The 57,671-nt window shown below is 41.5% G+C and carries 50 protein-coding genes, 6 tRNA genes and 1 riboswitch (1 of these 57 running past the window's edge); of the genes, 26 read left to right on the plus strand and 30 right to left on the minus strand.

Features of this window, described 5'->3' with window-relative positions; genetic code table 11:
• Positions 1-139: 139 nt before the first annotated feature.
• The 3 genes from AX660_RS15765 to AX660_RS15775 form a co-directional block, all read right to left on the minus strand.
• A complete protein-coding gene (locus tag AX660_RS15765; protein WP_068378716.1) occupies positions 140-1,762 on the minus strand; it encodes a response regulator in 1,623 nt (540 codons plus the stop codon).
• A 269-nt stretch (positions 1,763-2,031) separates the two neighbouring features.
• A tRNA-Val gene (locus AX660_RS15770) sits at positions 2,032-2,107 on the minus strand.
• A gap of 57 nt (positions 2,108-2,164) precedes the next feature.
• Positions 2,165-2,240 (minus strand) — tRNA-Val (locus AX660_RS15775).
• A gap of 263 nt (positions 2,241-2,503) precedes the next feature.
• On the opposite strand from AX660_RS15775, the gene gltX reads away from it, so the two are divergent.
• From gltX to AX660_RS15795, 4 genes are all read left to right on the plus strand, one after another.
• Positions 2,504-3,913, plus strand: coding sequence for a glutamate--tRNA ligase (gltX, locus tag AX660_RS15780; protein WP_068378724.1), 1,410 nt, complete (start codon positions 2,504-2,506; stop codon positions 3,911-3,913).
• A gap of 114 nt (positions 3,914-4,027) precedes the next feature.
• A tRNA-Ala gene (locus AX660_RS15785) sits at positions 4,028-4,103 on the plus strand.
• Positions 4,104-4,305: 202 nt separating this feature from the next.
• Positions 4,306-4,381, plus strand: a tRNA-Glu gene (locus AX660_RS15790).
• A gap of 240 nt (positions 4,382-4,621) precedes the next feature.
• Positions 4,622-4,697 (plus strand) — tRNA-Glu (locus AX660_RS15795).
• A 104-nt stretch (positions 4,698-4,801) separates the two neighbouring features.
• Here the strand turns inward: AX660_RS15795 and AX660_RS15800 are convergent.
• The 3 genes from AX660_RS15800 to AX660_RS15810 all read right to left on the minus strand — a co-directional run bounded on the left by AX660_RS15800 (position 4,802) and on the right by AX660_RS15810 (position 9,135).
• On the minus strand, positions 4,802-5,827 hold the full coding sequence (locus tag AX660_RS15800) for a M48 family metallopeptidase (protein ID WP_068378728.1): 1,026 nt from the start codon (positions 5,825-5,827) through the stop codon (positions 4,802-4,804).
• Positions 5,827-6,912, minus strand: a complete 1,086-nt coding sequence (locus AX660_RS15805; protein ID WP_068378731.1) for a YjgN family protein — start codon at positions 6,910-6,912, stop codon at positions 5,827-5,829. Before AX660_RS15805 ends, AX660_RS15800 begins: the two co-directional genes overlap by 1 nt.
• Before the next feature lie 117 nt (positions 6,913-7,029).
• Complete coding sequence (locus tag AX660_RS15810; protein WP_068378733.1) at positions 7,030-9,135, minus strand: tRNA(Met) cytidine acetyltransferase TmcA; 2,106 nt, start codon at positions 9,133-9,135, stop codon at positions 7,030-7,032.
• Positions 9,136-9,369: 234 nt separating this feature from the next.
• On the opposite strand from AX660_RS15810, the gene AX660_RS15815 reads away from it, so the two are divergent.
• The 9 genes from AX660_RS15815 to rimI all read left to right on the plus strand — a co-directional run bounded on the left by AX660_RS15815 (position 9,370) and on the right by rimI (position 16,070).
• Entirely contained in the window at positions 9,370-9,777 is a 408-nt protein-coding gene (locus AX660_RS15815) for an acyl-CoA thioesterase (protein ID WP_068378736.1), read from the plus strand.
• A 68-nt stretch (positions 9,778-9,845) separates the two neighbouring features.
• Entirely contained in the window at positions 9,846-10,688 is an 843-nt protein-coding gene (locus AX660_RS15820; RefSeq protein WP_068379899.1) for a hypothetical protein, read from the plus strand.
• A gap of 102 nt (positions 10,689-10,790) precedes the next feature.
• Positions 10,791-10,915: riboswitch (TPP riboswitch) on the plus strand.
• A 52-nt stretch (positions 10,916-10,967) separates the two neighbouring features.
• Positions 10,968-13,070 carry a TonB-dependent receptor gene (locus AX660_RS15825; protein WP_068378738.1) on the plus strand — a complete coding sequence of 701 codons (2,103 nt, stop codon included), beginning with the start codon at positions 10,968-10,970 and terminating at the stop codon, positions 13,068-13,070.
• Between the two features lie 72 nt (positions 13,071-13,142).
• Entirely contained in the window at positions 13,143-13,400 is a 258-nt protein-coding gene (locus AX660_RS15830) for a hypothetical protein (RefSeq protein ID WP_068378741.1), read from the plus strand.
• Positions 13,400-14,017: a nicotinamide riboside transporter PnuC gene (pnuC, locus tag AX660_RS15835; protein WP_068378745.1), complete on the plus strand. Its 618-nt coding sequence runs from the start codon at positions 13,400-13,402 to the stop codon at positions 14,015-14,017. Before AX660_RS15830 ends, pnuC begins: the two co-directional genes overlap by 1 nt.
• A gap of 3 nt (positions 14,018-14,020) precedes the next feature.
• Positions 14,021-14,815, plus strand: a complete 795-nt coding sequence (locus AX660_RS15840) for a phosphotransferase (RefSeq protein WP_068378748.1) — start codon at positions 14,021-14,023, stop codon at positions 14,813-14,815.
• 108 nt (positions 14,816-14,923) lie between these two features.
• Positions 14,924-14,999, plus strand: a tRNA-Trp gene (locus AX660_RS15845).
• 94 nt (positions 15,000-15,093) lie between these two features.
• Positions 15,094-15,600, plus strand: coding sequence for a DNA polymerase III subunit psi (locus tag AX660_RS15850; protein WP_157884344.1), 507 nt, complete (start codon positions 15,094-15,096; stop codon positions 15,598-15,600).
• A 14-nt stretch (positions 15,601-15,614) separates the two neighbouring features.
• Positions 15,615-16,070 carry a ribosomal protein S18-alanine N-acetyltransferase gene (gene rimI, locus AX660_RS15855; protein ID WP_068378750.1) on the plus strand — a complete coding sequence of 152 codons (456 nt, stop codon included), beginning with the start codon at positions 15,615-15,617 and terminating at the stop codon, positions 16,068-16,070.
• An 83-nt stretch (positions 16,071-16,153) separates the two neighbouring features.
• On the opposite strand, the gene AX660_RS15860 is transcribed toward rimI, so the two are convergent.
• The 11 genes from AX660_RS15860 to AX660_RS15910 form a co-directional block, all read right to left on the minus strand.
• The gene (locus AX660_RS15860) at positions 16,154-16,408 is read right to left on the minus strand and encodes a helix-turn-helix transcriptional regulator (RefSeq protein ID WP_068378757.1); all 255 of its coding nucleotides are present in this window, start codon (positions 16,406-16,408) and stop codon (positions 16,154-16,156) included.
• Between the two features lie 284 nt (positions 16,409-16,692).
• A complete protein-coding gene (locus tag AX660_RS15865; RefSeq protein WP_068378762.1) occupies positions 16,693-17,187 on the minus strand; it encodes a hypothetical protein in 495 nt (164 codons plus the stop codon).
• Between the two features lie 84 nt (positions 17,188-17,271).
• Entirely contained in the window at positions 17,272-17,982 is a 711-nt protein-coding gene (locus AX660_RS15870) for a hypothetical protein (protein ID WP_068378766.1), read from the minus strand.
• Positions 17,982-18,248, minus strand: coding sequence for a helix-turn-helix domain-containing protein (locus AX660_RS15875; RefSeq protein ID WP_068378769.1), 267 nt, complete (start codon positions 18,246-18,248; stop codon positions 17,982-17,984). The genes AX660_RS15870 and AX660_RS15875 overlap by 1 nt, the downstream gene beginning before the upstream one ends.
• Before the next feature lie 215 nt (positions 18,249-18,463).
• A complete protein-coding gene (locus AX660_RS15880; RefSeq protein ID WP_068378771.1) occupies positions 18,464-18,676 on the minus strand; it encodes a DUF3820 family protein in 213 nt (70 codons plus the stop codon).
• Entirely contained in the window at positions 18,669-20,483 is a 1,815-nt protein-coding gene (locus AX660_RS15885) for an ABCB family ABC transporter ATP-binding protein/permease (protein ID WP_068378773.1), read from the minus strand. Before AX660_RS15885 ends, AX660_RS15880 begins: the two co-directional genes overlap by 8 nt.
• 57 nt (positions 20,484-20,540) lie before the next feature.
• A complete protein-coding gene (locus tag AX660_RS15890; RefSeq protein ID WP_327082860.1) occupies positions 20,541-21,107 on the minus strand; it encodes a PqiC family protein in 567 nt (188 codons plus the stop codon).
• Between the two features lie 28 nt (positions 21,108-21,135).
• Positions 21,136-22,830 carry an intermembrane transport protein PqiB gene (gene pqiB / locus AX660_RS15895; RefSeq protein ID WP_068378780.1) on the minus strand — a complete coding sequence of 565 codons (1,695 nt, stop codon included), beginning with the start codon at positions 22,828-22,830 and terminating at the stop codon, positions 21,136-21,138.
• A complete protein-coding gene (locus AX660_RS15900) occupies positions 22,823-24,001 on the minus strand; it encodes a paraquat-inducible protein A (protein WP_082768955.1) in 1,179 nt (392 codons plus the stop codon). The genes pqiB and AX660_RS15900 overlap by 8 nt, the downstream gene beginning before the upstream one ends.
• Before the next feature lie 101 nt (positions 24,002-24,102).
• A complete protein-coding gene (locus AX660_RS15905) occupies positions 24,103-24,759 on the minus strand; it encodes a CoA transferase subunit B (RefSeq protein ID WP_068378784.1) in 657 nt (218 codons plus the stop codon).
• Positions 24,760-24,770: 11 nt separating this feature from the next.
• The gene (locus AX660_RS15910) at positions 24,771-25,475 is read right to left on the minus strand and encodes a CoA transferase subunit A (RefSeq protein WP_068378785.1); all 705 of its coding nucleotides are present in this window, start codon (positions 25,473-25,475) and stop codon (positions 24,771-24,773) included.
• A gap of 70 nt (positions 25,476-25,545) precedes the next feature.
• On the opposite strand from AX660_RS15910, the gene AX660_RS15915 reads away from it, so the two are divergent.
• On the plus strand, positions 25,546-26,499 hold the full coding sequence (locus AX660_RS15915) for a LysR family transcriptional regulator (protein ID WP_235594762.1): 954 nt from the start codon (positions 25,546-25,548) through the stop codon (positions 26,497-26,499).
• Between the two features lie 2 nt (positions 26,500-26,501).
• Here the strand turns inward: AX660_RS15915 and AX660_RS15920 are convergent, their stop codons facing one another.
• Positions 26,502-27,266 carry a hypothetical protein gene (locus AX660_RS15920; RefSeq protein WP_235594763.1) on the minus strand — a complete coding sequence of 255 codons (765 nt, stop codon included), beginning with the start codon at positions 27,264-27,266 and terminating at the stop codon, positions 26,502-26,504.
• A gap of 55 nt (positions 27,267-27,321) precedes the next feature.
• Positions 27,322-28,017 carry a sensor histidine kinase gene (locus tag AX660_RS15925; protein ID WP_068378787.1) on the minus strand — a complete coding sequence of 232 codons (696 nt, stop codon included), beginning with the start codon at positions 28,015-28,017 and terminating at the stop codon, positions 27,322-27,324.
• A 247-nt stretch (positions 28,018-28,264) separates the two neighbouring features.
• Here AX660_RS15925 and cysB point away from each other — a divergent pair, with 247 nt between their 5' ends.
• Both cysB and AX660_RS23665 read left to right on the plus strand, forming a co-directional pair.
• Positions 28,265-29,239 (plus strand): HTH-type transcriptional regulator CysB, encoded by a 975-nt coding sequence (gene cysB / locus AX660_RS15930; RefSeq protein ID WP_068378789.1) that lies wholly within the window; start codon positions 28,265-28,267, stop codon positions 29,237-29,239.
• A gap of 130 nt (positions 29,240-29,369) precedes the next feature.
• Positions 29,370-30,686, plus strand: coding sequence for a methyl-accepting chemotaxis protein (locus tag AX660_RS23665; protein ID WP_082768956.1), 1,317 nt, complete (start codon positions 29,370-29,372; stop codon positions 30,684-30,686).
• Positions 30,687-30,761: 75 nt separating this feature from the next.
• Here AX660_RS23665 and AX660_RS15940 read toward each other — a convergent pair whose 3' ends face one another.
• The 3 genes from AX660_RS15940 to pabB all read right to left on the minus strand — a co-directional run bounded on the left by AX660_RS15940 (position 30,762) and on the right by pabB (position 34,302).
• Positions 30,762-32,135 (minus strand): L-serine ammonia-lyase, encoded by a 1,374-nt coding sequence (locus AX660_RS15940; protein ID WP_068378791.1) that lies wholly within the window; start codon positions 32,133-32,135, stop codon positions 30,762-30,764.
• A 164-nt stretch (positions 32,136-32,299) separates the two neighbouring features.
• Complete coding sequence (locus AX660_RS15945; protein WP_068378794.1) at positions 32,300-32,866, minus strand: CoA pyrophosphatase; 567 nt, start codon at positions 32,864-32,866, stop codon at positions 32,300-32,302.
• Between the two features lie 32 nt (positions 32,867-32,898).
• Positions 32,899-34,302, minus strand: coding sequence for an aminodeoxychorismate synthase component I (pabB, locus tag AX660_RS15950; protein ID WP_068378797.1), 1,404 nt, complete (start codon positions 34,300-34,302; stop codon positions 32,899-32,901).
• Between the two features lie 199 nt (positions 34,303-34,501).
• Between pabB and AX660_RS15955 the strand changes: the two genes are divergently transcribed.
• The 3 genes from AX660_RS15955 (at position 34,502) to AX660_RS15965 (ending at position 38,897) form a co-directional block, all read left to right on the plus strand.
• On the plus strand, positions 34,502-36,019 hold the full coding sequence (locus tag AX660_RS15955; RefSeq protein WP_068378799.1) for a fumarate hydratase: 1,518 nt from the start codon (positions 34,502-34,504) through the stop codon (positions 36,017-36,019).
• Between the two features lie 100 nt (positions 36,020-36,119).
• Complete coding sequence (gene rmuC, locus AX660_RS15960) at positions 36,120-37,634, plus strand: DNA recombination protein RmuC (RefSeq protein WP_068378805.1); 1,515 nt, start codon at positions 36,120-36,122, stop codon at positions 37,632-37,634.
• Between the two features lie 45 nt (positions 37,635-37,679).
• Positions 37,680-38,897, plus strand: a complete 1,218-nt coding sequence (locus AX660_RS15965; protein WP_068378807.1) for an Nramp family divalent metal transporter — start codon at positions 37,680-37,682, stop codon at positions 38,895-38,897.
• A gap of 104 nt (positions 38,898-39,001) precedes the next feature.
• Here the strand turns inward: AX660_RS15965 and AX660_RS15970 are convergent, their stop codons facing one another.
• Entirely contained in the window at positions 39,002-40,573 is a 1,572-nt protein-coding gene (locus AX660_RS15970) for a sodium/sugar symporter (protein ID WP_068378809.1), read from the minus strand.
• A gap of 412 nt (positions 40,574-40,985) precedes the next feature.
• On the opposite strand from AX660_RS15970, the gene AX660_RS15975 reads away from it, so the two are divergent.
• Entirely contained in the window at positions 40,986-41,606 is a 621-nt protein-coding gene (locus tag AX660_RS15975) for a flavin reductase family protein (protein ID WP_068378812.1), read from the plus strand.
• Positions 41,607-41,821: 215 nt separating this feature from the next.
• Here the strand turns inward: AX660_RS15975 and AX660_RS15980 are convergent, their stop codons facing one another.
• The 3 genes from AX660_RS15980 to AX660_RS15990 form a co-directional block, all read right to left on the minus strand.
• Positions 41,822-42,217, minus strand: coding sequence for a DUF3718 domain-containing protein (locus AX660_RS15980; RefSeq protein ID WP_068378815.1), 396 nt, complete (start codon positions 42,215-42,217; stop codon positions 41,822-41,824).
• Between the two features lie 444 nt (positions 42,218-42,661).
• Entirely contained in the window at positions 42,662-43,057 is a 396-nt protein-coding gene (locus AX660_RS15985; RefSeq protein WP_068378819.1) for a DUF3718 domain-containing protein, read from the minus strand.
• 176 nt (positions 43,058-43,233) lie between these two features.
• Positions 43,234-46,146: a DUF2339 domain-containing protein gene (locus AX660_RS15990; RefSeq protein WP_068378829.1), complete on the minus strand. Its 2,913-nt coding sequence runs from the start codon at positions 46,144-46,146 to the stop codon at positions 43,234-43,236.
• Positions 46,147-46,406: 260 nt separating this feature from the next.
• On the opposite strand from AX660_RS15990, the gene pnp reads away from it, so the two are divergent.
• Positions 46,407-48,518, plus strand: coding sequence for a polyribonucleotide nucleotidyltransferase (pnp, locus tag AX660_RS15995; protein WP_068378832.1), 2,112 nt, complete (start codon positions 46,407-46,409; stop codon positions 48,516-48,518).
• Positions 48,519-48,693: 175 nt separating this feature from the next.
• Here the strand turns inward: pnp and AX660_RS16000 are convergent, their stop codons facing one another.
• Positions 48,694-49,791: a GGDEF domain-containing protein gene (locus AX660_RS16000; protein WP_068378835.1), complete on the minus strand. Its 1,098-nt coding sequence runs from the start codon at positions 49,789-49,791 to the stop codon at positions 48,694-48,696.
• Positions 49,792-50,095: 304 nt separating this feature from the next.
• On the opposite strand from AX660_RS16000, the gene AX660_RS16005 reads away from it, so the two are divergent.
• Together AX660_RS16005 and AX660_RS16010 are read left to right on the plus strand one after the other, a co-directional pair.
• The gene (locus AX660_RS16005) at positions 50,096-51,010 is read left to right on the plus strand and encodes an aminotransferase class IV (RefSeq protein WP_068379914.1); all 915 of its coding nucleotides are present in this window, start codon (positions 50,096-50,098) and stop codon (positions 51,008-51,010) included.
• Positions 51,011-51,016: 6 nt separating this feature from the next.
• Positions 51,017-51,745, plus strand: coding sequence for a sulfotransferase-like domain-containing protein (locus tag AX660_RS16010; RefSeq protein ID WP_068378838.1), 729 nt, complete (start codon positions 51,017-51,019; stop codon positions 51,743-51,745).
• A 14-nt stretch (positions 51,746-51,759) separates the two neighbouring features.
• On the opposite strand, the gene AX660_RS16015 is transcribed toward AX660_RS16010, so the two are convergent.
• Complete coding sequence (locus AX660_RS16015) at positions 51,760-52,437, minus strand: DUF4097 family beta strand repeat-containing protein (RefSeq protein ID WP_068378841.1); 678 nt, start codon at positions 52,435-52,437, stop codon at positions 51,760-51,762.
• 301 nt (positions 52,438-52,738) lie between these two features.
• Between AX660_RS16015 and AX660_RS16020 the strand changes: the two genes are divergently transcribed.
• A complete protein-coding gene (locus AX660_RS16020) occupies positions 52,739-53,569 on the plus strand; it encodes a phytanoyl-CoA dioxygenase family protein (protein WP_068378844.1) in 831 nt (276 codons plus the stop codon).
• Between the two features lie 8 nt (positions 53,570-53,577).
• On the opposite strand, the gene AX660_RS16025 is transcribed toward AX660_RS16020, so the two are convergent.
• The gene (locus AX660_RS16025) at positions 53,578-54,669 is read right to left on the minus strand and encodes a Gfo/Idh/MocA family protein (protein ID WP_068378847.1); all 1,092 of its coding nucleotides are present in this window, start codon (positions 54,667-54,669) and stop codon (positions 53,578-53,580) included.
• A 176-nt stretch (positions 54,670-54,845) separates the two neighbouring features.
• Between AX660_RS16025 and AX660_RS16030 the strand changes: the two genes are divergently transcribed.
• Both AX660_RS16030 and AX660_RS16035 read left to right on the plus strand, forming a co-directional pair.
• Positions 54,846-55,622, plus strand: coding sequence for a class II aldolase/adducin family protein (locus tag AX660_RS16030; RefSeq protein WP_068378852.1), 777 nt, complete (start codon positions 54,846-54,848; stop codon positions 55,620-55,622).
• Between the two features lie 40 nt (positions 55,623-55,662).
• Positions 55,663-56,838 (plus strand): mandelate racemase/muconate lactonizing enzyme family protein, encoded by a 1,176-nt coding sequence (locus tag AX660_RS16035; RefSeq protein WP_068378856.1) that lies wholly within the window; start codon positions 55,663-55,665, stop codon positions 56,836-56,838.
• Positions 56,839-56,878: 40 nt separating this feature from the next.
• On the opposite strand, the gene AX660_RS16040 is transcribed toward AX660_RS16035, so the two are convergent.
• Positions 56,879-57,671: the 3' portion of an MFS transporter gene (locus AX660_RS16040; RefSeq protein WP_068378858.1), read on the minus strand. Its footprint extends 641 nt past the window's final position; only the last 793 of its 1,434 coding nucleotides appear in the window; its start codon lies beyond the right edge, outside the window — the gene reads right to left on this strand; its stop codon occupies positions 56,879-56,881.

Below are 57,671 nucleotides of genomic sequence, written 5' to 3' on the forward strand. Positions count from 1 at the left end.
AGGAAAGAGCTTACCCAAGATGGATAAAGCCCAAAACAAGTCGATACCCCCACAAACAGAAAAATGCCAGTCAGCTTAACTGACTGGCATTACGCACAAGGCGCCGTTTTTATTACTTTTTAATACTACAAACCATTACTTAACCTACGCCATCCAATACACTGCGCACTTTGTGATAACGTTCTTGTTGATCTTCGTTTAAGACACTGTTTTCAACGGTTTTAATGCATTTTTTAACCAGTTGATTGGCACTCTTAGTCGCGCCGATATTATGGGATTTTGCCGCGATAAGTTGTAATAAATTCAAGGCAATAGAGGCATTTTTAGGCATGATGGTAAAGGCCTGAGTAAAGGACTCCATGGCGTTTTCGATGTCGCCACGACGATAGAAGTTAACCGCATTGTTGTTCAATTCTCGCGAACTGTATTTGATTGAGGACTTTTCTTTAATTTCTTGCTGGATGTATTGTAAAAATATTTCACCCTGATCAGATTGGTTTTTACAACGAAACTCAATTTGTTCAAGTACCGCTTGTGAGCGTTCATGTAAACCTAGTTCGTGAAAAGCTTTGGCTTTATCGAGCAGGGCATCTACGCCTTCATTTTCCCAGTTTTCTTCATCCAGTTGTTCTATGAGGGCGCGTGCTTTTTCTTTTTCATTTTCTAAGTAATGCAGGCGGATATTGATGACTTTTAATTGCTCCTGCAACTCGGCTTTAGGGAAGGCAACTTTGAGCTGGCGCACATATTCATTGGCTTGTTTAATCAACTTGTCGGTGTCTTCTTCATCGGCAGTCATGGCGTAATCAATACCTGCTCTGGCAACATTGAGATAGTTTTCTGGCTTATCGTGTATAGAGTTTTTTGCAAAACGTACGATTTTTTTTGCGGCGTCAAACTGAGTTTCATAGTCGTGGGTAATTCGAGATAAATCGAGTGCAGTTTTATGTCGGCGAATATTACGCGGCGAAATTTCGGTGGCCATCAGCACGCATTCTAAAGCCGTTTCAAAATCATTTTGTTTGATTTGCAGAGCGGTTAATAAATCGTAGGCGGCAAGTTGAGAATCCGATTTGAAAGCTAAACGTAATACTAGTTTTTCAGCTGATTCATCTTCATCTAAACGTAAATAGGTATTAACTAAACCCAGTTGTGCCCAGCTAAAGGTTTGCACTTTTAAAATCGCCAGATAAAAGTCTTTAGCCTGCGGAAAGTGGCCACAAGCACAGAGCATTTCGCCTTTTATTTTTAGTGCCAGTGGAAAAAACTCTGAGTTTTTAGGATTGGCTAAAAATAATTCAACTTCCGATAAGGCGCGAGGATACTGGCTCTTTTCGATGCAAACATACACTTCATGCAGGGCTTTTTTACGTGCTAATACTCGACTTAAACGTCGGTCTAACTCTTTGACAGTAAAGGGTTTTGCTAAAAAATCATCAGGCTGTAATTCAATAATACTTTGTACTAAATCAGAATTGGTATCGGCACTGATAAAGACAAAAGCAGTGCTCGAAGGCAACTCGCCATTGGTTCTTATTTCATCGTAAAAGTAGTAACCATCTTGTTCGCGTTTAAGATTGTAAGAGCAAATGATCAGATCATAACGTTGGCTGCGAATAGTAGTAAGTGCCAGACTGATTTTGTCGACATAGGTAATATTACTGAAACCCAGCTCTTCCAGCGAGTACTTCATATAACCTTTTGCCAGTACTTGATCGTCGACGATCAGCACTTTGCTGTCTTTAGCGAGTTGAGAATTCATGAATGGCCGATTTTCCTTACTTCCATTAGGTTATCGTGTTTTCTACTGAAATATTAAGGGCTTAAATGCAAAAAAGCCTAATACTGAGCCAGAACCAATGAGTTAGTTTAACAATTTGATAAAAGTAGCACGCCTAACATGCCTGAAAAATAAGCTAATGAAAAGGTTGAAATAAAGGTGCGAGGGTATTATCGGGTAAGATAAGCAAATAATGATTGGTGTTTGAAAGCAAAAAGCCCGCAGTAATAAATTACTGCGGGCTTTTTAATTGGTGGGCGGTACCGGGCTTGAACCAGTGACCCATGCCTTGTAAGGGCATTGCTCTCCCAACTGAGCTAACCGCCCGTTTTTAAAACGGTAACTTGGGTGTCACAAGTAAGTAAATTACTTATCACTAAAATTTGGTGGGCGGTACCGGGCTTGAACCAGTGACCCATGCCTTGTAAGGGCATTGCTCTCCCAACTGAGCTAACCGCCCAAATTTCAATCTACACATTACTAAATGTGGGTTAAACAGTTGCCTGTTTGGCCTCCCTAGTAAGTGGAGCGCTATTATAGGGAGGCACTTAAGAGTGTCAACACAAAACTTAAAAATAATGTTTAAGTGATTAAAAACTCAGCGTCTAGGCTGATTTATAATCAGCTGCAGGCTCTTTTTACCTTGATTAGTACTTAGGCTTTTTATTCAGCTTGATAGACTGGTAAAATACCGCCAATTTTTAGATTAGGAAACTTAGTCACATGACAGTGGTAACTCGATTCGCTCCCAGCCCAACCGGCTTTCTTCATGTTGGTGGTGCCAGAACCGCCCTTTATTCGTGGTTATATGCCAAAAGTCAGGGTGGAAAATTTGTATTGCGTATCGAAGATACTGATATTGAACGCTCAACTCAGGAAGCCATTGATGCCATTCTAGAAGGTATGCAGTGGCTTGGTTTGGAATGGGACTCTGGCCCTTTCTATCAAACTAAACGTTTTGAGCGTTACAACCAAGTTATCGATCAACTACTCCTAGAAGGTAAAGCGTATAAGTGTTTTATGCCTGCGGCTGAGTTGGATGCGATACGCGAAGAGCAAATGAATAAAGGTGAAAAACCGCGTTATCCCGGCACTTGGCGTGACAGAACAGATCATCCAGAAGGTCAGCCTTTTGCTATTCGTTTTAAAACACCTCAAACAGGCTCGGTCATCGTAAAAGATCATATTCGTGGCAACATAGAAATCGCCAATACTGAATTAGATGATTTGATAATTAGACGCAGTGACGGTGTGCCCACTTACAATTTTTGTGTGGTTATCGATGATTGGGACATGGATATTACTCACGTAGTAAGAGGTGAGGACCATATTAACAACACCCCAAGGCAGATTAATATTCTGCAAGCCCTAGGCGCCCCCATTCCAGAATATGCCCATGTATCGATGATCCTAGGTGATGATGGTAAAAAGTTATCAAAACGCCATGGTGCGGTAAGTGTGATGCAATACCGTGATGACGGTTATTTACCTCAAGCCTTATTAAATTATTTAGTACGCTTAGGTTGGTCACACGGTGATCAAGAAATTTTCAGCTTAGATGAAATGATCAAATTATTTGATTTAGACTCTATTGGTCAATCTGCCTCCGCTTTTAATACTGATAAATTAGTCTGGTTGAATCAGCATTATATTCGCAGCTTACCTGTCTCTGAAGTGGCGGGCTATGCTAAGTGGCATTTTGCTGAGCAGGGCATTGATTTAAGCCAAGGGCCTGCACTTGAAGACGTGATTGCCGTACAAGCTGAACGAGTTAAAAATTTAAAAGAGCTCGCGCAAATTAGCCGCTACTTTTATGAAGACTACGAAGAGTTTGACGCTGACGCGGCGAAAAAACACTTACGCCCAGTAGCCAAAGACGCCTTAGTCGCTGTGCAGGCCAAATTGGCCGCGTTGACACAGTGGAATACTCAAACTATTCATGATGCCATTAATCAAGCGGCCGAAGATCTCGGCGTTGGTATGGGCAAAGTAGGTATGCCTTTGCGTGTTGCTGTCACAGGTAGTGGTAATTCACCCTCCTTAGATGCGACTTTAAATCTGCTAAAACCTGAGCAAATTGAACAACGTATAAACAAAGCGCTCGAATATATAGCAATCAGAGCAAATTCCTGAAAAAAGCGTTGACAGGAAAACAGCAGATGCCTAGAATGCGCCCCGCTGTCAAGGAACGACGCGATAACTGATTTTCAAAACCTTCTTTTCAAAGAATGGTGGTGAATTAAAGTTGGGGCCATAGCTCAGCTGGGAGAGCGCTTGCATGGCATGCAAGAGGTCGGCGGTTCGATCCCGCCTGGCTCCACCAAATATCAGGGAACACCAGTTTTAAACCTAGTTAAAATTGGTAGAAAGAATATAGACGGGGTTTGGTAACTTAATACGTACTGAGCTTTGCAGTTGAATTGTTTAAGTGTTGTTTTAATAGTGTAGGATTCGGTCGCTCGGTTCGCAGGCTCACCTCTCCTCACAGAAAATTATTAAAGCTGCGCTTCAATGACAAATTTTCTGTCCCCATCGTCTAGAGGCCTAGGACACCGCCCTTTCACGGCGGTAACAGGGGTTCGAATCCCCTTGGGGACGCCATTTTTATTGAAGTTTATGGATTAACTTCAACTGCCTGTAAAAAGGTAAACAAGGAAAGTCTGATTAGTCCTAGATAGTCAGATAAACAGTGTAGACGGGGTTTGGTTGCTTTCAGCACCTGACTTTGCAGAAAGTTATTTTAGTGTTGTTTCGATAGTGTAGGATTTGGTCGCTCGGTTCGCTAGCTCACCTCTCCTTACAGAAAACTATCAAAGTTTCGCTTCGATAAACAAGTTTTCTGTCCCCATCGTCTAGAGGCCTAGGACACCGCCCTTTCACGGCGGTAACAGGGGTTCGAATCCCCTTGGGGACGCCAAATAACAAAACCGCATAAGCAATTATGCGGTTTTTTTATGTCTAAAAATAACCTTGAACCCAAGGGGGCGGGAGAAGCCCCGCGGTTCGACCTAATAAAACTTTTTATAAAGCTTTACGGGCATTTTCTATTCTTTCGCGCATAAGGGGATGTGATTGGATTAAATGCTGGAGTTTTGATTCTTCAGGCATGGTGGCTGCGAGTTTTTCCATCGCCAAGGCAAAACTATCCGGCTCTAAACCTAAAGCCGGAATTTTACTCAGCGCAAAATTATCAGCCTCCCATTCGAGCTTTTGTGAAAATTGGTTTTGCACTATGGTATTTGAAAGTCCGGCAAAGGCTTCAATTAGCGCGCCTAAATCCCCAAAAAAATAATCGATTGCTAATGAAGTCGCCATGGTTTCTGCGATCAAGCGCATGGAGTGTTTGTGTGTGACGTGACCAATTTCATGGAGCAGAATAGCAGTGAGTAAATCGGTATTGTGTTCTAACAATTCAACCAACTCGTCGGTTATCACTATAGTGCCATTGGGTAGGGCAAAGGCATTGGCGCCCATGGTTTTAGATTGGCGAAATTGAATATTAAAATCAGAACTCTCAAGGTTTAACTGTTGGCTGATGTGAGCCCAATGATCTTGATACTTATCTTGAGTTTCCACCGGTAGTTCGGAAGCATCTAAGACGCTTTTATCTAAGGCCACTAAGGTATGTCGAGAGGCGATTTCTACCATGTTTTGTGGCACATATTCAGCAAACGTAATGGCCGCACTCGGTATACCAAATTTGAAAAACAGATAAAGTACCGCAGGCACCAATATGCTACTGGCTAGAATTAAGGTCGTATTAGATTCTAGTTTGGCAATTTTTGATTGTGTAGCACTTTGGGTTAACCAAGTATTGACTGCAGGGTTGGCGTCAATCATCAATAGACCAATGTCAGGCAATACTATTTCTCGAGGTATTGAGCCCAACTTATCATTAACCACAACGTCCTTTATGGTTGTTGTGGCTATTAGGTTTTGCTCATTATCAATAATAGAAAACTGTGCATCAGCATGCAGTTGAATACTTACAGGAAGGCTTTCAGACCTTCCTGCGGGATAAAAATAAGCACCAGTTAATAAGGTCATTAACCTAGCCCAACATCCATATCAAAGATATTCGCGACTTCTTCACCAATGGCACTGCTTGATTGTGAATATTGTCCTATCACACCGGCTATTCCTGGCAAGATATTCACTTGGGTTACTTGCGCATAAACTCGGGCGGTGCGAATTTTAATCCAGGGTAGGGCAAAACCAAGACTCAGGACCAAAGCCAAAAAATTAGTGACTCGCAGCCATACTAAGGTTGAAATGCTCAGATTAGACTCAAAACTCGCCACGTCAGACAGGCGCATAGTATTAAAAATGTGATTACGGATCCGCGCTGCGTAAAAGCTAGAACTCAATAATATGACCAGCACATACGCCACCATAAATATGATGGTTGAGCCGGTGAATTGAGAAGCAGATTCGGGATCGGCGAAAGCTGACATCGATGCTCCAAAACCAAATATGGCCACTAACAATAAAGCCACCCCAATAAAAAAAGCACCAAATGCAGCTAAGTAGTATTCACCGGTAGCAAGCTCGGTTTGCATCTTTTTATCGCCGTAGGTGATGTTGCTATAAATAAAGTCATCGATTTTTTTCAGTACCCATGGCAGCGCTAGGTACAGTGTGAATATACTCATGATGGGTAACAAAACAAACACCAAAAAGGCGCGCCCATATTGTCCAGTAAAATTAAATCTGATATTGCGATAGGCGCTGACTTTCATGCGAAAGCGTAGACTCATACAAATAAATATTGGCGTCGCTAAAAACAACACGAGTGCCACAATGGCTGCTGCGAGTGGGCTAAACGCGACGGCTAGAAAATACAGTGCTAATAAGAGCACACCAATAATACGCCCCTTTAGTATCTGTAAGGGTTGAGCTAGATAGCTAAAACGGTGGCCGTCAATATCAGTATTGGCATAGAAGTAACGATGGGTGCGCACTGTCGCCCACGCTGAATAGATACCTAGGGTAACTATGGTTAGCAGTAAGTTGACGATCCAGATGGCAAAATATTCTCCGGTTTTACCATGAAAATTCACTGCAACTTTACGTGGAGTTTGTGGTTCTGTATGAATTGGAGCCTTATTACTATTATCTATTTCTTGATCCATTTTATTATTCTCTCGTTCTTCCGTAGCCTAACAAGCAGATAAGGCAACAGCACATTATGGTTAGTCCGCTAAAGTCGAGAGTAAAGTAAGTTGTTACAATTGAAAACCACATTTTGCCTAATCTTGAGAAAAAATACTCCCGCAGATTTCTCGGATAGCCTGTTCAACTTTTTTCGCACTTGTTAGTCCAAGTGATTTAGCAACTTGAGCTTCATTGTGATTTTGTAATAACACACTAAGTAGAGGTGTTATTGCGCTGTGATCTAACAATTTGAATTTGACTATCTGCGCTAAATAAAAGTCTCTTAATTGGCGTTTACATAAACCAAGGGGGCGTGTGCCTTGAATAAATTGGGCGACAACCTTTAAGCTGGTAGGGCTTTGTGTTTGAGAAAGGCAAATTGGCAACAAAATCAAATGCAGGATGGCAGGATCAATCTTGTTGTAGGCTTTATCACACTGATAAATAACTTCCTGCATGAACTCAGTTATTAAGGCTTGTTGGAGTGTTTTTGCTGTTTCGTTTAAGGGCATCAGTAATTGTGCACTGTGCTGGGCACTGGATGTTTCCGGTTTTTTACTTAAATTTACCAGAGTAAATCCTGCTTCTTGCCAAAAACGCAAAAGCCGTTGATTGACCCCAAAAGAGCTGGTCAAAAAGCTACAACCTTGTGTTTTTGCTGCTTTGGCAATGTGTGTGAGTAAGTTGCTACCTAAACCTTGCCCCTGATAATCGGCCGCTATGGCTAAACGTGTGACACGCCATTGTTTTGCTACGCTAAACGTTGGCATGGCATAATGAAAAGCGACATTTTGCGCTACTAAATGGCCTTTAACTCGCCTTTCACCTGATGCTATATCATGTTTTAGCGAGCTCAGCAACTCTCCGCCTTCTTCGATGATTAAAGCTACACCGACGATCACATCTCCTTGTTGTAAAACATAACAATCTTGTTCTGGGGAGTCTAAGAGCCTAATGAGATCGTCAGGACTGGTTTGGTAATGGGCATCAATCAGTAATTGGAATATCGTGTAACTTAGCTGGGTATCATTGGCCAATGTTGTTTTAGGGATATGCTTAAAAGTCAGTGGTGTTTGTTTGGTGATGAGAGGAGTTTGAGTCTTGGTTTGCATACACAATAATTCAAACCAGAAGGCTTCAAGGCAATCATCCTGATACCAGCGCATAGCTTGGTTGAGATGAATACTGCGCCACTCAGGTTTGTTGTGGTTTAAATAGTGTTTTACGCGTAAATCAAAGCCCCGACCACTTCCTTCGTAACCGTGCAATGTCGTACTAAAAACGATGCGTGAAAAACGATCTATTAGGTTAAAAAGCAAGTGAGCAGGCAGTGCGGCTGCTTCATCAATTAATAATAAATCAATATCGAGATTGCTATTAAGAATGGCATCTGGCGCCACATATTGTAGATAGCCATCATCTAAACTCAGTTTATTTTTAGTGATTATTGCTTGTGGTAATAGGTTGCCTGCATGTTTGAATACCTGTTGTACGGTGGCAGGAGAGGGGGCGACTATGACGATTTTTTTGCCGGCAGACTGAATCAGTTGTGCAGCCGCAAGGCCAAGTGCTGATGATTTTCCACGGCCGCGATCAGCACTTAATACTAGAGGGCGGTTTCTATGTCCACTGGCTACTTTAATGACTGCGTTAATCGCAAGCTGTTGCTCTTGCAAAGCTTGTGTAGAAATTAATGCTGGAGTTTGTATTGCTGCCCAACTTATGGCCCCTTTAAAAGCCGTTTCTGTAAGCAGTGCAACATTAAGATCGTTAGTGACAGCATTAATGAATTTTTTGACAAAGTGGCTTTGTGTCAATTCAAAACCGTAAGAAACACGGTTTAACCATTCAGGATCGGCAAAACGTGGCCAAGTATCAAAAGTGGGGCAAATGATAATCATCAAGCCGCCTGCTGTGATGGTGCCACTTAACGCGATGGCAGCATTGGCTCTGAATCCGCTATAACAATTTAGCACCACAGCCTCAAACTCTTGACCTAAATAGCTCTGATATTGCTGATTAGTGATTGTTTTGCTGTCGCTATGCCCGTTGCCTAACCATAAAAAAGCGCTTTGTTTGCTTAGGTTAATAGCTTGCTCAATTGCCCATGATTCTGCACCACTGATGATAAGCAATTGGCGATGTACTTGTTTCGTTTGTCTGGCAATGAGCCAATTTTCAATTTGATGGTACAAAGTCACGTATAGTTATTCTTAGAATGTATAATAGCGTCAGTAGTCTATACCCAAGCCATTTGAAAATGTAGGATTCAGTGGGAATTAAATTCGTTTTAGACAAGGCAAATGATTGTAGGTCTAGTGGACCTACATCAACATCATTTAACGCGATATAAAACGAATTTAAACTCTCAGAAACGCTGAAACTCGCGTTTCCAAGCGGTTTGGTAATATCCCCTAAACCATGTGGAATTACGAATGCGCTTTTTGTCTAGAAGATTAGTTATGCCCAGTGATCTTAATTATGCCAACTCACTCTTTGGTGGGCGAGCTCTTGAATGGATTGATGAGGAAGCGGCGATATACGCTATTTGTCAGTTAGAAACTAATGTATTAGTCACCAAACATATTGGTGAGATTAGTTTTGAATCACCTGCTATGGTTGGTGATGTCGTGGAATTTGGTTTAGCAACCAAAAAAGTAGGTAAGACATCCATTACGGTCAGTTGTCTGGTGAGAAATAAAATCACCAAAAAAACGATCTGTTTTGCAGATGATATTGTGTTTGTTAAGCTGGATCCGGAAACCCGTTTACCTTTACCTCATGGTAAAACATTGGAAGGTTTAGAATTACAGACTAAACAGGAAATTAGTAGACTCGTTTAATGAGTTCGTATTAGTTTGTACAAGTGCCAGTCTGGAGTTTAATAATGATTAATCAAGGAATAGGGATTGTGATTAAGATATTAGTGTTTACTGGCGTATTGTTAGTTACAGCATGTAGCTCATTCGCTGATAATAGACCGGGTTATACGGTAATCAAACAGTTTAATTTACCCCCCGAATTGGCGGAGACCTCAGGGCTTTATTGTCCAGAACAAAATACGGTGTATACCATTAATGACTCTGGCAACAAACCTATTCTCTATCAACTAAATTTGCTTGGAGAAATCCAACAGCAGTTTGAAATTGATGCTAAAAATCGAGATTGGGAATCCCTTACGGGTGACGATAAGAGCTTTTATATTGGTGATATTGGTAATAACAACGGCAAACGTAAAGCCGTTGAAATTTATGTAGTGGATAAAAATACTGATAAAACTCAGCTGACTCGCACTTTAGAGATTTCGTATTTATACAATTCCATTAATAAGAACGAATATCTGAATCACGATTTTGACGCAGAAGCCTTTGTCAGCGTGGACGACAAACTCATCTTGTTTTCCAAAAGCTGGCAAACGACCAATCTGCATATTTATGAATTAAGTAAAACTGAATTGAAGCAAAAAGTAGAACCGGTCGCTACGTTAGAAGGGCTTCCTGGTTTAGTGACTGGGGTCGATTATAATGTTTTAACTAAAGAGTATGTATTGGTTGGTTATAGCTTGTACGGTTTAGGCAGTTTTTCGCCCTTTATTGCTAAAATGGATAAGCACTTCAAACTAATTGCTAGTTACCCACTTACGGGTTTTAATCAAGTTGAAGGTGTGTGTGTGAGCCCTAATGGCGAAGTGTGGATCAGCCAAGAAAGTTCGTTTTTCTCAACACATAAATTGGCTAAACTTTTGTTGCGTTGAAACTAACGTAAATAATGTATAGCAAAAAAATTAACAAAGTTACTTGCACTGCATAAACAGACTGATAGACTGCCGCCGCTATTTTACTGTTGTTACAGTAACTAGTAAGCCAAGGGGTGCCGCAAGGCTGAGATTTGTTAGTTACTTCTGTATCGATGGAGTAGACAACAAGAACCCTTACACCTGATCCGGATAATACCGGCGTAGGAATGGTAAGAGAGTCATCCCCCATTTACCTGCCGTAATGCCGGATCTTTTCATAAAATTGAAGAGATCCTTATGAAACAATATTCCAAAAAAGCCTTAAGCTTAGCGATAAGCTCCTTATTAGTAAGCCCATTAACGAGTGCACAATCCGCGCCTTCTTCAGACGTTGAACGCATCGCAGTTTATGGTGCTTTGACTACTACACCATTAGTAGAAATGGCCAGTAGCATTGATGTTATTTCCTTATTTGATATTGAACAACGTCATGCTCAACATTTAGATGAAATCCTTAATAAGGCCGCCAATGTTAACTTTGCTACTGGTGCTAGCCGTGGCAGATTTGTACAAATTCGAGGCATTGGTGAGCGCAGTCAATTTGTTGATCCGGTTAACCCTTCAGTAGGTTATTTAGTCGACGGGATCAATTATTCTGGCATGTTAGCTGGTGCTAGTACTTTTGATATTAGCCAAGTGGAAATATTCAAAGGACCTAATAGCGCGCGTTTTGGCGCCGATGGTTTAGCGGGCATGATTAATGTGATTTCTACCCCAACCAGCGAAACAACTAACGGCAACTTGCAGTTAGGCTTAGCTAATTACAATAGCTGGTTTGCCGGTGCTGCTTTGGGCGGTGCATTAAGTGACAGTGTTAACTACCGTTTTTCAGTTCATCAAAATAGCAGTGATGGTTTTATCAATAATACTTGGTTGGGGCGTGAAGATACCAACAATCAGGATGAGTTAACTGCACGGGTAAAATTAGACTGGCAAGTTAACGCAGATTTTAAACTTAATACCTCAGTACATTTAATAGATGTTGATAATGGTTATGATGCTTTTTCTATCGACCGAGATCGTACTACCTTATCCGATGAACCTGGTAAGGATACTCAGCAAAGTGAAGCCATCGCTATCACTGCTGATTACCAAGGACTTAGTTGGGCCAATGTGCAAGTGCAAGGCACTTATCTGCAAGCTGATTTAGCTTACGGTTTTGATGAAGACTGGACTTATGTAGGCATAGCGCCAGGTTGGGAATATTCATCTACCGACTATTATTACCGCGATAAACAAGACTCCAGTGTTCAGCTAAAACTCAGCAGTAAAGAACAGGTTAATAACGATTGGGTTGTCGGGTTTTATTACGCAGATAAAGATGAAGATCTTGAGCGTGATTATTCATGGGATAGTGCGGCATTTTTAAGTGGTGTAAGCAGACAAGATAGTGCGGTTTTTGCCCAGTACAAACAAGATATCAGTGATACTCAATGGTTAACGGCCAGTGTCCGTCTGGCTTCGCAACAATTTGACTACAGTGATAGCCTTGGTATTGCCAAAGAAATTGACGACAATGACTGGGGCGCAGAATTAAGTTATCAGCAACAAGCCAGCGCCAATACCATGTTGTATTTGAGTGTATTGCGTAGTTACAAAATGGGCGGGGTAAACGCCTCATCTTTAAGTAAAGCCAATGATGAAGGTTTAGAAGCTTTCCGCCAAATCATTTTGGACAACAGTGAGTTTGGTGCTGAGTCCTTAGTCGGCACTGAATTCGGCCTTAAAGGTGCTAACCAAGACGGTAGCTTAGTAGTTGATTTTAATGTGTTTTATCAATGGCGTGACGACGTTCAATATAAAAATTCGTTTGTCATAAATCAGTCGTTTGTGGATTTTTATAATAATGCCGCCAGTGGTCGTAACTACGGTTTGGAAGCGAATTTACGTGCCGTAATTTCGCCTAGCGTGGATGTGTTTCTTAATTTAGGTTGGTTAGAAACCGAGATAAAAGGCATTACCCGTCGTGTGGATGATGTGTTTGAAAATCTGCAAGACAGAGAACAAGCACATGCGCCTAGCTATCAAGTTAATGCGGGGATCAACTGGCAGCTTAGTGAAAATCTTACGTGGTTAGTCGAGGTCGATGCTAAAGATGATTTTTATTATTCTTTTGGTCATGACCAACGTTCAGACAAACAGTTAATTGTGCACAGCAATGTGAGCTATAGCCATGGTGATTGGCAGTTTAGTGTGTACGTACGTAACCTCTTTGATGAGCAATATGCTAACCGCGGATTTGCGTTTGGCAATGATCCACGTGACGAGTATGAATTCCATACTTACGAGCAATTTGGTGAGCCACGCCGCATAGGCGCCAGTGTTAATTATCACTTTTAAGGTTACTTATTAGCCCAAAAGGCGAGTCATAGTGTACTCGCCTTATGTCGACAACGTTTAAGGAACAACCCAATGAAATTAGTTGCTGAGATTTCTCTTTATCCTCTCAATCTTGATTATATTCCGCCTATTCAAGCTTTTATCGATAGGCTCAATACTTACCCACAAATAGAGGTTAATACCTCGACAACCAATACTTTGGTCAGCGGCGAATATTTGCCGACTATGCAAATATTGGCGGAAGAAATGCAACGCAGCCACCAAGAAATTGGTCAGGCGATATTTGTATGTAAATTTCTAAATGGCGACAAGATGAGCGGTAGGTCTTGATGCAGGAGTTATTGCATCAATTGCTGAGCCAACTGAGTGAACAATCTTATTTAGAACTGGTCGCGGTAGTGTTGGCCTTAGCTTATGTATGGCTGGCGGCCAAACAAAATAGTTGGTGTTGGCCCTGTGCGTTGGTAAGCACGTCGATATACACCTATTTGTTTTGGGAAGTGACTCTGCCATTTCATGTCTTACTCAATGCTTATTATATCGTGATGGCTATTTATGGTTGGCGACAATGGCAGGGCCCAGCATCAAGGGCTGCTCAAGTCAGCTCATGGCGGGGAAAGCAACATGTAATGTGTATTGTTTTGCTAGTTGTGGGCAGCTTGTTATTGACTAAAGGCGCGAGCTCAGTATTTGATGACAAACATCTATATTTAGATGCGTTTATTACGGTATTTAGTGTGTTTACCACGGTTTTGGTTGCTCACAAAGTACGGGAAAACTGGCTGTATTGGATCGTCATTGATGCGGCATCGGCTTACCTGTTTTTTGTTAAAGATTTGGTTTTGACCAGTGTATTGTTTGTACTTTATACCTGCTTTGCTTTATATGCCTATATCCAGTGGGGTAAAGAGCAGCCAGCCACTACACTAGCAGCAGTTGAGTCCTAGCCAATGCACAGCGATTTTAGTCTGGTAAAACAGGAACTAAAACAGCTATTAGGTGGCAACATCCAAATAGCACCACTGCCAAGTGGTGCTATTAATCGCAGTTTTTGTGTAAGCCAAGGTGATAAGGGAGAACAGCGTTATTTCCTCAAATTGTTTGATAATGTTAGTGCACAAAAACTAGATAGGCCGATGTTGTTTGCCCAACAAAAATACCTCGCAACTGCAGGATTGGCGCCATCGCCTGTTTATCTATCGCGTAATAGGGATTTTCAACTTGATCAGTGGATTGACGCCACAAACTTAGTGCAAAGTGATTTAAGTCGTATTAAAAAGTGCCAGCATCTGGCAAGGACGATGAGTAAGATCCATCAACTAGAGATACCCCTCACTCCGCTGGATCTTGCCTACGATTGGCAATATTATTTAGGTCACTGCGCGAAAACAGTGTCAGTGGCAGAGCAACAGCAATTGTCGGCTATGCTGGACTACTGGCAGCAGGAATGTCGACATTCGAGTGTGGTTTGCCACAACGATCTGGCGTTCGCTCACGTAACAGAATCACCAAATACTGTGGTTTTTGATTGGGAATATAGCGCCTTTTCTAATCCATTTTTTGACTTAGCATCTTGTATTACGATTAATCAAATGAGTGAGCCAGAGCAGCTTAGTTTTATGCAGGCTTACGCAAAAGAGAGGGGAATGACAACGGCTTATGTGGCACACAAGGTCTGCTTAATGTTACCCTTGGTAGCTAAAACCAATGAGTTATGGTCGTTGGCTTTTGTTGGTTTAGCTTAAGATCTTCAAGTGTTGGATAAAAAAACAGCGCTTAGCACCCTTAAAAGGAAAAGCGGCGTAAAAGCGCTTTACCTTTAACCTCTCATCAGTATAATTCAGCGCTTCAGCAGGGGTGTAGTTCCAATGGTAGAACAGCGGTCTCCAAAACCGATGGCTGGGGGTTCGAATCCCTCCACCCCTGCCAATTATTCTGCAAGTAATGTTACACACAAATCCACACTTTATTTCACTCATATCCATGGTAATCTTGCAGATAGATGAGCAGTGAACTAAGTCATATGAATACAGCAACAAATCAATTATCAGACTATCAACGAGCCGTATTAAACGAGCTGGGTATTTCCTGCTGGAAAAAGCAGGGTGATGATAATGTTGCAGTAAGTACAACAAGTGAAAAAGAAGCTAAACATCAAACCAGTGTTTTACATACACCTCGCACAGAGACCTCAAGTAAAGAAGCCGCCCTCAGCAAACTACAACAACTTAAAACTCAACAAAGCAGTGTGTCTTATGCTGGAAAAGTGCTTTGTGAATTTACGCCATCTGTGGATTATTCAAGGCTGGTAAAGGATGTTATGACTGCCCTTGAATTAAGCGATTGCCCCTTAGTCGCTTTGACTCAGGCTGAGTTGGCACAAGCTAAAGATTATGCTTTAGTGTGGCAGTTTGGAGATACCGTGGGCCTAGAATCCAAACAACTTACTACGCCCCAGTTAAGTCAATTTAATGATCCAGCACTGAAAAAACAGCTATGGCGGCTTATACATAGCCAGCTAATAAAATAAAAGATCCTTTCAACGTGAAAATACTTCCTTTGACGCTAGAGCATCTAGCACAAGCTTATAGGGTGCATAGCACTGAGCAACCTGGAGCGTGGTCACAAGCGGTTTTTAGTGATTGTTTAATTGAGCCCTATTTTGCCTATCAACTGGTCTTGGATGGGGAGCTACAAGGCTATTACATTGGCCTGCAAGTACTTGATGAAATAACCTTAATGGATATCGCTATCTGTTCACATTATCAAGGGCAGGGATGGGGTAAATTCTTACTTGATGACTTTATCGAACAATGCCGAGGTAGGAATGGGCATGAAGTGTGGTTGGAGGTCAGAGAGTCTAACATTCCAGCGATTAATCTGTATTCGAGTATAGGATTTGAGTTAATTGAAAAACGCAAAGCCTATTATGAAACAAATGTCGGCTCAGAAGCGGCCTTAGTTATGCGATTGGCACTGCGTGGCAGACGCAGTAAATAATTTATTGTTTTTTTATCTAGTTGAAACGCTAAATCTACGGAGTCTGCAAATTATACAAAACTCCGTATGACTGACACACCTGATTAACGGCGCGCAGCGCTGATGTTTAAAGGTTCAGTACTGTCTTGTCTGTCGATGGCTAATTTTACAAACTTTGATGAATTGAAATTACAGCCTACACACATGGCGATAAATTGATTCATGCTTGGACTACCTACGTTCTTCTCCCAATTTTCATAAGTTTTACGTGTTTTAACATTTGCTAACTTGGCCATTTTTACAGTAGTTAAGCCAGCATCAAGACGCATTTTTCTAAGATCGCTACCAGTGATATACATATTTAGTTCCTATTTTATTATTGAAACAACAACAGAGTCTGTATATCTGATTTTCAGCAGACTCTATTTTCTTTCTCGCTAGGGATTCTAGAACAACAAATGTGGATTGAATTCCACATGGTAAAAAAATGCGGCTAAAAATGGTAAGTTATTGAATCGTATAGGTAAATAAATTTCCACCATCTAAAGATAAAATCAGCACGGTCTCACCCAGTCTGCAAAACACGTTGCCAATCTGAATAACTTTGGGATGACATCCGTCACCCCTTTTGTACTTAGCCGTATTAAGCCATTGATATTGGTGGTTTTTGTGTACCTTTAGTCATAGCCAACAAAGCCATAGGTGGTTTTTGAGTGCCTTTAGTCATAGCCAATAACGCCATAGGTGGTTTTTGAGTGCCTTTGGTCATAGCCAATAACGCCATAGGTGGTTTTTGAGTGCCTTTAGTCATAGCCAACAAAGCCATAGGTGGTTTTTGAGTGCCTTTGGTCATAGCCAACAAAGCCATAGGTGGTTTTTGTGTACCTTTAGTCATAGCTAACAAAGCCATAGGTGGTTTTTGAGTGCCTTTAGTCATAGCTAACAAAGCCATAGGTGGTTTTTGAGTGCCTTTAGTCATAGTCAACAAAGCCATAGGTGGTTTTTGAGTGCCTTTGGTCATAACGACTATTGAGTCATTTTTCTCCTTAGCTACTAACATTTCTTGGGTGGTCGCAATTGCTGTTGTACATAGAGCAGAAGTTAATAATGCTAGGCTAGTAGTTTTTAAAATGTTCATAATAATTCCTCATGGGTAGGTAAAAAAATTGGCGAAGAATAACGCCAATCCCATTATGAACATTTTGTATACAGATGTAGAGCTTTAAGCTTTTAGTAGTCGAGGTAATAGTTGTTTGTAGCTTTCATGAAAAGTCGCCCATATGGAAAAAGTGGCGATACCATGCACGATGTACGGATAGGCATAATAGATTACAAGAACTTGAGACAGTCCTAATATATGTCTTAGGAGATATTCGAAAATTGCTGCAGCTTGCACTATGGCTGTGGTGCCGAAGAGTTTGTAATAAATCCAGTCTAAATTGGTTGATTCACTTGTTCTGGTTAAATAACGCTGGACTAAGTCAACCCGCGAGAAAATCATATAACGTGTTAATAAACAGCTTAGTAGCAAAATTAGATGCCAAAATAATTCTGGGGCAGGGTAGTCACTAATATTCCAGTATATTTCCGCGGAAATTGCCATGGCTATAATAATTGCCATCCATTTTACTAACGGGTCGTGACGTAAAGCATAAATCATGATGATGGCTAAGCAATACAGTAGTTCTTTCAATACATCACTGTCACTAAGGCCAACCCAGGCTAATTCCTGACTTATCCGCTGTATAAAAATAATGGCTAATAAGCTAACAATATCGATATTCTTTCGGCAAATGATCAGCGTAAAAATGAGGATGCCAACAAACAAACGATCAAATGTATCCGCATCACCAAAGGTTGATATACCTATGGCGATAAAAAGCCCTCCAAAGAGGGCTGTGATAAATGGAGGAAGGTATACACGAGCAAACATTAGCTTAGATTAAAGCCAAAATAATCCATGATGCTTGAAAAAAATGTTTCACGGGTTTGCTGAGATGCTTTTTGTCTGCATACCGTCCACCATTTGCTTATGATCTCTACACCAATATTACTCATGGTTTCAGGTTTTTCATTTTCTATTGCTGATACGGTTTCACGACTAATGCCAATTCTTATTGCCAGTTCTCCTTGAGTAAAACCGGCCTCCTTGCGCAAGGCTTTTAGTTGGACACCACTAAACTGCTTTCTGCGTGACATATGATAGTTCCGAATTAACTGATTACTGAAGAGATGGTTAGTAGTAAAAAAATTACCATATTTTGACTATAAATTAAACCGCAAATTGAGTAAATAGAAAATTTTAACTTTGTAACTTTACTAAGTTTGAACTGGTTACCCTGTACATGGTGTTAAGATCCCACATTACACACTCAATAGCTGGCATAACGTGAGTTTAAAACCGCGTGTGTTTTTCAATCCTTAAGCAAGGGGGCTACAAGGGATTCAAGCCCATTCAGTTTAACTTCGTAGATTAAAGCTAGTTGTTGACCGAGTTTATTTTGTGGAAACCCTTTTTGCTGAAACCACACCAGATAAGGCTCGGGTAGGTGAAAAAGTTTACGACCGGCATATTTTCCAAAGGGCATCTTTTGGTTAATGGCGTCGATAAGTGCAGCATTATCCATGGGTATTATCCAAAACTGTGTTTTGTGAGTGACTTCGTTGTTGCGTATGCCACAAAGCGGCATAGGCACCATTTAGTGCGAGCAGTTGAGAGTGTGTACCTTGTTCGAGGATACGACCTTGACCCATAACAACAATTTTGTCGGCATCGACTACAGTCGATAAACGATGAGCAATGACTAAGCTGGTGTGGCCTTGGGCAATTTCACGTAAGGCGTTGAGAATCGCTTGTTCAGATTGACTATCTAATGAGGAAGTCGCTTCATCAAAAACCATAATGGGGGGGCGTTTTAGGATCGTTCTAGCAATGGCTACCCGCTGTTTTTCGCCGCCGGATAACTTTAAGCCACGTTCTCCCACTTGAGTGTTATGGCCATCAGGTAGAGATTGAATAAAGTCATTTAAATGAGCAAGTTCAATAGCTTGTTGCACTTCACTATCACTTGCTTCGGGCCTCCCATAACGGATGTTTTCAAAAATACTATCATTAAACAGCACGGTATCTTGAGGGACTATGCCAATGGCTCTGCGTAATGAATGGGGATCGACAGAGCGAATGTCCTGCCCGTCTATTAATATTTCGCCTTGACTCACATCATAAAACCGAAATAACAGCTTAACTAAAGTGGATTTCCCCGCGCCACTTTCGCCTACCACGGCGACTTTTTGGCCAGGCTCAATAACAAAACTCACATCCTGCAAAATAGCTCGGTCAGCGCGATAATAAAATCCCAGTTGTTTAAATTCGATTTTACCCTCAGTAACACTCAGTTTGTTGCTGGTAGTTGTTATTATTGCGCTTTGTTTTGCCAATAAATTAAACAGGTTTTCAATATTGGCTAAGGAACTACGGATCTCCCGATAAACAAAGCCTAAAAAATTTAAGGGCATAAAAATCTGCATGGTAAAGGCGTTGATTAAGACAAAATCCCCTATTGTCATTTTATCATGAGCAACTTGATAGGCGGCAAGTGCCATCATGCTGGTCATGGCAATCGCAATGATCGTGGCTTGCCCCCCATTTAATACAAACAGTGATAGGCGGTTTTTGCGTCTAGCGAATTCCCAGTTAGCCAGCTCTTGATCATAACGCTGGGCTTCATAGGCTTCGTTATTAAAATATTTAACGGTTTCGTAGTTGAGTAAACTGTCGATGGCTCTTGAATTGCTGCTTGAGTCGGCCAGATTAGCTTGGCGTACATACTGAGTACGCCAATCGGTCGCTTTGACTGAAAATGCGATATAGGCGAAGACAGAGCTTAAAATAATCAGTGCGAAACTCAGACCATAGTTGTAAAACAATACCCCGATGACTACCGCTATCTCAAAAAGAGTGGGCACGATATTAAATACCAAAAAACGCATCAAAAAGCTGATGCCACTAGTGCCACGCTCCATATCGCGGGACAAACCACCGGTCTGACGATTTAGATGAAAGTCCAAATCGAGGGCATGTAAATGTTCAAACACCCGCAAACCTAATCTGCGCATGGCGCGTTCAGTGACTCGGCCAAACAAGGTATCGCGAATTTCCCCAAACAAAACATTGCTCAAGCGCAACAAACCATAGGCGGCAACTAAAGCAAAAGGCACTAAAATCAACGTATTTTGCGTATCTTTGGTATTGAGTTGATCGACAGTATGTTTAAGGACAAAAGGTAATCCAATACTGGCTACTTTAGCGGCGATTAAACACAGTAATGCGAGTGCAACCCGTTGTTTAAATTCAAGTAAGTAGGGCCATAATTGCTGGAAAATTTTCCAGTTTACTGGCCCATCGTTTAAGTGTGCATGGTGTCGTGACGACATGAGTTACCTGTTTTAATACACTATATAGATCAACTGAAGACGAATAAGACCTCAGTACTAATGCTGACTTGTCGTTACATTCCACTGATCAAGTTCTAATTGAATATCCTTAGCTAATAAACTTAGTAATTGCCGTTGCTGCGAGATCGCATGTGAATAGCCATCTTGCTCCAAGGTTAAACTGAAATAGAAGGGTTTTTCGAGCTTTTTGGGTTTAATTGGATCAAACAGCCAATATCGACCAGAGCTCACTACTTTAGACTTATCCGAAGCATGAAAACTCTCAATGTGTATGGTTAAGCTTATATTATCAGTATGGGTGTCGGGACTTTGGTAACTACTATATTGGATAGTTGTATTTTGATTTAGATCCCTTAGCAGGGCACTTAAAATAGCGGTTTCTAAACTTTCAGCCCACACATCCTGACGAGAAAAATACATTTGGTTTTCAGCAACCTGCATGGCGATACTAGATTGCCTGAGATAGTCGGCTAGCATAATTTTGTTAAGTTTAACCTGTCTCACATCATCCTTATGCTTGATGTGCTCAACAGGTTTTGGGGGCGACAGTACATAATAATTCACGTCCAAAGGTTTTGTGCTGCAGGCACTCAAACCGACCACTAAAATGCTGAGTAGAACACGCTTAATGTTAATGTGACTCTCCTTGTTTTGCGGCTTTGGGGCTGAGTTTTGTACCTTGACCGTCTGTAAATATCAAACTATTTGGACTACTGTTTAACTGCAACAATAATGGCTGCATATCACTTAATGTTTGCTGTACAGCGCGTAAAGCTTGATTGATTTCTTGATAACTATCTGAGCCTGATGAAAAATCCTGGGTCAGTTTATTTAAGTTTTCAATAGCCAAGAGCAGTTTATTGTTGATTTTTTCGCCCTCAACACTTGCCAGTAATTTATCCATATTTTGACTGGTTTGACGCAATGACTCAGCAGTTTGGCTAATATCAACTAAAGTTTTGTTAGTATTATTGGCCAGATTTTTTAGTTTCATTTGGTTGATACTGTCGAGCACGGCGGAGATTTTGGCGGTAATTTGTGCAAATTCGTTGCCGACGGTAGGAATAACGTCGTAGTTAGCTAAACGTGTTGTCGTGGCTGGCTCGGTATTTTGGTAATGTTGCAAATCTACAAATAATGCGCCAGTTAAAAGATTACCCATTTTTAAAGAGGCGCGTAAGCCTTCGTCTACCCAATTTAAGGTTTGTTGTCTGATGTAATCTAAACCTTGCTGATTATCGGGTTGCTGCACCCTGCCTGGTTGAATGCTGATGACCACAGGTATATCAAAGCGTTTGTCTATTAATGAGGTTTGTGCCAACTCAGGTGGGTTAATGGCCAATACTTTTCCTACCTCTAGGCCTCGATATTCAACAGGTGCACCAATATGCAGGCCACGAACGGTATCTTTTACCAAAATCACAAATTCTGCACTTAATTTATAACGTTGTTCTGAGGCTTGTTCGTAGGAGCGATGAATATCAAAAAAACGGCGTTCGCTGATAGGCTCTCCCGCTGGAATACCTTCAGGTAGACCAAATGTCACCCCATTAGTTATCAAACTTTCAAGGCTGCCAGTATCAAATTTAAGACCACTGGCATTGAGTTCAACGGACAGTCCACTGGTGTCCCAGAACTTAGTGTTTTCGGTGATGAGCTTATGATAAGGCGCATTGATAAACGTATTGTAATAGACTACTCGTTCTTCAAAATTAAAATAAGTATCTTCAATTTCGCCCACTTTTAAACCTTTATAGATAACCGCATCCCCTTCTTTGTAGGCAAATTCAGCATCACTGTTTAAGGTGATATGCAGTCCGGGTGTACCTGCAGGTGTCACTGGTGGACCTTCGAGAGCCTCAAATTGTATGCTGGTGTCACCCGCCATACCTAGTGCCATGTTAATGTAAGGCCCTGACATTAAAGTGCCTAATCCTGAGATACCATTAAGTGTGACTCTAGGTGATACGATCCAAAACTGGTTATCTTTATGTAGTAAATTTTTAACGCTAGCGTTCATTCTAGCGGTCACCGTCACGCCTTGTAGATCTTCCGATAGTTCTATTTTTTTAACCAGTCCTACATCGACATTGCGGGTTTTTATTTTAGTTTTTCCAGCTTCGAGACCGGTGGCAGTAGGAAAAGAAATCGTAATGAGGGGCCCTTGGTTACTCCATTGTTGGTAGACCATCCACACTGCAATACTTAAGGCGATCAAAGGAATAAACCAGATCTTGGAAATACGTCTGAGCGGTTTTAGTTCGGCTTGGCTAGGCCCAACAGCAGGCTCTGTTGATTGTGGCAGTGGAGAGTTATGTTCACTCATGTGGCGTATTTTCCTTGTGCCAGATTAATCTTGTATCAAATGACATGGCGGCTAACATAGTGACAATAACCACAGCGCAAAATGCGATAGCAGCGTAGCCTGGATGAATACTCATGACATTACCTAATTGAATAAGACTGACTAACACAGCCACCACAAATACATCGATCATCGACCAACGCCCAATAAATTCAGTGAGCCGATACCAACGCATACGCTCTCGATTTAGTTGTTGATGACCTTGTTGCACACTGTAATTAAGCCAACATAATATGACAATTTTAGCGACGGGCACCAGCACACTGGCTACAAAAATAATTAAAGCGATAGGGTAAGAGCCTGATTGCCACAATAAGATCACCCCACCAATGATGGTACTGGCTTTTTCATCCCCTAAAGTTTTGGTGACCATGATGGGTAATACATTGGCAGGAATGTACAATAACACCGAGCTAATGAGTAAGGCCCATGTGGTTTGTATACTTTGGCTGGCATTGATGGGTTTTTGTGTTATACGGGATTTTTGCTGAATGGCGATACGCAGTTGATGCTCATCAAAAAACATTAACATGGCACTCATGCTTAAAGTAAACAGCAAAAATGCATAAAATGATGGGCCTACGGCAATATCTGCCAGTGAGCTAATTTTGACGAGGCTGACCAATACCCCAATTAGAAATATTTCTGCCATGGACCAAGGCAATAAATGCAAGATAAATTGTGTAATGTAGTCTGCTTTGGGCATGACTATGCCAAACTGCAAGGGTATAAGTATCACTAAAATACTAATTAAAATCAGACCGGGCAGGATCAATATTGCCATGATCTGCAACAGACCTAAGATTGCATAATCTTCTATAAATAATACATCAATGCCTGCTAACAAATCGATGTTTTGAGTTTGTCCACCTGCGCTAAAAGATAAAAACTCAAAAGGTAGAGCAGCGAATAGAAAAATGAGGGCTGAAACCGCCAAGGCACAAATCCATTGCAAGGCATGCTGGCGGTGCATGGTAAGTTTATAACCACAACGTGGACACAATGCCTTATGTTTATTAGGGATGGCGGGCAAATGCACAACATAAGCACATTCATGGCAGCTCACAATATTGTGCGAAGCTGCGCCTGAAAAGTGTCGAGATGATCGTTCTGGGGGATTAGCTGGCATCATTCACTAATTACATCATTCAATCTAATTTTTTACCTAACTTGTACCCCCAGAATACACCAAATATGGCTTTACAGCACTCTCATTAATATTGAACAACAGGCCTAAAACTGCATTTCAGGCGTGTGTTCAGCTACAACCAGTTTACCGGCGGTTTTACTGATTATTTCTTCAACCGATACCCCTGGTGCTCTCTCAAGTAGGTGAAATGCACCTTGTTTTACTTCAAGTACGGCTAGATCGGTAATAATGCGATTGATGCAATTAACCCCAGTTAAGGGCAGGGTGCAGGCTTCGAGTAATTTAGAGTTGCCGTGTTTATCGGCGTGGGTCATAGTCACAATAATATTACGTGCGCCTGCGACTAAATCCATGGCGCCACCCATGCCTTTGATCAATTTCCCAGGGATCATCCAAGACGCAATATTGCCCTTAGCATCCACTTCAAATGCGCCCAGTACGGTGAGATCAACATGACCACCACGGATCATAGCAAAGCTTTCTGCTGAGCTGAAAATAGAAGCCCCAATGGCAGCAGTGACGGTTTCTTTGCCAGCATTGATCATATCGGCATCGACCTGCTCTTCTGTTGGATAGGGGCCCATGCCTAACAGTCCGTTTTCCGACTGCAGCATCACCTCCATGCCGGCGGGTACATAATTAGCGGCTAAGGTAGGTATACCTATGCCTAGGTTAACGTAATCACCATCGTTAAATTCTTGGGCGACACGTTGTGCGATTTGTTCTCTGTTTAATGCCATTGTGTTTACCCTTAAAGTGAAGTGGACAGTACTTTACGTTCAATACGTTTTTCAAATTGGCCGACGATAATGCGGTCAACATATATTCCTGGTGTATGGATTTGACTCGGTTCGAGTTGTCCCGGTTCGACCAGCTCTTCAACTTCAACGACAGTAATTTTGCCAGCCGTCGCAGCCAAAGGATTAAAGTTTTGTGCAGTATGTCGATAAACACAGTTGCCATAACGGTCAGCTTTCCACGCTTTTACTATGGCAAAATCGCCGGTAATCGATTCTTCCATAATATAAGGGCGACCATTAAATTCGCGTACTTCTTTGCCTTCAGCAACGGGGGTACCATAACCAGTAGCGGTAAAAAATGCTGGTATACCTGCGCCGCCAGCGCGCATTTTTTCAGCTAAGGTGCCTTGTGGTGTCAGCTCTACTGCTAACTCACCACTGAGTAGTTGCTGTTCAAACAAGGCATTTTCACCCACATAAGATGAAATCATCTTTTTGATCTGTTTTTTTTCTAATAACAAGCCAAGGCCAAAACCATCCACCCCGCAGTTGTTGGAGACGATGGTAATGCCCTTAGTACCCATAGTTTGGATTTGTTTTATCAGACCTTCTGGAATGCCACATAGGCCAAAACCTCCGGCTATGATTGTCATGTTATCGCTAAGACCTTCCATCGCTGCTGCGTAAGAATGAACCACTTTATTGAAACCAGCCATTTGTATGCCTTTATGAAGTAATTGTTATAACAGTGTAAATATAAATCAATCATAGTAAAATTGAATTAATATGGGTATTAATAAATTAAATCTATTAATTGGGTGGGTAGTGGTGAATATTTCCTTTCGACAAGTTCAGGCTTTTATCTGTATTGCACGCAGTACAACCTTTGCCGAAGCCGCTGAAAAAATGTTTATATCGCAACCTGCTTTATCTAGTGCCATAAAAAAAATGGAAACACAGTTAGGTGGTGTTTTGTTTTCTAGAACCACACGTAAGGTTGAACTGAGCCCTGAAGGTGCTTTATTTTTACCTGTGGCTTTGCGTTTAATGAATGAATGGGATGAAGCTTTTAGTGATTTACATCATCTGTTTGCCATGGGACGGGGGAAGCTATCGATAGCAGCCATGCCTTCTTTTGCGGCCGGTCAACTACCACTTATTTTACAATTGTATCAGGCTGAATTTCCTAATATCAAAATGTCGGTAGCGGATATCGTCATGGAAGAAGTATATAAAGAAGTACGCGAAGGGCGAGTAGAGATTGGTTTTACTTTTGAACATGAGCGCCAAGAAGGCACTATTTTTCATCCCTTGTTTACTGATCACTTTATGTTGATATTGCCCAGCGAACATCCTTTGAACAGTTTAAAGTCGATTCAATGGCAGGATATTGTTGCTTATCCTTTTGTGGCGATGAATAAAAATTCGGCCATGCGTGGCTGGATAGAAAACCACATACAGCGCTTAGGTTACCAACTCAATGTGGTGGCTGAAGCAGGGCAGTTAGCTACCTTAGGGCAATTTGTTAAACATGGCTTAGGAGTGTCGGTTGTACCAGGATTGTGTCAGGAACAAATGTCAGGCAAAGGGTTAACCTGTATTCCTTTACAACATAACTTGCAGGATAGCGGCCTGAGTAAAAAGGTGGGAATGGTTAAAATAAGTCGCAGCAATTTATCTGTCGTAGCGGATACTTTTTGGCATTGGGTGGTAGATAATCAGCATAAGTTTAAACAGTAAAATTACCACTTCTTCTTCTGCGCAAATAATTCGTCTAACTCGTTGCGCTCTGAGTCTTGTTTCTTTTTAACGTCCATACTATTGGCGTTTTTCAGGTTATCTTGAATATTGCGTAGTTGCTCTTCTAATTGGGCTTGTCTAGCTACCACATATTCATCTGGATTAGGCTGAGCAGATAAGGCACCTATGGCTTTTTCGAGACATTGGCGAGCAGAACCTAATTGATTGTTTTTCAAGGCTAAATCACCACGGCGAATTAGCGTATCAACGTTAGCCCTGAGTTGCATACGTTCTAGTAGTTTGTCTTCAATTACAAAGACCCGGCTATCGACTTTGCCTTTTTTGAATTCGGAGCGCAGTACCGCACGCATATTTTTGATACCACGAATAAATTGAATAACCTGCTTATCATTTTGTGGCAATTGAAAACTATCTTCGGCAGGAGGCGGCTGCTCAACGTTAATGGCTTTTAGCGTAGTTTCGTAGGATTTGATTCGTTCTTTGATATCACCGACACCGGGACTAAGTTGATTCACAACTTTTAAACTGTCGAGCGCCCGTTTTTGTAAAATAAAGACAAGTCGCTGGGTGACTGGAATATGTTGAGCAGCCATTAAAGTTGTTTCGGTATCATCAACCACAGATTTGTGTTTGGCTATTTCGTTGCGTCGCTCTAGTTCGAGTTTATTACGATGTTGCTGCACCGCGTTCACCACGACAGCGATCAGCACCAGAGCTAGGATCAATATGATTATTAAGGCAAACACTGCTTATTTATCTCTCACTTTAAGCTAACTACTAAGTTAAGTTATCGTTGTCAGGCTAAGGTAACTTTAACGTAAATACGCTACCACCTAAGCTACCACCATTTTGTAAGCTGATACTACCTTGCTTTTTGTCATTTGTATGCGCCTGTGCAATTAAACGCGCAAAGTACAAACCTAGCCCTGTACGGCCATGACCAATATCATAGTTTTGCATGTTCATATCAACAGCTTCTAACATGGCAAGTGGATAACCAGGACCGTCGTCTTCTACTTTAAATATCAAGTAGTCGTCTTGGGTATAAACACTTAACAGAATATTTTTATGGCTGTAACGCATAGCATTGATCAACATATCGTTCAGCAGGATACAAATTAAATCCAGATCAAGGTACCACGCCAGTTCTTTGTTTTGCTGCACCTTAAGTGTCATGTTTTTATGTTGAAGATAACGTTCATTGGTCGCTTTAAGCTCGTCAATGACGTCTTCAATGTAATGTTGGTCAATATTTAAGGGTAAACTATTCAATCCGGCTCGGTAGAGCGACAGTAACTGCACTAAACCGGTATTTAAGCGCGAGGCCTCATAGTGAGCCGAAGCCAGATGATCTTTGGTGAGTTGGTTTTCTGCTGCACTAGTCTGGGTTAGATTTTCAATAGACTGCAATAACAGGCATAAAGAATTCTTCATGTCATGTACTGCAGAGCCGAGGACTGTGGCGAAATCTAAGCTGTTTTCATTATTATTTTTCATTAACACAATCAACTATTTTTAATATCTTGAATACACCAACACGTAACTAGAGTATTCTTTGCGTAACAACGGGTTATAACACTTTTTAACACAATAAATGTATTCCTTGATGGCTTTTTTTACAATCAACAATAATTATTTCTGAATAAATAGGATGATTTGTTAAAATAGTATGGAATTCATTTTCTCGTCGTTATATAACCTTTAAATATAAAGAACTCTCGCAGGTTAACAGCAAGGCTCCACCATGAAACTACAGCAACTTCGTTATATCGTTGAGGTGTTAAACAATAATCTCAACGTCTCAGCAACCGCAGAAAGCTTATATACCTCTCAACCCGGTATTAGTAAGCAAGTGAGAATGTTGGAGGACGAACTTGGCGTACAGATTTTTGGCCGTAGCGGCAAACATCTCACCCACGTCACTGATGCAGGACAGGATGTCATTAATATTTCTCGTGAGATTTTGGCTAAGGTCGAGAGTATCAAAGCGGTATCCCGTGAACATACTCTGCCTGATCAAGGTAAATTGAATATTGCTACAACGCATACTCAAGCCCGTTATGCATTGCCTGATGTAATTAAAGGTTTCATGAACAAGTACACTCGGGTGTCCTTGCACATGCATCAAGGTACACCTTCACAGATCAGTGATTTAGCGGCAAAGGGCGAAGCTGATTTTGCCATCGCCACAGAAGCCTTGCACTTATACAACGACTTGGTGATGTTGCCCTGTTATCACTGGAATCGCAGTATTATCGTTAATCGCGACCATGCCTTAGCTAAAAAGACTTCTATTACTATAGAAGATATTGCTAAGTATCCGTTGGTGACTTATGTCTTTGGTTTTACTGGTCGTTCTGAACTTGACCACGCGTTTAGTCGTGCAGGACTAGATCCCAAGATCGTGTTTACCGCTACCGATGCCGATGTCATTAAAACCTATGTGCGTTTAGGCGTTGGCATTGGCGTTATCGCCTCAATGGCTGTCGATGAGAAGCTGGACGGTGATTTAGTTAAAATTGATGCTAGCCATTTGTTTGAATACAGCACGACTAAAATTGGCTTTAGAAAAGGCTCGTTTTTACGCAGTTACATGTATGACTTTATTGAACGTTTTGCGCCGCATTTGACCAAGACGGTAGTCGAAAAAGCCATGATGCTGAAAAATAATGAAGAAGTAGAAAAAATGTTTAAAGGTTTAACCTTACCGGTTAAATGATGTTATTTTTTACGAGCTAAAAATGCTACAAAAGAGGCTTAATTAAGCCTCTTTTTTGTTGGTAGTATTTTTGAATGATGGGTGCTATCTATATAAAAAAGGCACTAATTGATTTTAGAAGGAAGATGTCATGTTGTGGTCGTTTTTAAGGAAAGTAAAAGCTACTCAAGCAGAACTATTGAAGTGTCAGCAGGATAAACAGGCTTTGGAAAGTTCATTGGCCGCCTTGTCTGATTCGTTATGCTTAGTCGAGTTTAGTCCTGAAGGGGATATTCTGTCTGCTAATGCCAGTTATCTGGAAATGATGGGCTATCAAGCCAATGAGCTACTTGGCAAAAACCATAGTGTGCTGTGTCTTAAAAAGGATGTCCTAGCCAATGAATATACCCAGTTCTGGCGTAGATTGCGTGAGGGCGAAACGGTAAAAGGCATGAATTTACGATTGACCCGCAATAAACAGGAAATCTATATTGGTGGCACCTATTGCCCGGTATTAGATAGCCATGGCAAAGTGAGTCGAATCTTAAAAATCGCCTCTGACATCACCCGACGCATTAAAGAAAATGCTGAAATGGATGGCATTTTTGCAGCGGTTAATCGCTCTATGGTAGTGGTTGAATATAACCCTGCTGGGGAAGTGATAAAAGCCAGTGATAATTTTCTGTCTGCCATGGGTTATAGCCCACAAGACGCTATCGGTTTATCCCATAAAGTGTTTTGCCAATCTAACTATGTGCAATCTGGTGAATATCGGAGCTTTTGGTCGCGTTTAGTGGGTGGCGAATACATTTCGGGTAAATATCCACGAGTCAGCAAAACCGGTCAACAAGTGTGGCTTGAAGGGACTTACAATCCTATTTATGACAATCGTAAACAGTTAGTCAAAATAGTTGAATTTGCGACCGATATTACCTCTTCAGTGACTCAAGCTCAGCAAACCAATGAGTTGGCTTTTGAGTCAACCAAACGTACCGATAGTATTTCTAGCAATGGCATCGAAATCGCTAATCAAGCGATGAAATCTATGCAAGATGTGTCCCTTGGTTTGAATGCCGCAGCCAAAGATATCAATGCCTTGAATGAGCAATCGGAGCAGATCAGTAATATCGTGAATACGATTTCGGCCATTGCTGATCAAACCAATTTACTCGCCTTAAATGCTGCCATAGAAGCGGCTAGGGCTGGAGAGCAAGGCCGTGGTTTCGCGGTTGTCGCGGATGAAGTAAGACAACTAGCCGGTAGAACCAGTAAATCTACGGCAGAGATAGGCGCAGTCGTTAAGCTTAATAATGAATTTGCCAGTAATGCGGTTAAATCCATTGAAAAGATTGTGATAGATGCACAACATAGTGTGGAGTTAGTCGAACAAACTGGCGATACCATTAAAAAGATTAACCAAAGTACTAAAGAAATGGTTGATGTGATCAGTCAGATGACTAAAAATTAATACCAAGGGATAAATATAAAAAGGGCATAAATCTAAGGATTTATGCCCTTTTTAACATAATGGAGTTGGTAAAAGTTAACACTCAATTATGTTGACTGCCAAACCGCCTCGAGCGGTTTCTTTGTATTTAGACTTCATATCATTGCCTGTATCCCACATGGTTTTGATTACTTTATCGAGGGACACTTTGTGCTGACCACTACCTCGAAGAGCAAGGCGCGAAGCATTAATGGCTTTAATTGCACCCATGGCATTACGTTCGATACAGGGTACTTGCACGAGTCCGCCGACCGGATCGCAGGTTAAACCTAAGTTGTGCTCCATGCCGATTTCGGCGGCGTTTTCCACCGCATCTACCGAGCCACCGAGAATCTCAGTTAAGGCGCCAGCAGCCATCGAACAGGCAACACCCACTTCGCCCTGACAACCCACTTCGGCACCAGATATCGATGCATTCTTTTTATATAAAATGCCGATAGCTGCCGCAGTTAATAAATAGCGACTGACAATTTCTTGATCGACGGGGCGTACAAATTTATTAAAATAACACAGCACCGCAGGAATAATGCCTGCAGCACCATTGGTCGGTGCCGTTACCACTCTGCCACCTGCGGCATTTTCTTCGTTAACCGCCAAAGCAAAGAGGTTAACCCAGTCCATGGCAACCATGGGATCTGCGGTTTGTTCACTTTGCAAACGACGGTAAAGTCCAGGTGCTCGGCGCGTGACTTTTAAACCACCGGGTAATATACCCTCGCTGTTAATCCCCACTTGTACACATTCATACATCACTTGCCAGATATGCCAGAGTTTGCTGACAACTTCAGCTTTGGGCTGAAATACTTGCTCGTTTTTCATCATCAAAGAGCTGATGGTAAAACCGTTTTCTTTACACAGAGTTAATAACTGGGCGGCGCTGGAAAAATCAAAAGGCACACTTTGTTCTTCATGGAGTAAAGCGGCAACTTTTTGCTGAGCAAAGTCTTGTTCACGAATAACAAAACCGCCACCAATCGAAAAATAGGTCTGTGAAAAGAGCACTTCAGTGCCATTTAAAGCATGAATCGTCATGCCATTGGCGTGTTGTTTAAGGGTTTTACGACGATGAAAAATAATCGCATCTTCATCAGGAAATTTTATGGTTTTTAAACCCGCCAGTTGCAAACTTGCGGTTTTTCTAATTTCTGCCAAATAACCATCTACCAAGCTGCTATCTATGGTTTCAGGTGCATGACCTAACAAACCTAAGATGACGGCTTTACCCGTTCCATGACCTTTTCCGGTTTGGCCTAAAGAGCCAAAAAGCTCGGTTTTAACGGTGGTGGTAAGCTCAAAATGGCCACTTTCTTGTAGAGCATCACAAAAGGTTTTGGCCGCGCGCATAGGGCCAACGGTATGTGAACTAGAAGGGCCGATACCAATACTGAACATGTCAAAAACGCTGATCATAACTTTTCTTACTAAGTGTGAATGGGGTAATTGTGCGCGTAATAATGAGCTTCGACAATGACTTATGCCATTCCTTTGCTCTGCAAAAGTGATGGATGCGTAAAGAATTGTTGCAACATTGTTGCTTAAAAGAGCGGTGTAAAAATGCAGTTTAAAAGGAGTACTTAAAAATGATTTGCCAAATTACGCACAAATGCCGCAGTTGCGCCCCAGATGTTTTTGTCTTGCCATGGAATAAAATAGATGGGGTACTGCGTATCTTTGCGTTTTACCCAATGGATTAAATGATTATTTTTATCAAGTAAATAGGCTAGTGGCACTTCAAAGGTTGCAGCGACTTCATTGGGATCTAGAAGGATATTGATTGGGCCGCGCACAAAACCAATGTAGGGCACAACTTCGTAACGGCTGATAGTGCGGTAACGGGGTAATTGCCCAATGATTTCGACCTGTGCTGGCTCAATGCCTATTTCTTCGTGAGTCTCACGTAGAGCAGTAAAAATCAAATCGGGATCGCTAGTTTCCTGTTTACCACCCGGAAAACTGATCTGGCCGCCGTGGTGTTTTAAATGGCTGGCTCTGACGGTAAATAATACCGACATATCCGTTTCATGTTCGATAATGGGGACCAGCACCGCCGCGGGACGCGCAATATCCCGTAGCGGATAATCATGCTCAGGAATAATCTGCCGTGCATGGTGAAATTGATTTAAAAACTGCAGCTTGTTCATCGGGTGGAATGCTCTTTAATTGATGACTTACCTTACGCTAATTGGCTGAGTAGAGGCAATATCTTCGCGACCTTGTCGAGACTTTCTTGATATTCCTCACTGGCAACAGAATCGAGCACAATGCCACCACCAGCCCAGCAGTAAATATTTTGCTTTTCACACAACAAGGTGCGAATACAGATACTGCTGTCCATATCCTTGCGTATGCCAAAGTAGCCAATACTGCCACAATATATATTACGTTTGTGAGGTTCTAATTCATCAATTATTTGCATCGCACGGATTTTTGGGGCACCGGTAATCGAACCGCCGGGAAAGGCGCCTTGAAACAAAGAATATGCGCTGCTGTGTCCATCAAGCTCACCCGTTACTGTACTGACTAAATGATGTACTGCGGCAAAACTTTCGATGTTAAACAGCGCAGGAACTTGCACCGTATGTGCTTTGCAATGTTTGCTTAAATCATTGCGTAATAAATCCACTATCATCAAGTTTTCGGCTCGATCTTTTTCTGAATTAAGCAGTTCATCTATGGCTTGTTGATCACGTTGTGGATCGGAAAAGCGGGGACGGGTGCCTTTAATCGGTTTACTTTGTACTTGGCCATTTTTTAATGATAAAAAACGTTCAGGAGAAATACTCAAAATTCTGCTGTTGGGCAAATTAATAAAAGCCGAAAAGGGCGCCTGATTGGCTTGTCTAAGCGCGATATAAGCTTGCCATTCATCACCTTGATATTGAGCACTAAAACATTGAGAAAAATTAATTTGATAACAATCGCCAGCTCGCAGGTATTCATCTATCTGCTGCAACTTTTTGTGATACAGCTCTTCGCTGACATTGGCCCGCCAAGATGAGCTGAGACTAAATGTTGTGGCGGTTTTAGTTTTTAATGCCAATTTTTCAAAATATTGGGCTGCAAAATCAGCCTTGTTTTCTAGGCGGCAATAATAAAACTGACCACTGTGGCGGTCTTTTATGATGCTCCAGCTGTAAAGCCCCACGGCCATATCTGGGCTGTCATATTCTGGTTTGTGTAACTCGGTTAAGGCTTCAAAATGTCTACCTAGATCATAGGCAAAATAACCCAATGCACCGACTAAAAATGGCAGTTCAGGATAAAGTTCTTCACTGGCGCTACAGTCTGCAAATAATTCAGCCTGTAAATCTTCAAGCAAGGTTAAAGGATTAGCTGTGCTCGAATAGGCAGGTTCATCTTGTTGCCATACAGTACTCAGTTGCTGATGGGTAGTGATGGTGGCTATGGGCGCAGCCACCATAATATCGAAACGTGCATCGATGTGCTGGCTATTGGCTGAATCGAGCAACATCGCCCAAGGTTGATGGGCAAAGTGCTGAAACAGCTCGCTGAGTTCGCAAGAAGACGCTATGGCCAAGGGGTCTATTATAACCTTGGCATTACAATGCTGGTTCATGAATGAAGTTGTTTACCTGAATAGAAGGTGTTTACCGAACATTAATCAATCACAACAAGTACTTAGACAGTAAGTTAGTACAGGGATGTTACGATTATACCGATTTATCATGGAGCTAATAAGCTGCAAAGGTTATCATAGGATAATCTCGTGAACGACCTTTGTTACACAATTAACCCGCTCAAATTAAGAGGCAACTATGGCTGTTATCCGTCAACAAGATTTTATCGATAGCATTGAAGATTCTTTGCAATATATTTCTTATTACCATCCCCTTGATTACATCAAAGCGGTAGAAAAAGCCTATAACATGGAGCAGAGTCAGGCAGCAAAAGATGCCATGGCACAGATTTTGATAAACTCACGTATGTCGGCAGAGGGTAAACGTCCTCTGTGTCAAGACACCGGGATTGTGACCTGTTTTGTTAAAGTGGGTATGGCAGTGCAGTGGGATAAGACCGATATGACGGTGCAAGAAATGGTTGATGAGGGCACTCGTCGTGCTTATTTGAATCCTGATAATCCCTTACGTGCTTCTATTGTTAGCGATCCTGCTGGCAAACGAATTAATACTAAAGACAATACCCCAGCCGTGGTGCATGTTGATTTAGTGGCCGGTCATCACATCGAAGTCATGATTGCAGCCAAAGGCGGCGGTTCAGAAAATAAATCCAAAATGGTGATGTTAAACCCCAGTGATGATATTGCTGATTGGGTAGTAAAAACCCTGCCGACCATGGGCGCTGGCTGGTGTCCGCCGGGCATGCTCGGTATAGGCATTGGTGGTACGGCGGAAAAAGCCGGCGTATTAGCCAAAGAAAGTCTGATGGATCCTGTTGATATTCAAGAACTGATGGACAGAGGGGCCGTCACTACTGAAGAAAAACTGCGTTTAGATATCTTCAAAAAAGTGAATGCCCTAGGCATAGGTGCACAAGGTTTAGGTGGTTTAACTACCGTGGTAGACATCAAAATAAAGTCTATGCCGACTCATGCTGCGTCTAAACCGGTAGTGATGATCCCTAATTGTGCAGCGACTCGTCATGCTCATTTTCATTTAGACGGCTCTGGCCCCGCAGTATTTGAACCACCAAAGTTAGAAGATTGGCCCAAAGTGACATGGGAAGTGAGCCAAGATACGCGTCGAGTCAACTTAGATACCGTCACTAAAGAAGACATCAAACAGTGGAAAGTAGGCGAAACCGTATTGTTATCTGGCAAGATGTTAACCGGTCGTGATGCTGCGCATAAACGCATTCAAACCATGTTAGACAATGGTGAAGGCTTGCCAGAAGGTGTGGATTTAACCAATAGGTTTATCTATTACGTGGGGCCAGTTGATGCGGTTGGCAGTGAAGTCGTTGGCCCTGCAGGCCCGACTACGGCAACTCGTATGGATAAGTGGACTGACATGATGTTGGAAAAAACCGGGCTTATCGGCATGATCGGTAAAGCCGAACGGGGACCAGCTACGGTTAAAAGCATCGCTAAACATCAGGCCGTGTATTTAATGGCGGTAGGCGGCGCAGCCTATTTAGTATCTAAAGCCATCAAAAAGTCTCGGGTAGTGGCCTTTGCCGATTTAGGCATGGAAGCTATCTATGAATTTGATGTGGTCGATATGCCAGTGACGGTTGCAGTAGATAGCACAGGCGCTAACGCCCATGAAACCGGCCCGGCTATCTGGAAAGTAAAAATCCAAGAAGCTTCTGTATAATTAGTTTTAATCATTGTTTAGTACCCTGAATTGCCTTGTTGTGGCAATTCAGGGTAACGTCAGTTTTATCTTGTTGTTCTAAACCTAAAAGAGTTAATCCATGCCCTTATTGCATACCCTGAGTGAGCCTGTTCTCTATATTATTATGGCGGTGTTGTTATGTGTTGGTTGTTTGCTTGGGGCCTTTATTGTCCAGCGCAAAGCCAAAACTCAACTAAGCGAAAAACTGGCACAAAGTCAGCTTTTTAGTGAACAACAACAAACTTATTTGCAACAGCAAGTTACTAAACTTGAAAATCAATTGGATGATTTGCAGGATGAACAACGCAGTGCCAGAGAAAAGCAGTTAGTTGAGCAAAATCGTATAGGTCAGTTAGCTCAACAAGTAGAAGGCCAAGTCGAGGTGATTGCACAGCTTGAGCAGCAAAAAAATCAATGGCAGCAACAATATCAGCAGACTAATCAGCAAGCCGCAGAACTGCGTACTCAGTTAGAATCTCAATCAGCACGCTTTGAACAAGAACAAATCGCCAGTAAAGAAAAACTAGTGTTATTGGAGTCAGCAGAGCAACGTTTACAACAGCAATTCGAAAACCTTGCGAATAAAATTTTTGAACAAAAACATGAAAAATTTGCCCAGTCGAGCAAAGCCGGACTGGATAGTTTGTTGTCGCCACTCAAAGAGCAAATCGAAGGTTTTAAACGCCAGGTGACGGATCAGTATGTTAAGGAGGGGCAGGAGAGAGCCTCACTTAAAACCGAAATCATGGGGCTAAAAGAACTCAATCTGCAAATCACTCAGGATGCCGCAGCTTTGACTAAAGCCTTAAAAGGCGACAATAAAACTCAGGGTAATTGGGGTGAAGTGGTACTGGAGCGCATCTTAAAAGAATCTGGTTTGCGTGAAGGCCACGAATTTGATACTCAGGTAGCGCTTAAAAATGCCGAGGGAAAAAGCTATCAACCCGATGTGGTAGTGCATTTACCCAATGACAAAGATGTAGTGATTGACTCCAAAGTTTCTCTGGCAGCTTACGAGCGTTATTTTAATCAACAAGAAGACGACGTAGCGCGCGCGTTGCATCTAAAAGAACACGTTAATTCACTGCGAAACCATATTAAAGAGTTAGGTAAAAAGGATTATCAAGACCTACAAGGTTTACGTTCACTGGATTATGTATTGTTGTTTATCCCTATCGAGTCGGCATTTTTACTCGCTGCCGATCACGCGCCAGACATACTTAAACTGGCTTTTGATAATAATATCATGTTGGTTAGCCCGACTAATTTGCTGGTGGCACTGCGTACCATTAACAATATCTGGCAGTACGAATATCAAAACCAAAATGCGCAGAAGATTGCCGATCATGCCGCCAAACTTTATGACAAGTTCCATGGTTTTGTCACCGATATGGAAAAAGTCGGTAAAGCTATTGAATCGACGCAAAAAAATTATGAAGGCGCCATGAATAAACTCAGTTCAGGCAAGGGCAACTTAGTGCGGCAAGTTGAGCAGTTCCGTAAACTAGGTGTGCAAACCAATAAAAAGCTAGATAACCAGTTGGTGGATAATGCCCAGTTGGATGATGAAGAGCTCGATGACGACGAGGTTTAAAGCACAGTTGTGCAATCAAAAGCTTAATTAAGTAAGGACTAAGGCATGCTAAAACGTATTAAAAATGTTGGCCCAGGTGCCTTAGTTGCGGCGGCCTTTATTGGACCAGGAACAGTTACAGCCTGCACTCTAGCAGGAGCAAACTATGGTTATGTACTTTTATGGGCCTTATTGTTTGCCACTATTGCCACCATCATTTTGCAAGAGATGTCAGCACGTTTAGGATTGGTGAGCCAACAAGGTTTAGCAGAAAATCTGCGGGTCTTATTGCAAAACTCCTTATGGAAATGGCCCTTGTTTGTTTTGATTATTGTCGCTTTATATGGTGGTAATGCGGCCTACGAAGCAGGTAACTTGTCAGGTGCGGCGCTGGGTATGAGTGCCATAGTGCAAAACCAAGACTCGCTTTTTCACTATGTTGTTTTAGTTATTTCAAGCTTAGCTGCTGGCTTGTTGTGGTTTGGCTCTTATCGCTATATTGAAAAGATATTACTCACATTAGTCATATTAATGGCTTTGGCTTTTATCATGACCTTTGTATTGGTTAAACCTGATATGGCAGCGCTATTTCAGGGCTTGTTTAGTCCACAAATTCCCTCTGGTAGTTTACTTACGGTGATTGCCTTAATAGGTACTACTATCGTGCCCTATAATCTGTTTTTACACGCTTCAGCGGTAAAAGCTAAATGGTGCTCTGTGGATCAACTTAATACCGCACGCACCGACACGGCAATTTCCATAGGTTTAGGTGGTTTAATTACCATACTGATAGCCTCTACAGCCGCGGCTAACATGTTTAGTCTTCAATTATCTGTGTCAGGTGTGGCGGATATGGCTTTGCAACTTGAACCGGTATTTGGTGGGTTTTCTAGCACTATGTTAGGCCTAGGCTTATTTGCCGCGGGTTTGAGTAGTGCACTGACAGCCCCGTTAGCTACTGCCTATGTGATGACAGAGATTTTGGCACTGAATAGCAAACCTGGCACCGTAGGTTTTCGCTTGATTGCCTTAAGTGTGGTGTTAGTTGGCACAGCACTGTCACTCACAGGCATTAAACCTTTAACTATTATTGTGGCGGCACAATTTGCAAATGGTTTATTACTGCCTGTGATAGCGGTTTTTTTACTCTATGCCATGAATCAAAAACCTTTGCTTGGTGAATATACCAATTCTTGGTTAGTGAATATATTAGGCTTGGCTGTAGTGCTTATTACTGCCGGACTGGGGGGGAGAATGATCTTAAAAGCGTTGGGGATTTGGTAAGAAAAAAGACTGAGAGTCATTTTGTTGAATACTAAAAAGGCCAATATCTTTAAGGATATTGGCCTTTTGCATTAGGATGTTATTACTTTATTAATTGACTCGGTTTACCACCAAGTAGCGTATAAAGCACACAAAATTACAATGACACCAACTGACAGTAAATTGAATGAAGGTTGGGTTGAGAAATCTACTTCATTCAAGGCTACAACGCCTTTTTTACCTTCAACGTCATTGGTTTTAGTGGATAAAGAAGCCACTACCGCCAAGACGACACAAGCTAAAAAGACTAAACCTACTCTGTCCATAAACGGCACTTCTGGTAGTGTTATTTTTAATACAAATGAAAGCGCAGCAGAGCCTACAGCGGCTAATATTGCTCCTGTTGCATTCATCTTTTTCCAGAACATACCTAACAAGAAAATCACTACGATACCTGGGGTAAAGAAGCCAGTAAATTCCTGAATATATTGGAAAGCTTGGTCAAAATTACCTAATAAAGGCTTGGCACAAATCATCGCGATAACCAGCGCAACAACACTGACAATGCGGCCAACTTTGACATAGTGAGTCTGACTTTCGTCTGGCTTAAATTTACTATACAAGTCCATGGTAAAGATGGTTGATACGCTGTTACACATAGAGGCCAGTGATGAAACGATAGCCGCAACTAAGGCTGCAAAGACTAAACCTTTTAAACCTACAGGCATTAAATTCATTAGGCTTGGGTAGGCTTGATCAGGGCGATCTAAATCAGCAAACAAAATGGCCGCTGCGATACCTGGCACTACTACAAAAAATGGTACTAATAACTTTAAATATGCAGCAAAGGCTAAACCTTTTTGTGCTTCTGCTATGTTTTTAGCCGCTAAAGCGCGTTGAATAATATATTGGTTAAAACCCCAATAGGAGATATTCATGATCCACATACCACCAACTAATACCGATAAACCGGGTAAGTTAGCATAGTGGGGGCTGTCTGAACTGAAGATCATGTCAAATTTCTCAGGCATGGTTTCGGTTAAGATAGAGAAGCCAGCCATGACGCCGTTACCTTCAGAGACTAAATCTAAGCTGATATAAGTCAGTATCAAACCACCAAACACTAAAAATATCACTTGGATAATATCGGTATAGGCAACGGCTTTTAAACCACCGTAAGAAGAATAAGCAATTGAGAATATGCCTAAAAATAACATGCCATAGGCCAGTTCAACGCCGGTAATAGTGGTGATGGCTAAGCCGCCTAACCATAATACGGCGGTTAAATTAACAAACACATAAACTGCTAACCAGAACACCGCCATAATCGTTTTCACTCGGCTATCGAAACGCTGCTCGAGATATTGGGGCATGGTGTAAATTTCATTTTTAAGAAAAATAGGCAGAAAGTATTTACCTACAATAAGTAGGGTAATGGCGGCCATCCATTCGTATGAGGCGATAGCCAATCCGAGTACATAACCAGAGCCCGACATGCCAATGATTTGTTCAGCGGATATATTTGACGCAATTAATGAGGCACCGATGGCCCACCAAGGTAAAGACTTACTGGCTAAAAAGTAATCTTTAGTGTTTCGTTCGTGATTTTTCTCTGCCCTAGAAATGTACAAAGCTAAGGCTAATAAGCCAAGTACATAGGCGATAAAAATACTGATGTCTAAAGTTGATAAATTCATCCGCAATGGTTCCGTGGTATCAAGTGTTATGGTTAATGTTTTATAACTAGCATGTTGTTAATTTTTATTGTTTATGATTGAACATCGGTCGATAGTGCAATGTACTGAGCGCTGTAGACTAAATTCTTTCATATGAAATCAGCTATCTGAAGTGTTTTACGTAATTAAACTACATTTGTAATTTGTTTCATGAGCCAACTGGCGCAATGTTTTATCATATTTTTTACATTTATGAGACGTAAAATAACATTTAATTGCTATACGTAGCTAAAAACAGCAAATTTAAAACGTTAACGCGCGACTTATCTTTGTTCTATTTAAGTAATGGCTAGCTTTGTGCCGCTAGCCATGTATTTTGTACTTGGTAAGTAAATTACAGAAATAAGTTCCAACATTTACCCTGAGGAAAACAATGCCAAACAGTTCATCCTATTTTTATCAACCAAAAGAAGGACATGGTTTAGCCCATGATCCTTTTAACAGTATTATTGCACCGCGTCCTATTGGCTGGATCTCGTCACAGGATAGTGAGGGCAGGGTCAATCTAGCGCCTTACAGTTTTTTTAATGCCTTTAACTATCATCCCCCATTGATTGGATTTTCCAGCGTTGGTTACAAAGACTCTGTGCGTAATATTGAACAAACGGGAGAGTTTTGTTGGAGTTTGGCGAATCTCACTCTTGCTCAGCATATGAATATCACTAGCCAGTCTGTTGCTGCTGCAGTAGATGAGTTTGAGTTAGCGGCGCTAGGTAAACAAACCGGCAAGATTGTGAGCGTGCCTTTTGTAGCACAAAGCCCAGTGGCGATGGAGTGTAAATTGAGTCAGATTATGCAACTTAAAAGTGCGACGGGGCAATTGTGTGATACGTGGTTAGTTATCGGCGAAGTGGTAGGTGTGCATATCGCTCAGGAGTTATTGCATGATGGTGTTTATCAAACTGCATTAGCAGAGCCTATATTGCGTGGTGGCGGACCTGGCGACTATTTTTCTATTAGTGAAGCACTTAAATTTGTGATGCCCAGACCTTAAACTTAGATTAAACAAAAATTAGACATAAAAAAACGGCCTCAAGAGAGGCCGTTTTCTAAGGAAAGGCGTTTAGACCTTACCCACCATGTTGAACGTTTCACGCAGCTTCGAGCTAGTAGCGTCGAGTTGCGAGCTAAAGCCATTGAAGACTTCAGCATAATTCTTAGGTTTTTTCTTTAAGCTCGAAACTCGTCGCTCGAGCCTCGCCGCTCTTGTTAGATACGTTCGTTTAAGGCAGCAACGATAGGTGAGCTGTCTAAACCATTTTCTGAGGCCCAAGCAGCAATGGTTTTGCCATCTGCTTCTGGTGTATTTAAATCACCTTTAGGCATTTTTTTAACTATCATGGTGCCGGTTTCAACAGCGTTGTTTAACATCGCAGTGCGGATTAAGCTTTGGCCACCACATGACACACCAGAGTAATAATCTTTTAACTGTAAACGGAAGTCAGATTCAACCATTTTCATTTTTTTACGTAATTCGCCTTTATCGTCAGCTTTTACGATAGTACAGATATTTTGCAAAGCTTCGTTGACATCAGCGTGAGCATTGCCAGCAACGATGAAAGAAGCGGCGGCTAAAGCGATAGAAGTTTTAACAATTTTCAACATGGTCAAATTCCTCAGGGATTAAAATTAAGTAGGTTTAGTTTGGAAGCGAAGCTGGTTTAGGTTTGCTGCGTTTCGATGGGATTATTAAACAACAGAGGAAGAGATTTGAAAATCTACCAACTAATACTTAGGTATGTTGGTGCATACTAATATTTTTATTTTATAGAAATAACTAATATAAAACAAATAGATAGAAGTAATTTAAAAAATCTGTATTGAGTGTGACACTTAGATATAAGTATTAAAAGTGACAGTTTAATTAAGCTAAAACACTTTGAAGCAAAAAAACAACCTCAAATGAGGTCGTTTTCTAAGGAAAGGTGTGTAGATCTTACCCATCATGTTGAATGGTCATGGCAGTTTCGAGGGACGAGCCACTAGCTTCGAGCGTAAGATAAAAACTAAATCGCTTTTTCTTTCGCTCGCTGCTCGTAGCTATCCTTTTTAAATACGGTCGTTAAGCGCTTCTACTATTGCAGAATCATCTAAGCCATTCTTCGATGCCCATGCGATAACCGTAAGGCCATCAGATTCTGGAGAGTTCAAATCACCTTTGGGCATTTTTTTTATCAGCATGGTACCTGTTTCGACAGAATCATTTAACATCGCAGTACGGATCAAACTTTGCCCACCACAGGTAATTCCTGAATAATAATCTTGTAACTTTAAGCGATAATCAGATTGCACTTTTTTCATTTTTTTACGTAGTTCACCTTTATCATCAGCTTTGACGATAGTGCAGATGTTTTGCAGGGCATCGTTAATGTCCGCGTGAGCATTACCAGCAAAAATAAAAGTAGCGGCGCTTAGAGCTATTGAAGTTTTAACAATATTCAACATGGTCAATTCCTCGTATGTTGGGTTAGTTGGATTACCTTAAAATGTTACACTTGTGTGTGCCATTTCGATGACTCCATTAAACCCCAAAGAAAGTGATTAAAAAACATACAATATGATGCTTGCGTATGATATTTTATAACATAAACTTTTTGATATTTTGTAAGCTGTTGAAATTACTAGTTAATTTTGTGGTTATTTATTCGCCGCTGATAGAAAAAAGCAGAAATAATCATAAATACGCCTATGCCTAGCAACAATGCCACTTTTTGCCACAATAAGGCGTTGGCAGCATCGATCAAACCCAGTTTTAATAAACCACTGAAGACAAAACCCAAGGCAAACTTGGAGACTAAAGGACTTTGCTTTTGAGCAAAAAATAGATAACTACCTTGCAGTATTAACCATGGGGCAATTAATAAACTTAATTGCCAGTCTGCTAATAAAAATATCAGACTGAAAGTGACTAACAAGTGATGACACAGGTAGCGTTTTTGTGTTTGGTTTATTAGTTTAAGCTGTAATGCTGATTTGTTTCTGTCAGCAATAAGCTGGCTTAGTAGGATCAATAAATTGCTACCAAGCCACACACTTGCGCTAACAAGGTCGTCATGAGTTGAAAATGTTAGACAGAACCATGACAGGGGGATATTTAGATAGAGCAGGGTTTGGAGGCTATTGAGGTTGCGTTTGATAGTTGGATGCCGAGTTTGCAAACACAATAATGTAAACGCAAAAACGACGGTTATAGCCGCAGCTAAATAAATATTAATGATGGCCATAGTTAATTTAAACAACACTGCAACACCAAAATACATCCCGATAGACGCTATTTGTTGTTCCAGCATGGGTCTATGTCTTTGGGATACCAAGCGTAAAAAGAAACCAAAATAGACCAAGCCTAGGACTAACGAAAGATTAATCGTCAGATTGAAGAATGACTGATTAATCAAGGCGTTTAAAACACAGTAACAAGCAGCAATTAAGCTTAAGTATAAAGCCTCAGTGCGGATCATCGGATGTTTTACGATGCGCGCTAAAGTGTAGGCAATAACACTCGACAACCATAAAGCCAAGCTTAAAAACTCGCCATAATGTTTGACAACTGATGGGATAAACAAAATAGGACATAAGAGGTAAGCGATTAGACGCAAGGATTCTGCAAATTCAGCCATTGTCCCTGATTGGCCTATACGTCGATAAAATTCGCACAGTGCCCATAATTCAATAAATAGCAGTGCCAGTGCGGTTTGTGCGTAGCTAGGCAAATCTCTGAAGGAAAAGGACTGCACTTGCAGTGCAGCCAACAGTACAATTAATCCCATAATCAAGCCGCTAAAAAACACCAGTGTTTCGCTAGCCTGACATTGCTGGCGTTGGCTTTTGTATAAGAGTATGAGCTGCAAAGGGATAAAAACCACAAAACACCAATTGGCTAAATATACCCAAGCTGTGGCGATGACAAATATTGCTAACCACAGTGACTCAAATTGACGCAATGAATAACTGAGGTTGAACTCCCATTTGAACTGAGTCTCTGTTTGGGTTAGAGGAGCGTGTTGTAATAACTTGCGGCTGGTTAATAACAAAATACCGATACTGCAAAATACCATCAGACCCTTGATATTTAAAAAGGCTGGAGAGGGGAAATAAGGTGCAATGGCAAATAGCGCATGCAAAATTGCGAAGATAATTAAAGCATAAGCTTCAATCTGTAAATTTTTATCTCGGTTTTGTAGGGCAAAATACAACAAAAATAGGCCTTCTAAACCCACTGCTATGCCCCAGTAGTCTGCTGCCAGACTACTAAATATTGCCACCAACAGCCATACACTACTTACCATGGCATATAAGCTTTTTGTCATGTCAGGCATCTGTGCGGCTTTAAATCTGGCTCCCGCACTTAACAGGGCATTGAACAACGCGATGAGGGGCAAAAACCAAGCAGAAAAATCACTTTGGTATAACAGCCCAATACTGCTAAACAAGGCCAGAGAAATAAAGATGATGCGGCTATTAGTGAACTGAGTGTTTGGCGGAGTTGATTGTTTTAACTCTTGCCACATTACGGCAAAATATAGGCAGTAGAATAATTGGCTGAATAGACCCATAACTTGAGGTGAGTCACCAAATAACAGCAAGTATTCAAGACTGGCACTGCAGACCGTTACCGTTACAAAACTTAACCACAGCCAAGCTTTAGTGTTGGCTTGATAAAAACTGCCTATCGCCAGTATCGCCAGTCCACATAAATAAAACGTTGTACCTGAGCTATCTAGCAGAGAAATCAGCGGAATAGTGGCTCCTCCTATAATCGCCAAAGCACTGACTACTTTTGTTGAATGCCAGTTAGCCAGTATGAAGCCGCTTAATCCAATAAGCACATAAGCAAATAATACAAGCCAGTCAGCTAACAAATGATAATAACTGCCGGCCATATAAATGGTGACAAAATTGAGTAATAGACCAAGGCTGATGGTGGCAGAGCCTAAGTCCTCAAAGGTCTTTTGTCTCGCCAGTTTATGCCCACCATAGGTGACACTGATGCTGACTATAAATAACAGCAGGCTTTTGCTACCTGCGCCCAGTTCACCGACTAGTAACTGGGTTAAATAAGCAAATCCACAGACAAGTAGCGCGATGCCTACCAGCATAAAAATAAAAATCGGCCCCTGACCTTTGGTTTGACAATGCTGATACCAGTTAATTAGCGGGGAAAGCGCTTTGCCAAAAGGTGATAATAAAGTGCCTAAACCGTCACGAAGCAGTGGACTGAATGTATTTTCTGCTGGTGTTGCTGGTGTTGCTGGTTTGTCAGTTAAGGTGGTAACACGATATTGGCGGTCTTCTTGAGATGCATATTGCTGTGGTTTTTGCTCAATATTTATTTGTACTTGCGGAATTTGCAGAGTGCCTGTTTTTGTGGAATCTGCAGTGATGTTTGAAATTTGCTCAACAGGTGCATTGGTTTGTGTGACATCAGCCAGCGATTGCAGGCGTTGCTCTAGATTATGCAAACGCTTCGAAAATGCTTCACGCAGCAGCTTTATTTCTCTGCCGATATCTTCAATTTCCTGATCCCTGTGCGCCATGCTGCAATCCATAATAAGCAATAATCGTTTAGACAACAGTAAGTTAACATAGAGTAAAGTAATTCGCTATTACTCTGGTTGGAGGTGCAGAGACTGAAATGGTGGAGGGAAAATTTAATCGGCGTTCAACGGTTCCATAAAATCTGCGGGACTGTTTTGCGTTTTAATTCCATTGACTTGCTGTTTTTCATAACGCTAACCGCTATACTATGCGCCGCATTTGAAAGCGATAAATAAAATAAGCAAATTGAAGGAAAAAAATGACTCCTATTACAAAATCTTTTCAGTATGGTCAGCATACTGTTACTTTAGAAACTGGCGTAATTGCCCGTCAAGCCACTGCTGCTGTTATGGCAAGCATGGATGATACTAGTGTACTGGTTACCGTTGTTGGTAAAAAGGATATGAAGCCTGGCCAAGACTTCTTTCCGTTAACCGTAAACTATCAAGAAAGAACTTATGCTGCTGGTAAAATCCCCGGTGGTTTTTTCAAACGTGAAGGTCGTCCTTCTGAGTTTGAAACCTTAACTTCACGTTTGATTGACCGTCCAATTCGTCCATTATTCCCAGACGGGTTTATGAACGAAGTACAAATCATCGTTACCGTATTATCAGCTAACCCTGAAATTCCTACCGATATCATTTCATTGATTGGTGCTTCTGCTGCTTTAGCAATCTCTGGTTTGCCTTTTAATGGTCCAGTTGGTGCGGCGCGTGTAGGTTATACCGATGGTCAATATATTCTAAATACTTGTACTTCTGAATTAGCAAGTAGTGACTTAGATTTAGTGGTTGCTGGTACTGAAGGTGCGGTATTAATGGTTGAATCAGAAGCCGCTGTGCTGTCTGAAGAAGTCATGTTAGGTGCTGTGATGTTTGGTCACGAGCAAATGCAAGTTGTGGTTGGTGCTATCAATGAATTTGCCGCTGAGGTGAATACCCCTAAGTGGGATTGGCAGCCAGTTGCAGAAAACACTGCATTAAAAACCAAAGTAAAAGAATTAGCTGAAGCTGGCATTACTGCTGCTTACCAGATTTCTGACAAAATGGAGCGTAAAGACGCCATTGTTGCTGTTACTGAACAAACTGTCGCTGCTCTTGTTGCTGCTGATGCAACTCAAAATGCCAAAGAAGTATCTGAGATGGTACACGCGCTGGAAAGTGACGTAGTTCGTTCACGCATACTTGCTGGCTCACCACGTATTGATGGTCGCGACCCTGCGATGATCCGTGCCTTAAACGTTGCTACTGGCGTATTGCCACGTACTCACGGTTCAGCGGTATTTACTCGTGGTGAAACACAAGCAATCGTGGTTGCTACCTTAGGTACTGAGCGTGATGCACAGATGATTGATGGCTTAAACGGTAAATCTGATAGCCGTTTTATGCTGCACTATAACTTCCCTCCTTACTGCGTGGGTGAAACCGGCATGGTTGGTTCACCTAAGCGTCGCGAAATCGGTCATGGCCGTTTAGCCAAACGTGGTATTCAAGCCGTTATGCCAAGTGAAAAAGAATTCCCTTATGTGGTTCGTGTGGTTTCTGAAATCACTGAATCAAATGGTTCTTCTTCAATGGCGTCTGTTTGTGGTACTTCTTTAGCGTTGATGGATGCTGGTGTACCGATTAAAGCTTCTGTTGCGGGTATCGCGATGGGCTTAGTGAAGAGCGATGAAAACTTCGTAGTATTGTCTGACATCTTAGGTGATGAAGATCACTTAGGCGATATGGACTTTAAAGTTGCGGGTACCACTAAAGGTATTACTGCACTGCAAATGGATATCAAGATTGAAGGTATCACTAAAGAAATCATGCAGGTTGCTTTAAAACAAGCTAAAGAAGCCCGTTTGCATATTCTTGGCGTAATGGATCAAGCGATTACTGGCCATCGTGAAGAGATGTCTGAATTTGCTCCACGTATTTACACCATGAAAGTTGATCAAGATAAAATCCGTGACGTTATTGGTAAAGGCGGCGCAATGATCCGTGCTATTACTGAAGCATCTGATTGTAATATCGAAATCTCAGATGACGGTACGGTTAAGATTTTTGCTACTGAAATGGCTAAAGCCAATATCGCTATCGAAAAAATCAAACAAGTTACTGCTGAAGTTGAAGCTGGTAAAACTTACTCAGGTAAAGTAACTCGTATCGTTGATTTTGGTGCTTTTGTTGAAATCCTACCAGGCAAAGAAGGCTTGGTACATATTTCTCAAATCGCCCACGAGCGTGTGAACAAAGTAGGTGACTTCCTATCTGAAGGTCAGATTGTTGACGTAAAAGTGGTTGAAATTGACCGTCAAAATCGTGTTCGTCTAAGCATTAAAGACTTAGTTGAAAAACCTGCAGGTGCACCTGCTAGTGACGAGTAATATCGGCTGGTAGATACACAAATTGATGTTATCAAGGAACCCTGCTTAGTCAGGGTTCTTTTTTGTCTGAAATACTCCTCATCCTTGAGGCTCAACATTTGTTGGCTGTAGTTATCCGCTAGGGTCGTTTTAATGAGAAGCCGTATATTTCGTTTTTTATAGCTATTGACAGGTATTATAAAAGCTGTTGCTGTCTAGATGATTCGGTGTATTTACACACCTTGTTGCGGCCTTGATCTTTTGCATCGTAAAGCGCTGCGTCCGCTTTTTCAATCAGTGAGTTAGAGTTTACCCCTACCATAGGCAATACACAGGCTACGCCAATACTGGCGGTGAGTGCTAATTCGTTTTGTTGGTATGAAAATGGTTGAGATGCAATCTGTTCGCGTACTTGTTCGGCTATATCAACGGCGTTGTGTTCATCAGTATCTGGCAATAAGATTACAAATTCTTCACCACCAAAACGAGCAATGAGATCGGTTTTACGTTTTGCTGTCGCACTGATAGTTTGCGCGATATGGTTCAAACATTTGTCACCAAAAAGATGTCCATGAGTATCATTGATGGCTTTAAAATGATCGATATCGATTAATAAGACCGAAAGCATCTTCTTTTGTCGAATACTACTGTGCCATTGGATATCAAAGGCAGTATTGAAATATCCACGATTATAAATATGGGTAAGAGGATCAATTTTATTTAGTTGTTCTAATTCTTGGCGCTGTTTTTCAAGCTGGGCTTCAATCACAAAACTACGTAAATATTCTTTATTGGAACGCATGCCGACTACCACTAAATAACCACTGTAAATACAGATCATAAAGCCTACAGGCAAGCTGTCTTCGATAACAAAAAATGACACAAAAATGCTAGGTGTCACTAAACACAGCAAGTTGAATAGGGCGATGGAAATGCGCGGACTGAGAGAAATTAGGGCAGCTGCACAAACACCTCCAATAGTCATAAAAGAGATGGTTTTTATAGGCTCCAAAATAGGGTCGTACATGGTCATCGCAAAAAATATTCCCAAAATTATCGCCTGCGACAGCGATAAACACTGAAACATGTGTCGCCAGAGCTTAGGTTTTTTGGGATAAATTACTGAGGTATAAACACGATGTACCAAACGCAAACTACTAACGAGTAACATGCTAGTGGCAAACAACCAGCTTATTTCGGGTTGTAATTTGTTAAAGCCTAAGGGAAAAAATATGACTGGAAATATTAGACCATAAATAAATATACCGGGCATGGAACGGCTTAATAAATCCATATCTATGCGGTGTTCGATAGTTTTATCTTTATTTTTAATGCTTTTATGTTTAATGAGAACAACCTTACGATTTTTTGATGATTATTATTCAGATGTCAGAAATAACAACAAGTTTTTAATTTTTGTAAGGCTTTTTTTAAACGCTTCATTATACAAATCTGATACTTAGCAGAAGATTCAACTTAGTATAAAGTAATTACCATCACAACTTAAACTACTAGTTTTAATTAATATTCCCCGCCATCTGGTGGCAAAAGCCGGCTTTGTGTTAACGTCTTACAAACACCTTATTTTGTATACTCACATGAAAACAGGCACCCACCGCTATCAAACTGATCCAAGAAATCAATCCATTCTTATCAATATCAACGGAGAGCTCTTCCCCCGCGCTGAGGCAAAAATATCGGTATTTGATAGTGGGTTTATATTGGGAGATGGTGTGTGGGAAGGGATCCGCTTACATCATGGAAAACTAGCTTTTATCGATCAGCATATCAAACGTTTATATGCTGGAGCTAAAGCGCTAGATATGGACATTGGAATTACTCCGCAAGCATTGGTACAACGGCTAATGGATACCTGTAATGCCAATGACATGTTTGATGGTGTGCATATTAGGCTGATGGTTACTCGCGGTGAAAAGTCCACTCCTTATCAAGATCCACGCGCTACTATTTCTGCTGCTACTATCGTCATAATTGCTGAACATAAAACCCCCGTTAAGATCGATAACAGTGAAGGTGTATCGTTATTCACCAGTCATGTGCGTCGTGGTTATCCTGATGTACAAGATCCAAAGCTTAATACTCACTCAAAGTTAAATTGCATTTTTGCTTGTATACAAGCCACAAAAGCATTGGCCGATGAAGCCTTAATGCTTGATCCTCACGGATTTGTGGCGACCTGTAATTCAACCCACTTTTTCATAATACGTGGTGAGGAAGTGTGGACCTCAACGGGAGATTTTTGTCTCGATGGCATCACAAGGCGTAATGTTATCAATTTATGTAAAACCAATAACATTCCAGTGTTTGAAAAGAATTTTTCTTTAGCTGAAGTTTACAGTGCCGACGAGGCCTTTATTACTGGCACTTTTGCCGGTTTAACGGCGGTTAAATTAGTGGATGGCCGCTTGATCGAACCCGACAGTAGTCAGCCTTCTTTATTACTGCGCCTGCAAACGCTTTATTTGGAATTGATTGAAAAGTCAGGGGAGTAAGGTTTTATGACTATTCGAATCGCCATGTGGTCGGGACCGCGTAATATCTCAACCGCTATGATGCGTAGCTTTGAAAATCGCGCAGATACCCTTGTGGTAGACGAACCTTTTTATGCTTTTTACCTATCGCAAACCAATAGCCCGCATCCTATGTTTGATGAGGTGATTGTCAGTCAAAGTCAGGATTATGCAGAGGTAGTGAGCCAGCTTACTCAGGCAAACCAAGCCCTTGCTATTGAGTACCAAAAACACATGACTCATCACATGTTGCAAGGTGTAGATATGCATTGGACTAAGCAACTCAAAAATTGCTTTTTAATCAGAGAGCCTAAAGAAGTGGTGCAGTCTTATACTCAAAGCCGTGGTGTATGCAGCGCTGAGGATATTGGCATTATTCGCCAGCTCGAGCTCTATCATGAGATCAGTGCTTTAAGTGAACAGCCAGTACCAGTGATTGAAGGCAAAGATATTTTAGCCGCGCCACAAGATATGCTGAGTAAACTTTGTGAGGCACTAGGAATTCCATTTGATAGCAATATGCTGCATTGGCCTACCGGTTTACGTGATTCAGATGGGGTATGGGCGCCACACTGGTACCACAGTGTGGCAAACTCAAGGGGATTTGCTGCTGCAAGTTCGTCAAATATTCAACTCAGTCCAGAGCAGCAGCGGGTGGTAGATGAAGTCACCCCTGCTTATGAATATTTGCGTCAGTTAAAAATTCAAGCAGAATAGTTTAATATTCAGCCTTATTGGTCTGCATAATGACGTTCGATTTTTGCCAGTAATGCCGGATTTTCTATTTCCAGCACAACTTGACGGTGCAAGATAATTTTCCCTTGTACATTTGAACTGGCATCAATGCTCAGGGTAGGCAGTTCACCTTTAAACCCGCGTTTTTCATCTTTCGCTTGAAAAATAATATCGCCTTGCACTTGAGTGGTATCACGTAAGTCAATGTCGCCATTTTTGGTTTCTATATGTCCACCAACGTTAGCGTTGAGCAAAGCAATATTGCCGTTTACAGTGTTTATGTCACTACCGATTTGAGCATTTGCTTTTAATTCAATATTACCATTAACGGTGCTCAATCCTTGGTTAACTTTAAGGCCATGTTTGGCCTCGATACTGCCGTTTACGGTAGAGGCTGATTTAATTTGCGCATTGCTGCCTATCTCAATATTGCCATTTACTGCATCAAGCTCGTTGGCTTTGACGTTGTTTTTGATGGTGATATTGCCGTTTACCGTTGATACATCACTGACTTCACTGTGGGCATCCACCACAATATTACCTAGTACGCTGCTTAGGTCACTTTGCTGATGGTTACTATCACCTTTGTGGCCGCCAATGTGGATAATACAACCTGTAATGGAAAGTGTGAGTAGGCTAACTAATGCAATTTGAGCGAGGCGTGATGTTTTCATGGTTGTCCTTAGTGAAATAAATAATCAATTCTTAAAACATAATAAGAGCAGGCACTGTGCCAATAATTTAACTGTTTGATTTTTATAACTTTAAGTTGATTTTAAATAAAATGGTTTGAACATAAAAACGACAGCTTTGGCGAGAATTACAAAATAATGGTGATTTTGCCTTGAGCCACTTATAGATAAATAGTGGTAACGTCGCAATTGGTATTTATACCCAAAGGACTTGGAAATACATTTTTAATCATGCTAAATAAGCTGCAGTTATAAAGCAAATAAACCCATAAGAAGAGTAGCCATGTTATCGACAGCACAACAACAGCACTATGCCAAACACGGATACTTGGTGCTAGATGAGTTATTTTCGACTGAGCAGATGGATAAACTGCAAAAAGCAGCGGAGAAAATAGTAGAACAGTTTGATCCGAACTCAAGCCGTGCAGTGTTTTCGACTCAGGATCAGAGTAAAACACGAGATGATTATTTTTTAGGGTCGGGTGACAAAGTACGTTGTTTTTTTGAAGAAGATGCTTTTGATCAAACGGGGGAATTGAAACAAGCTAAATCCTTAAGTATCAATAAAATTGGCCATGCTCTACATGTGCTGGAGCCAGAATTTAAGGCATTTAGCCATAACCAAACAATTACCCAATTGGCATTTGATTTAGGTTTAGTGAAACCGCAAATTCACCAGTCTATGTATATCTTCAAACAGCCTAAAATTGGTGGAGTGATCCGTTGGCATCAGGATGCCAGTTATTTTTATACTACACCGATTACCGTGATCACTTTCTGGCTGGCGGTAGAAGATGCCACTATTCACAACGGTTGTTTACAAGTGCAGGGCAGCAATGATCCTTATCCACTGATTGAGCAATTTAAACGTTATAAGGATGACAGCACTGAGTTGCTTAAACTTAATGCTAAACCTTGGCCCAAAGATGAGGATGCCGTAGCACTGGAAGTAAAAAAAGGCACCTTGGTGGTGTTTAATGGCTTACTACCGCACTTCAGTGCGCCTAATTTATCCGATAAGTCTCGTCATGCTTTCACTTTGCATATGACCTGTGCAAACAGTAATTATGCAAATGAGAACTGGCTACAGGCCAAAGCCAGTCCTCTTTATTAAGGTGTGTATTACAGCAATATCCGTTTATTTTTTGCCGCAGATTCAAATATTGCCTGTACTACGTGAATGTCTTTTAAACCTTCTTCACCGGGCACCAGTAACTGACCTTGACCTTGTAAAGCTAGGGCATCATTGTCCATTTGGATTGCTTGTTGGATCTGTTTTATCGCGGCAAATTCTTGTTTGTCACTGGTATAACCGGTCACACCAGTGTAGTTAGACATAGGGCGTAGTTGATACCAACCTTTTTCACACTGCATGGTTAATTGGCTAAAACTTTTAACCATACTGGTGCCACATTCGGCGATCAAGCCATTGGCAAACTCAAGGTCAAAATAGGTAGTTTCATCGACTTCTTTAAAAATATCGGGGTGGGATTTGTCGTGTCTGGCAGTAACGGCAATGGGCTCCAGACCTGTCATATAACGCACACCGTTTAGCGGATAAACACCCATATCGTACATAGCACCACCGCCCATGGCTTTTTGCATGCGCCAGTTGGACGCGGGCAAACCATTGCCGCCATAACCCGCCTGAGCAATGATATGTTGAATTTTTCCATAAGGTTGGGTTGTACGATATTGCATAAAGCGCTGTGTATTGGGTTCGTGTTGCATACGATAACCAATCGATAACTTAACTTTGTTTTGTTGGCAAACATCAATGATGCGCTGGCATTGTGCGGTAGACATAGCCATGGGTTTTTCACACCATACATGTTTACCGGCATTGGCCGCAATTTCACAATATTGCAGATGCAAAGAAGTGGGTACCACCACATACACCACATCAATGTCGGGATTATTCGCTAGTTCATGCATGTTTTGATAGGAATAAACATTTTTGTCTTGGATACCGTACCTTTGTTGCCATTCAGGGATTTTTTCAGGGCTACCTGTGATAATACCTCTTAGTTCACAGTGCTGGGTTAATTCAAGAGCAGGCGCCAATAATCCACGGCTATAACCGCCTAAACCTAACAGTGCTACCCCGATTTTTGTAGAATTTGACTTGGCCATTGCTTGCTGATTACTGATTGCCGATGCGAGTCCTAAACCTGCTGCCATCTGCATAAAACGCCTACGGTTTAAGTTATTCATGTGTTTTTCCTTGAGAGATGAGCGGGATGGGATAAGTGTTGGTTAAAAATCAAACGCTTTCAAGCATAAAACTAAAGCTAGTAAAGGCTTTGATAGATATCTTTAAGCGCTAACTTAGCGGAGCTACAATAATCATGTAGACTTAGTCGCATTGGTCTTAGATACAAAATATAAATATGAACAATGATTACCAATTAGCAACTTTCAGCCTTAAAGACAAAGTGTCTGCCAGTGAGTGGCAAACGCGAATAGATTTAGCGGCTTGTTATCGTTTAGTGGCAAATTTAGGTTGGGGAGATCTAATCTACACCCATATTTCTGCACGAGTGCCTGACAGTGACGATTATTTAGTTAATGCATTTGGCCTTACTTTTGAAGAAGTTACAGCCTCAAATTTGGTTAAAGTGGATCTGGCAGGAAAGGTTCTCGATGGTTCGCCTTATCAGATTAATCCCGCTGGTTTTACTATTCACAGTGCTATTCATGAGGTACGCCATGATGTGCAGTGCGTGATCCATTTGCACACCAAAGCTACTATTACCGTGGCAACAGTAGAAGGGGGCTTACAACCTTGGAGCCAGTATGCTTTATTTGCCCTGCCATCTTTAAGTTATCATGGCTATGAAGGTTTGGCGGTTAATGCCGATGAAAAGGCGCGTTTGCAAAGTGACCTAAGTAGTAATAATTATATGTTGTTACATAACCATGGTGGTTTGACCGTTGGGCCTACAGTGGGTGATGCTTTTATGCGTTTTTACGACTTGCAACGTGCTTGTGAAATCCAGCTAGAACTCATGCAAAGTGGTAAAGCGGTTATTTCTATTCCACCTAGTATTGTCGAAGGTATTTATCAACAAGCGAATGTTGTGCACAGCGGTATTAGTGGCGGTCAAAAGGCTTGGCCCGCCATGCTACGTAAAGCCTACAAGCTTGATCCTGCATTTTGTCAGTAATCCAAATATTTAGTCAGTTCGTGTGTTTGTCAGGAGAATTATGAAAATAAACCGTGTAGAAATTTTTGATATCCATTGCCCTAAACGTGCAGTTTGGAACCCGGTGTTTGTGCGTATTCATACCGATGAAGGTATAAGCGGGGTAGGTGAGGCAGGGCTTGCTTACGACCTCGGCCACAGTGCGGCGGCACACATGATCAAAGAAATTGCCGAAGCCATGTTAATCGGCTGGGATCCGTTTAGAACGGAAGCCTTGTGGACTCGCATGTTACGGGAAAGTTTTTGGGGTTTGGGTGGTGGTCCGATTATTTATGCGGCAATGAGCGCAATTGATACGGCTTTGTGGGACATTCGTGGTAAAGCCTTAGGTGTACCGGTTTATCAATTATTAGGTGGTAAAACTAACGGTAAATTACGTACGTATGCCAGCCAGTTACAGTTTGACTGGGATAAAGAAGTCACTCGTTTAAATAACCCAATCGATTATGGTAAAGCCGCAGAAAAGGCTGTAGCCGAAGGTTATGATGCAGTGAAGGTCGATCCAATCGTGTATGACAAAGACGGAGTGAGCCATTTTGATCGTACCAAATTATTCACCCAGCCAGAGTTACGTTTATTCAAAGCTCGCTTGCAAGCTATCCGCGATGCAGTGGGTGACGATGTTGACATTATCTTTGAGTGCCACAGCTTAGCCGGCGCAGCATCAGCCATTCAGCTGGGTGAAATGATTGAAGATATCGGCTGTTTATTTTATGAAGAGCCCGTCAATTATCTTAATTCCAAAGTGCACGATAAAGTTGCCAAACGGGTGAATGTGCCGATTGCAGGCGGTGAGCGTTTATATAACCGCTGGGGTATCAGGCCTTATATGGAAGACCAGTCCATTGATGTCTTACAACCGGATATTGGTTTATGTGGTGGTTTTACCGAAACTAAAAAAGTTTGTGATTATGCTGACGTTTATGACGTACGCATTCAGGCTCACGTTTGTGGTGGCCCAGTAGCAACTGCCGCAAGTTTGCACTTAGAAACAGCCATTCCTAACTTTTTAATCCACGAACACCATACTTATGCGATTAAAGATTGGAACCGTGAATTATGTATTCAGGATCCACAGCCAGTTAATGGCTTTTTTGAAGTGACTGAAGTGCCAGGTATTGGTATCGATTTAAACGACAAAGTGGTGTATCGCTCACCGCATATGGAAGTGAAATAGCGTTGAGCTAAAGCAAAAATAGGGAGAGCTTGGGCTCTCCTTATTTTTGCTCTTTTTTTGACGTTTTACTTTTCTTAGTGACAGTTAGCCAATCGAAATTCACCCCTGAAATCGCATTAAAGCGCGACACTCTGAGCACTAAATCGAGCATTTTGGGACGCTGCCTGATATGTGGCTCTTTAAGGCGTGGAATAAAATAAGTAAATACCGCAAAACGTCCAAGGCTAGAGGCAAAAAATACTACAAATAACGCACTGGATAGCAGCGAATCTAAATGGGTAAATTGCACAAAAACTAAGGCATAAGATGCGATAAAACCACCTATAATCGAGCCGATAAACACTAAGGCGGCACTTAAGCCTGCTTGCATGGCGGCGTAAGTAGCAAAATCAGCTTGATGAGGGCGAATATCGTAAAGGTAGTTCGCGGTGCTCAAAGTAAAGCCACTCCACCACAAACCTGACACCGCTTGAATAATTAAAATATAAGTAAAGTCACCTGAAAATAGCCATAACAAAGGTACAAAGGGGATCATGCCGCAAGTGATCACCATCACTAAACGATTACCAAATTTGTCGCTAAATACCCCCCAAAACTTGAGGGTCATAAACTGGGTCGCAATTGACGCGACTCCCGATAAGACAAATTCAAGATAGGTAAATTTTAATTCGTTAAGCATATAAACCGCAAAAAATGGCGCGGAAATCGCCACCATGGATTGCATACTGGCAACTAACAAACTGTATTGTTTAAATACAGGATCTTGCCATGCGACTCTTAACTTTTGCCAAGTATCACTAATGACTTTTTGGGGAGTATGAATTTGTGGATCA

The sequence above is a fragment of the Paraglaciecola hydrolytica genome (assembly GCF_001565895.1).
In the GTDB taxonomy this organism is placed as follows: Bacteria; Pseudomonadota; Gammaproteobacteria; order Enterobacterales; family Alteromonadaceae; genus Paraglaciecola; species Paraglaciecola hydrolytica.

Bases quoted from the DNA above. Each gene is read 5' to 3' on its own strand.
- pnuC (WP_068378745.1), top strand. From the start codon at position 13,400: ATGCAGGAGTTATTGCATCAATTGCTGAGCCAACTGAGTGAACAATCT.
- AX660_RS15925 (WP_068378787.1), bottom strand. From the start codon at position 28,017: ATGAAAAATAATAATGAAAACAGCTTAGATTTCGCCACAGTCCTCGGC.
- pnp (WP_068378832.1), top strand. From the start codon at position 46,407: ATGACTCCTATTACAAAATCTTTTCAGTATGGTCAGCATACTGTTACT.
- AX660_RS15840 (WP_068378748.1), top strand. From the start codon at position 14,021: ATGCACAGCGATTTTAGTCTGGTAAAACAGGAACTAAAACAGCTATTA.
- AX660_RS15970 (WP_068378809.1), bottom strand. From the start codon at position 40,573: ATGAATTTATCAACTTTAGACATCAGTATTTTTATCGCCTATGTACTT.
- AX660_RS15955 (WP_068378799.1), top strand. From the start codon at position 34,502: ATGGCTGTTATCCGTCAACAAGATTTTATCGATAGCATTGAAGATTCT.
- AX660_RS15915 (WP_235594762.1), top strand. From the start codon at position 25,546: ATGGGTATTAATAAATTAAATCTATTAATTGGGTGGGTAGTGGTGAAT.
- AX660_RS15815 (WP_068378736.1), top strand. From the start codon at position 9,370: ATGCGCTTTTTGTCTAGAAGATTAGTTATGCCCAGTGATCTTAATTAT.
- AX660_RS15805 (WP_068378731.1), bottom strand. From the start codon at position 6,912: ATGGATCAAGAAATAGATAATAGTAATAAGGCTCCAATTCATACAGAA.
- gltX (WP_068378724.1), top strand. From the start codon at position 2,504: ATGACAGTGGTAACTCGATTCGCTCCCAGCCCAACCGGCTTTCTTCAT.
- AX660_RS16020 (WP_068378844.1), top strand. From the start codon at position 52,739: ATGTTATCGACAGCACAACAACAGCACTATGCCAAACACGGATACTTG.
- AX660_RS15990 (WP_068378829.1), bottom strand. From the start codon at position 46,146: ATGGCGCACAGGGATCAGGAAATTGAAGATATCGGCAGAGAAATAAAG.
- AX660_RS15985 (WP_068378819.1), bottom strand. From the start codon at position 43,057: ATGTTGAATATTGTTAAAACTTCAATAGCTCTAAGCGCCGCTACTTTT.
- AX660_RS15800 (WP_068378728.1), bottom strand. From the start codon at position 5,827: ATGACCTTATTAACTGGTGCTTATTTTTATCCCGCAGGAAGGTCTGAA.
- AX660_RS15940 (WP_068378791.1), bottom strand. From the start codon at position 32,135: ATGATCAGCGTTTTTGACATGTTCAGTATTGGTATCGGCCCTTCTAGT.
- rmuC (WP_068378805.1), top strand. From the start codon at position 36,120: ATGCCCTTATTGCATACCCTGAGTGAGCCTGTTCTCTATATTATTATG.
- AX660_RS15945 (WP_068378794.1), bottom strand. From the start codon at position 32,866: ATGAACAAGCTGCAGTTTTTAAATCAATTTCACCATGCACGGCAGATT.
- AX660_RS15975 (WP_068378812.1), top strand. From the start codon at position 40,986: ATGCCAAACAGTTCATCCTATTTTTATCAACCAAAAGAAGGACATGGT.
- AX660_RS15870 (WP_068378766.1), bottom strand. From the start codon at position 17,982: ATGTTTGCTCGTGTATACCTTCCTCCATTTATCACAGCCCTCTTTGGA.
- AX660_RS16035 (WP_068378856.1), top strand. From the start codon at position 55,663: ATGAAAATAAACCGTGTAGAAATTTTTGATATCCATTGCCCTAAACGT.
- pqiB (WP_068378780.1), bottom strand. From the start codon at position 22,830: ATGAGTGAACATAACTCTCCACTGCCACAATCAACAGAGCCTGCTGTT.
- AX660_RS15860 (WP_068378757.1), bottom strand. From the start codon at position 16,408: ATGTATATCACTGGTAGCGATCTTAGAAAAATGCGTCTTGATGCTGGC.
- AX660_RS15865 (WP_068378762.1), bottom strand. From the start codon at position 17,187: ATGAACATTTTAAAAACTACTAGCCTAGCATTATTAACTTCTGCTCTA.
- AX660_RS15900 (WP_082768955.1), bottom strand. From the start codon at position 24,001: ATGATGCCAGCTAATCCCCCAGAACGATCATCTCGACACTTTTCAGGC.
- AX660_RS15875 (WP_068378769.1), bottom strand. From the start codon at position 18,248: ATGTCACGCAGAAAGCAGTTTAGTGGTGTCCAACTAAAAGCCTTGCGC.
- AX660_RS16030 (WP_068378852.1), top strand. From the start codon at position 54,846: ATGAACAATGATTACCAATTAGCAACTTTCAGCCTTAAAGACAAAGTG.
- AX660_RS15885 (WP_068378773.1), bottom strand. From the start codon at position 20,483: ATGTCGTCACGACACCATGCACACTTAAACGATGGGCCAGTAAACTGG.
- AX660_RS15830 (WP_068378741.1), top strand. From the start codon at position 13,143: ATGAAATTAGTTGCTGAGATTTCTCTTTATCCTCTCAATCTTGATTAT.
- cysB (WP_068378789.1), top strand. From the start codon at position 28,265: ATGAAACTACAGCAACTTCGTTATATCGTTGAGGTGTTAAACAATAAT.
- AX660_RS16015 (WP_068378841.1), bottom strand. From the start codon at position 52,437: ATGAAAACATCACGCCTCGCTCAAATTGCATTAGTTAGCCTACTCACA.
- AX660_RS15880 (WP_068378771.1), bottom strand. From the start codon at position 18,676: ATGGATAATGCTGCACTTATCGACGCCATTAACCAAAAGATGCCCTTT.
- AX660_RS15910 (WP_068378785.1), bottom strand. From the start codon at position 25,475: ATGGCTGGTTTCAATAAAGTGGTTCATTCTTACGCAGCAGCGATGGAA.
- AX660_RS16025 (WP_068378847.1), bottom strand. From the start codon at position 54,669: ATGAATAACTTAAACCGTAGGCGTTTTATGCAGATGGCAGCAGGTTTA.
- pabB (WP_068378797.1), bottom strand. From the start codon at position 34,302: ATGAACCAGCATTGTAATGCCAAGGTTATAATAGACCCCTTGGCCATA.
- AX660_RS15825 (WP_068378738.1), top strand. From the start codon at position 10,968: ATGAAACAATATTCCAAAAAAGCCTTAAGCTTAGCGATAAGCTCCTTA.
- AX660_RS16010 (WP_068378838.1), top strand. From the start codon at position 51,017: ATGACTATTCGAATCGCCATGTGGTCGGGACCGCGTAATATCTCAACC.
- AX660_RS16000 (WP_068378835.1), bottom strand. From the start codon at position 49,791: ATGGATTTATTAAGCCGTTCCATGCCCGGTATATTTATTTATGGTCTA.
- AX660_RS15905 (WP_068378784.1), bottom strand. From the start codon at position 24,759: ATGGCATTAAACAGAGAACAAATCGCACAACGTGTCGCCCAAGAATTT.
- AX660_RS15965 (WP_068378807.1), top strand. From the start codon at position 37,680: ATGCTAAAACGTATTAAAAATGTTGGCCCAGGTGCCTTAGTTGCGGCG.
- AX660_RS15765 (WP_068378716.1), bottom strand. From the start codon at position 1,762: ATGAATTCTCAACTCGCTAAAGACAGCAAAGTGCTGATCGTCGACGAT.
- AX660_RS15980 (WP_068378815.1), bottom strand. From the start codon at position 42,217: ATGTTGAAAATTGTTAAAACTTCTATCGCTTTAGCCGCCGCTTCTTTC.
- AX660_RS23665 (WP_082768956.1), top strand. From the start codon at position 29,370: ATGTTGTGGTCGTTTTTAAGGAAAGTAAAAGCTACTCAAGCAGAACTA.
- AX660_RS16005 (WP_068379914.1), top strand. From the start codon at position 50,096: ATGAAAACAGGCACCCACCGCTATCAAACTGATCCAAGAAATCAATCC.
- AX660_RS15850 (WP_157884344.1), top strand. From the start codon at position 15,094: ATGAATACAGCAACAAATCAATTATCAGACTATCAACGAGCCGTATTA.